The 56017-nt window shown below is 71.4% G+C and carries 50 protein-coding genes and 1 pseudogene (1 of these 51 cut by a window edge); 28 read left to right on the top strand and 23 right to left on the bottom strand.

Features of this window, described 5'->3' with window-relative positions:
* Positions 1 to 464: the 5' end (the start) of a DUF5691 domain-containing protein gene (locus ACZ60Q_RS31265; protein ID WP_469640931.1), read on the bottom strand. Its footprint begins 1216 nt before the window's first position; the window shows 464 of its 1680 coding nt (coding positions 1-464); the start codon lies at positions 462 to 464; the stop codon falls past the left edge of the window.
* 268 nt (positions 465 to 732) lie between these two features.
* Positions 733 to 2136 (bottom strand): SWIM zinc finger family protein, encoded by a 1404-nt coding sequence (locus ACZ60Q_RS31260; RefSeq protein WP_469640930.1) that lies wholly within the window; start codon positions 2134 to 2136, stop codon positions 733 to 735.
* A 152-nt stretch (positions 2137 to 2288) separates the two neighbouring features.
* Here ACZ60Q_RS31260 and ACZ60Q_RS31255 point away from each other — a divergent pair, with 152 nt between their 5' ends.
* The 6 genes from ACZ60Q_RS31255 to sucD all read left to right on the top strand — a co-directional run bounded on the left by ACZ60Q_RS31255 (position 2289) and on the right by sucD (position 10519).
* Positions 2289 to 2753 (top strand): MmpS family transport accessory protein, encoded by a 465-nt coding sequence (locus ACZ60Q_RS31255; protein WP_469640929.1) that lies wholly within the window; start codon positions 2289 to 2291, stop codon positions 2751 to 2753.
* Between the two features lie 165 nt (positions 2754 to 2918).
* Positions 2919 to 4043 (top strand): ATP-binding protein, encoded by a 1125-nt coding sequence (locus ACZ60Q_RS31250; RefSeq protein WP_469640928.1) that lies wholly within the window; start codon positions 2919 to 2921, stop codon positions 4041 to 4043.
* Positions 4040 to 6616, top strand: coding sequence for a DUF5682 family protein (locus ACZ60Q_RS31245; protein WP_469640927.1), 2577 nt, complete (start codon positions 4040 to 4042; stop codon positions 6614 to 6616). Before ACZ60Q_RS31250 ends, ACZ60Q_RS31245 begins: the two co-directional genes overlap by 4 nt.
* Positions 6613 to 8010 carry a VWA domain-containing protein gene (locus ACZ60Q_RS31240; protein ID WP_469640926.1) on the top strand — a complete coding sequence of 466 codons (1398 nt, stop codon included), beginning with the start codon at positions 6613 to 6615 and terminating at the stop codon, positions 8008 to 8010. The genes ACZ60Q_RS31245 and ACZ60Q_RS31240 overlap by 4 nt, the downstream gene beginning before the upstream one ends.
* Before the next feature lie 421 nt (positions 8011 to 8431).
* On the top strand, positions 8432 to 9613 hold the full coding sequence (gene sucC / locus ACZ60Q_RS31235) for an ADP-forming succinate--CoA ligase subunit beta (RefSeq protein ID WP_469640925.1): 1182 nt from the start codon (positions 8432 to 8434) through the stop codon (positions 9611 to 9613).
* Between the two features lie 21 nt (positions 9614 to 9634).
* Positions 9635 to 10519, top strand: a complete 885-nt coding sequence (sucD, locus tag ACZ60Q_RS31230; RefSeq protein WP_469640924.1) for a succinate--CoA ligase subunit alpha — start codon at positions 9635 to 9637, stop codon at positions 10517 to 10519.
* A 114-nt stretch (positions 10520 to 10633) separates the two neighbouring features.
* Here the strand turns inward: sucD and ACZ60Q_RS31225 are convergent, their stop codons facing one another.
* Entirely contained in the window at positions 10634 to 11863 is a 1230-nt protein-coding gene (locus ACZ60Q_RS31225; RefSeq protein WP_469640923.1) for a helix-turn-helix domain-containing protein, read from the bottom strand.
* A 126-nt stretch (positions 11864 to 11989) separates the two neighbouring features.
* Between ACZ60Q_RS31225 and ACZ60Q_RS31220 the strand changes: the two genes are divergently transcribed.
* A complete protein-coding gene (locus ACZ60Q_RS31220; protein ID WP_469640993.1) occupies positions 11990 to 13777 on the top strand; it encodes a cell division protein PerM in 1788 nt (595 codons plus the stop codon).
* Here ACZ60Q_RS31220 and ACZ60Q_RS31215 read toward each other — a convergent pair.
* Complete coding sequence (locus tag ACZ60Q_RS31215) at positions 13767 to 14807, bottom strand: hypothetical protein (RefSeq protein ID WP_469640922.1); 1041 nt, start codon at positions 14805 to 14807, stop codon at positions 13767 to 13769. The genes ACZ60Q_RS31220 and ACZ60Q_RS31215 overlap by 11 nt on opposite strands.
* 261 nt (positions 14808 to 15068) lie before the next feature.
* Between ACZ60Q_RS31215 and purN the strand changes: the two genes are divergently transcribed.
* From purN to ACZ60Q_RS31200, 3 genes are all read left to right on the top strand, one after another.
* Positions 15069 to 15725: a phosphoribosylglycinamide formyltransferase gene (gene purN, locus ACZ60Q_RS31210; protein ID WP_469640921.1), complete on the top strand. Its 657-nt coding sequence runs from the start codon at positions 15069 to 15071 to the stop codon at positions 15723 to 15725.
* Entirely contained in the window at positions 15712 to 17265 is a 1554-nt protein-coding gene (purH, locus tag ACZ60Q_RS31205; RefSeq protein WP_469640920.1) for a bifunctional phosphoribosylaminoimidazolecarboxamide formyltransferase/IMP cyclohydrolase, read from the top strand. Before purN ends, purH begins: the two co-directional genes overlap by 14 nt.
* A 287-nt stretch (positions 17266 to 17552) precedes the next feature.
* Positions 17553 to 19097 (top strand): DUF2079 domain-containing protein, encoded by a 1545-nt coding sequence (locus ACZ60Q_RS31200; RefSeq protein WP_469640919.1) that lies wholly within the window; start codon positions 17553 to 17555, stop codon positions 19095 to 19097.
* A gap of 143 nt (positions 19098 to 19240) precedes the next feature.
* Here ACZ60Q_RS31200 and ACZ60Q_RS31195 read toward each other — a convergent pair whose 3' ends face one another.
* Entirely contained in the window at positions 19241 to 19861 is a 621-nt protein-coding gene (locus tag ACZ60Q_RS31195) for an RDD family protein (protein WP_469640918.1), read from the bottom strand.
* A gap of 219 nt (positions 19862 to 20080) precedes the next feature.
* Between ACZ60Q_RS31195 and ACZ60Q_RS31190 the strand changes: the two genes are divergently transcribed.
* The 4 genes from ACZ60Q_RS31190 (at position 20081) to ACZ60Q_RS31175 (ending at position 24635) form a co-directional block, all read left to right on the top strand.
* Positions 20081 to 20962 (top strand): bifunctional methylenetetrahydrofolate dehydrogenase/methenyltetrahydrofolate cyclohydrolase, encoded by an 882-nt coding sequence (locus ACZ60Q_RS31190; RefSeq protein WP_469640917.1) that lies wholly within the window; start codon positions 20081 to 20083, stop codon positions 20960 to 20962.
* A gap of 23 nt (positions 20963 to 20985) precedes the next feature.
* A complete protein-coding gene (locus tag ACZ60Q_RS31185; RefSeq protein WP_469640916.1) occupies positions 20986 to 21669 on the top strand; it encodes a DUF3017 domain-containing protein in 684 nt (227 codons plus the stop codon).
* Positions 21670 to 22193: 524 nt separating this feature from the next.
* On the top strand, positions 22194 to 23357 hold the full coding sequence (locus tag ACZ60Q_RS31180; RefSeq protein WP_469640915.1) for a helix-turn-helix domain-containing protein: 1164 nt from the start codon (positions 22194 to 22196) through the stop codon (positions 23355 to 23357).
* 288 nt (positions 23358 to 23645) lie between these two features.
* A complete protein-coding gene (locus tag ACZ60Q_RS31175; RefSeq protein WP_469640914.1) occupies positions 23646 to 24635 on the top strand; it encodes a malate dehydrogenase in 990 nt (329 codons plus the stop codon).
* Positions 24636 to 24715: 80 nt separating this feature from the next.
* Here ACZ60Q_RS31175 and ACZ60Q_RS31170 read toward each other — a convergent pair whose 3' ends face one another.
* Entirely contained in the window at positions 24716 to 25231 is a 516-nt protein-coding gene (locus tag ACZ60Q_RS31170; protein WP_469640913.1) for a carboxymuconolactone decarboxylase family protein, read from the bottom strand.
* A 273-nt stretch (positions 25232 to 25504) separates the two neighbouring features.
* On the opposite strand from ACZ60Q_RS31170, the gene ACZ60Q_RS31165 reads away from it, so the two are divergent.
* Entirely contained in the window at positions 25505 to 25771 is a 267-nt protein-coding gene (locus tag ACZ60Q_RS31165) for a GntR family transcriptional regulator (RefSeq protein WP_469640912.1), read from the top strand.
* 965 nt (positions 25772 to 26736) lie between these two features.
* On the opposite strand, the gene ACZ60Q_RS31160 is transcribed toward ACZ60Q_RS31165, so the two are convergent.
* The 3 genes from ACZ60Q_RS31160 to ACZ60Q_RS31150 all read right to left on the bottom strand — a co-directional run bounded on the left by ACZ60Q_RS31160 (position 26737) and on the right by ACZ60Q_RS31150 (position 27818).
* Positions 26737 to 27171: a glycine-rich domain-containing protein gene (locus tag ACZ60Q_RS31160; RefSeq protein WP_469640911.1), complete on the bottom strand. Its 435-nt coding sequence runs from the start codon at positions 27169 to 27171 to the stop codon at positions 26737 to 26739.
* A 153-nt stretch (positions 27172 to 27324) separates the two neighbouring features.
* Positions 27325 to 27675 carry a hypothetical protein gene (locus ACZ60Q_RS31155; protein ID WP_469640910.1) on the bottom strand — a complete coding sequence of 117 codons (351 nt, stop codon included), beginning with the start codon at positions 27673 to 27675 and terminating at the stop codon, positions 27325 to 27327.
* A gap of 11 nt (positions 27676 to 27686) precedes the next feature.
* Positions 27687 to 27818 carry a hypothetical protein gene (locus ACZ60Q_RS31150; RefSeq protein ID WP_469640909.1) on the bottom strand — a complete coding sequence of 44 codons (132 nt, stop codon included), beginning with the start codon at positions 27816 to 27818 and terminating at the stop codon, positions 27687 to 27689.
* 238 nt (positions 27819 to 28056) lie between these two features.
* Here ACZ60Q_RS31150 and ACZ60Q_RS31145 point away from each other — a divergent pair, with 238 nt between their 5' ends.
* Positions 28057 to 29277 (top strand): helix-turn-helix domain-containing protein, encoded by a 1221-nt coding sequence (locus ACZ60Q_RS31145; protein WP_469640908.1) that lies wholly within the window; start codon positions 28057 to 28059, stop codon positions 29275 to 29277.
* A 194-nt stretch (positions 29278 to 29471) separates the two neighbouring features.
* Here the strand turns inward: ACZ60Q_RS31145 and ACZ60Q_RS31140 are convergent, their stop codons facing one another.
* Positions 29472 to 30356, bottom strand: a complete 885-nt coding sequence (locus tag ACZ60Q_RS31140) for a hypothetical protein (RefSeq protein ID WP_469640992.1) — start codon at positions 30354 to 30356, stop codon at positions 29472 to 29474.
* A 153-nt stretch (positions 30357 to 30509) separates the two neighbouring features.
* Between ACZ60Q_RS31140 and ACZ60Q_RS31135 the strand changes: the two genes are divergently transcribed.
* Together ACZ60Q_RS31135 and ACZ60Q_RS31130 are read left to right on the top strand one after the other, a co-directional pair.
* Positions 30510 to 30782, top strand: a complete 273-nt coding sequence (locus ACZ60Q_RS31135) for a hypothetical protein (protein WP_469640907.1) — start codon at positions 30510 to 30512, stop codon at positions 30780 to 30782.
* A 5-nt stretch (positions 30783 to 30787) separates the two neighbouring features.
* Entirely contained in the window at positions 30788 to 31975 is a 1188-nt protein-coding gene (locus tag ACZ60Q_RS31130; protein ID WP_469640906.1) for a glutathionylspermidine synthase family protein, read from the top strand.
* Between the two features lie 54 nt (positions 31976 to 32029).
* On the opposite strand, the gene rocD is transcribed toward ACZ60Q_RS31130, so the two are convergent.
* Positions 32030 to 33235 carry an ornithine--oxo-acid transaminase gene (gene rocD, locus ACZ60Q_RS31125; protein WP_469640905.1) on the bottom strand — a complete coding sequence of 402 codons (1206 nt, stop codon included), beginning with the start codon at positions 33233 to 33235 and terminating at the stop codon, positions 32030 to 32032.
* A gap of 237 nt (positions 33236 to 33472) precedes the next feature.
* On the opposite strand from rocD, the gene trpS reads away from it, so the two are divergent.
* A complete protein-coding gene (gene trpS, locus ACZ60Q_RS31120) occupies positions 33473 to 34531 on the top strand; it encodes a tryptophan--tRNA ligase (protein WP_469640904.1) in 1059 nt (352 codons plus the stop codon).
* A 123-nt stretch (positions 34532 to 34654) separates the two neighbouring features.
* Positions 34655 to 35254 carry a 2'-5' RNA ligase family protein gene (locus ACZ60Q_RS31115; protein ID WP_469640903.1) on the top strand — a complete coding sequence of 200 codons (600 nt, stop codon included), beginning with the start codon at positions 34655 to 34657 and terminating at the stop codon, positions 35252 to 35254.
* 95 nt (positions 35255 to 35349) lie between these two features.
* Here ACZ60Q_RS31115 and ACZ60Q_RS31110 read toward each other — a convergent pair whose 3' ends face one another.
* Both ACZ60Q_RS31110 and ACZ60Q_RS31105 read right to left on the bottom strand, forming a co-directional pair.
* Positions 35350 to 36105 carry a decaprenylphospho-beta-D-erythro-pentofuranosid-2-ulose 2-reductase gene (locus ACZ60Q_RS31110; RefSeq protein ID WP_469640902.1) on the bottom strand — a complete coding sequence of 252 codons (756 nt, stop codon included), beginning with the start codon at positions 36103 to 36105 and terminating at the stop codon, positions 35350 to 35352.
* Between the two features lie 89 nt (positions 36106 to 36194).
* Positions 36195 to 37559 (bottom strand): FAD-binding oxidoreductase, encoded by a 1365-nt coding sequence (locus ACZ60Q_RS31105; RefSeq protein ID WP_469640901.1) that lies wholly within the window; start codon positions 37557 to 37559, stop codon positions 36195 to 36197.
* 171 nt (positions 37560 to 37730) lie between these two features.
* On the opposite strand from ACZ60Q_RS31105, the gene ACZ60Q_RS31100 reads away from it, so the two are divergent.
* The gene (locus ACZ60Q_RS31100; protein WP_469640900.1) at positions 37731 to 38675 is read left to right on the top strand and encodes a YihY/virulence factor BrkB family protein; all 945 of its coding nucleotides are present in this window, start codon (positions 37731 to 37733) and stop codon (positions 38673 to 38675) included.
* On the opposite strand, the gene ACZ60Q_RS31095 is transcribed toward ACZ60Q_RS31100, so the two are convergent.
* Positions 38672 to 40078: a D-alanyl-D-alanine carboxypeptidase family protein gene (locus ACZ60Q_RS31095; protein WP_469640899.1), complete on the bottom strand. Its 1407-nt coding sequence runs from the start codon at positions 40076 to 40078 to the stop codon at positions 38672 to 38674. The two genes, ACZ60Q_RS31100 and ACZ60Q_RS31095, sit on opposite strands and share 4 nt — an antisense overlap.
* A 133-nt stretch (positions 40079 to 40211) precedes the next feature.
* Here ACZ60Q_RS31095 and ACZ60Q_RS31090 point away from each other — a divergent pair, with 133 nt between their 5' ends.
* The 3 genes from ACZ60Q_RS31090 to ACZ60Q_RS31080 all read left to right on the top strand — a co-directional run bounded on the left by ACZ60Q_RS31090 (position 40212) and on the right by ACZ60Q_RS31080 (position 43686).
* Positions 40212 to 40457 (top strand): SCO4848 family membrane protein, encoded by a 246-nt coding sequence (locus ACZ60Q_RS31090; RefSeq protein WP_469640898.1) that lies wholly within the window; start codon positions 40212 to 40214, stop codon positions 40455 to 40457.
* A gap of 33 nt (positions 40458 to 40490) precedes the next feature.
* Positions 40491 to 41861 carry a metallophosphoesterase gene (locus ACZ60Q_RS31085; protein ID WP_469640991.1) on the top strand — a complete coding sequence of 457 codons (1371 nt, stop codon included), beginning with the start codon at positions 40491 to 40493 and terminating at the stop codon, positions 41859 to 41861.
* 271 nt (positions 41862 to 42132) lie between these two features.
* Positions 42133 to 43686 carry an ABC transporter substrate-binding protein gene (locus ACZ60Q_RS31080; RefSeq protein WP_469640897.1) on the top strand — a complete coding sequence of 518 codons (1554 nt, stop codon included), beginning with the start codon at positions 42133 to 42135 and terminating at the stop codon, positions 43684 to 43686.
* Between the two features lie 51 nt (positions 43687 to 43737).
* On the opposite strand, the gene ACZ60Q_RS31075 is transcribed toward ACZ60Q_RS31080, so the two are convergent.
* The 7 genes from ACZ60Q_RS31075 to ACZ60Q_RS31045 all read right to left on the bottom strand — a co-directional run bounded on the left by ACZ60Q_RS31075 (position 43738) and on the right by ACZ60Q_RS31045 (position 49498).
* On the bottom strand, positions 43738 to 44457 hold the full coding sequence (locus tag ACZ60Q_RS31075; protein ID WP_469640896.1) for a TetR/AcrR family transcriptional regulator: 720 nt from the start codon (positions 44455 to 44457) through the stop codon (positions 43738 to 43740).
* Between the two features lie 149 nt (positions 44458 to 44606).
* Positions 44607 to 45200 carry a hypothetical protein gene (locus tag ACZ60Q_RS31070; RefSeq protein WP_469640895.1) on the bottom strand — a complete coding sequence of 198 codons (594 nt, stop codon included), beginning with the start codon at positions 45198 to 45200 and terminating at the stop codon, positions 44607 to 44609.
* Between the two features lie 142 nt (positions 45201 to 45342).
* Entirely contained in the window at positions 45343 to 46119 is a 777-nt protein-coding gene (locus tag ACZ60Q_RS31065; protein ID WP_030579538.1) for a succinate dehydrogenase iron-sulfur subunit, read from the bottom strand.
* A complete protein-coding gene (gene sdhA / locus ACZ60Q_RS31060) occupies positions 46119 to 47873 on the bottom strand; it encodes a succinate dehydrogenase flavoprotein subunit (protein ID WP_469640894.1) in 1755 nt (584 codons plus the stop codon). The genes ACZ60Q_RS31065 and sdhA overlap by 1 nt, the downstream gene beginning before the upstream one ends.
* Positions 47874 to 47902: 29 nt before the next feature.
* Positions 47903 to 48385, bottom strand: a complete 483-nt coding sequence (locus ACZ60Q_RS31055; protein ID WP_469640893.1) for a succinate dehydrogenase hydrophobic membrane anchor subunit — start codon at positions 48383 to 48385, stop codon at positions 47903 to 47905.
* A gap of 5 nt (positions 48386 to 48390) precedes the next feature.
* The gene (sdhC, locus tag ACZ60Q_RS31050) at positions 48391 to 48771 is read right to left on the bottom strand and encodes a succinate dehydrogenase, cytochrome b556 subunit (RefSeq protein ID WP_361873555.1); all 381 of its coding nucleotides are present in this window, start codon (positions 48769 to 48771) and stop codon (positions 48391 to 48393) included.
* Between the two features lie 178 nt (positions 48772 to 48949).
* Positions 48950 to 49498: a 2-oxo-4-hydroxy-4-carboxy-5-ureidoimidazoline decarboxylase gene (locus ACZ60Q_RS31045; RefSeq protein ID WP_469640892.1), complete on the bottom strand. Its 549-nt coding sequence runs from the start codon at positions 49496 to 49498 to the stop codon at positions 48950 to 48952.
* A gap of 458 nt (positions 49499 to 49956) precedes the next feature.
* Between ACZ60Q_RS31045 and ACZ60Q_RS31040 the strand changes: the two genes are divergently transcribed.
* Together ACZ60Q_RS31040 and ACZ60Q_RS31035 are read left to right on the top strand one after the other, a co-directional pair.
* Complete coding sequence (locus ACZ60Q_RS31040) at positions 49957 to 51567, top strand: family 20 glycosylhydrolase (protein ID WP_469640891.1); 1611 nt, start codon at positions 49957 to 49959, stop codon at positions 51565 to 51567.
* 319 nt (positions 51568 to 51886) lie between these two features.
* Complete coding sequence (locus ACZ60Q_RS31035) at positions 51887 to 52465, top strand: hypothetical protein (protein WP_469640890.1); 579 nt, start codon at positions 51887 to 51889, stop codon at positions 52463 to 52465.
* A gap of 149 nt (positions 52466 to 52614) precedes the next feature.
* On the opposite strand, the gene ACZ60Q_RS31030 is transcribed toward ACZ60Q_RS31035, so the two are convergent.
* Complete coding sequence (locus ACZ60Q_RS31030; RefSeq protein WP_469640889.1) at positions 52615 to 53127, bottom strand: universal stress protein; 513 nt, start codon at positions 53125 to 53127, stop codon at positions 52615 to 52617.
* A 218-nt stretch (positions 53128 to 53345) separates the two neighbouring features.
* Between ACZ60Q_RS31030 and ACZ60Q_RS31025 the strand changes: the two genes are divergently transcribed.
* Together ACZ60Q_RS31025 and lysA are read left to right on the top strand one after the other, a co-directional pair.
* Positions 53346 to 53681 carry an SAV_915 family protein gene (locus ACZ60Q_RS31025; protein WP_469640888.1) on the top strand — a complete coding sequence of 112 codons (336 nt, stop codon included), beginning with the start codon at positions 53346 to 53348 and terminating at the stop codon, positions 53679 to 53681.
* Between the two features lie 38 nt (positions 53682 to 53719).
* Complete coding sequence (gene lysA / locus ACZ60Q_RS31020) at positions 53720 to 55054, top strand: diaminopimelate decarboxylase (RefSeq protein WP_469640887.1); 1335 nt, start codon at positions 53720 to 53722, stop codon at positions 55052 to 55054.
* A 556-nt stretch (positions 55055 to 55610) separates the two neighbouring features.
* Here lysA and ACZ60Q_RS31015 read toward each other — a convergent pair.
* Positions 55611 to 56017 (bottom strand): annotated as a pseudogene (locus tag ACZ60Q_RS31015) (potassium-transporting ATPase subunit B); the annotation flags it as partial.

The raw sequence follows: 56017 nt of genomic DNA, 5'->3' as shown, positions 1-56017 counted from the left end.
GGCAACAGGGCTGCCGGGGCGCGGAAACCCTTCCGGTTGGCGGTGGCCAGCCACTGCGGAATCAGTTCGGTGAGGTCGGGAGCGGCCCCGCGCCGCCCGCCGCCCGAAGGCGCGACACGGTCGGCCAGCAGGTGGGCGAGCCGGTGCCGGGCGGCCTCGGGGAGCACCGGGCGGGAGTCCGGGGCGGCGGGCGCCGGCCGGGCCTCCGGCACAGCCGGCAGCAGCCCGGCCCGTCGCCGCACGGTGTGCAGCGCGGCGGCGTCCAGCAGGGCCGCGGGCGCATCGGTTGGTACGGGTCCGCCGCGTGGCACCGGGGGACGGCGGTCGGTGCCCAGGAGCGCCGAGGTGACCAACTCCTCCCAGGGGAGGGAGTCGACGGAGGCGTAAGCGGCGGCGGTATCGGCGGCATCGGTGGTGGTGGCAGTGTCGGCAGCGGGGGCGGTGGGGCCGGTCGTGCGAGGCATCTTTCCCCTCCAGCGGCAGGAATGCGCGAATGTCGGACTGGGATGGCGGATCGGGGTGGCGGCGGACCTGGACAGCGGACCTGGACAGCGGATCGGGGCGGCGCGGAGATGCGGCCGGCAGGGAGGGGCGGGCGACGGCCCGGGGTTCGCGGTGGGCTGGTGAGGCGGTCTGCCGGTAGGCGCCGGGAGGTGGGCGGGTCGTCCGGGTGCGCCGGGCGGGGTGGGGCGTCGTCGGAGTGCGCCGGGCCGGGTCGGCCGGTCGCCCGGGTCAGACCAGTTGGACGACCGCGCCGCCCGTGGCGCGCCCGTTCTCCTCCGCTTCGCCCGGGTCCCAGGCCGCGAACGGGTCGAAGCCGCGGTGGCCGATCTCACCGAACACGGTGACCGGGCCACCGCCGGACAGGGCGACGAGTTTCCAGAGGCCGGGCCGGGACAGCGCGGCCGGGGCGATCGGCAGCGCGGAGTCGGCGTGCGCGTCCGCCACCTGCCAGCCGTCCCTGCCCGGCACGGGTATGACGTCGTGCAGGGTGACCGGCCAGGCGTCCAGCCAGGGGTCCTCCCGCAGGGCGTTTCCGTAGACGGCCGGCGCGGCCGCTGCGGCGATCCCTGGCGGGGGCCCCGCCAGGGCCATGGCTCCGAACTGCTCGCCCAGCTCCGCACGGAGCTGCCCGCAGCCCGGATACGGCGTCAGCTCGGCGTCGATCGTCCAGCCCACCGGCAGCGCCTGCGCCGGGGCCCGGCCGGCCGCGCCGAACGAGAGCAGCAGAGCCGTACGGCCCGACTCCCGCCCGTACAGCCAGATCCGTCGGGCGACGATCTTGCCGTCCGGGGTGTCGTACTGCGCGAGGACCAGCCAGTGGTCACGGACCGGGGAGCCCTCGGCGGACACGGGCAGTCCCACTCTCGTGCGCACGGTCGCGGCCAGTGGTTCCGGCAGCCGCTCCCGGCCGATCCAGGCCGTGTCCAGCAGATGGAGCAGGCCGCACTCCTCCAGCAGGCGGACCGGCCGGCCCGGACCGGATCCGGTGATAGCGCCCAGCTCCCTCACCCGGGCCGCGAGCCCGGGGGCCTGGGCGTCGACCATGCGGGCCGCGGTCTCCTCCCACAGGCCGTACCCCGAGTGGTCGGTCGCGGCGAGTCCGCCGCGCAGCAGGTCGCCCAGGCGCTGTTCCAGCTCCTGGGCCCCGCCCGTGACGCGCTCGGCGCGGCGCTCCGCGCGCTTTCTGGCGGCGGCGTCGGCGGGGCCCCGCGCTGTGTCTCCGCCCACGGTGGGCCCGCTCTTCTCCGCGACGCGTCCGCGCCGGGCACCGATCCACGCAGCGGCCCAGTCGGGGGGCTCGCCAGGCCGGAGCGCGGCCTCGTCGGACGCCCGGAGCAGCAACAGTCCCAGTGCGTGCTTGCACGGGAACTTCCGGCTCGGGCAGCTGCAGGAGTAGGCGGGGCCAGTGGTGTCGATCACCGTCCGGTACGGCGTGCTCCCGCTCCCCTGGCACCGGCCCCACACCGCGCCCGCGGCATCGCGGCCCGTGCCTGTCCACGGGCCGGCCGTGCCGAGCCGCGTACCCGCCTTGCGTGATGCGTCATCAGGAGCCAGTGCCAGCACCTGTTCCACCGACCAGCGCGCCACCGGTCCACCGGTGGGCGAGGGTTCTCCCGCGTGAGATAGCAGCATGTCCCCGACGGTAGGCGGCACCACTGACAGACCCCTCCGACCTGCGAAGCAGTCGCCCCGAGCGGATTTGACTTTGCTATCCCTTTGCGTTCTTCTGCGATCTCCGCGTACGGAACAGATCCGTGCCCGGTTTGACTCAGGGGGATCCCGGAATGAACCGCACCTTCCGCACCGCACGCACCGCCAGAACCACCCGGCCCGTGCGTACCGCTGCCCACGCCGTGGCGATCGCCGGTCTCGTGCTCGGCCTCGGCGCCTGCTCGGCCGAGTCGGTCGACGAGGCGGTCGGCAAGGCGGTCGACACGACCGTGGACGAGACATACGAGGTCACGTACGAGGTCACCGGCAAGAGCGTCGAAGAGATCACGTACCACGGGGGCGGCGGCAAGGCCATGGAGCCCGAGCTGGAGACCGTCACCTCGCCGGCCCTGCCGTGGAAGAAGACCGTCGAGCTGCGCGGCATCATGCCGCCCGCGGTCATGCCGGTGGCCGTGGACGCGGGCGGTACGGACATCACCTGCACCATCACCTACAAGGGCAAGGTCATCAAGGAGGCAAAGGGCGAGGGCATGCTCACGGCGGGCGGCTGCGTCGCCGTGTCGCCGATCGTGGGCTGACGGCTGACGGCTGACGGCTGACGGCCGAGCGGCGGAGGTCCGACAGGGCCGCCGAGCCGGTCCCACGCCTCTCCCAACGGGCCCTGACCTGCGGTCAGGGCCCGTTGTCAGTGGCATGGTGCACGGTGGGAACCACATCAGGTCGAACGATCTGGAGGGGGATCCATGACCGTGTCCGAAACCACCGCGGCCGTCGAGCCGGAGGCGGGCACCGAGGTGCTGCGCCCGCACGCCGAGGACGCGTTCGCCGACGAACTGAAGGCACTCGAAGCCGCCGACGACCGCCCGAGGCCGACCCGTTGGCGGCTGTCGCCCTGGGCCGTCGCCACCTATCTGCAGGGTGGGACCCTGCCGGACGGCACGGTGATCACGCCGAAGTACGTGGGCCCGCGCCGCTTGGTCGAGGTGGCCGTGACCACGCTCGCCACCGACCGGGCGCTGCTCCTGCTCGGCGTCCCCGGTACGGCCAAGACCTGGGTGTCCGAGCATCTCGCCGCCGCCGTCAGCGGTGACTCGACGCTGCTCGTGCAGGGCACGGCGGGGACGCCCGAGGAAGCCGTCCGCTACGGGTGGAACTACGCCCGGCTGCTGGCCCACGGCCCCAGCCGCGACGCCCTGGTGCCCAGTCCGCTGATGCGGGCGATGTCCGAGGGCATGACCGCCCGGGTCGAGGAGCTGACCCGCATCCCCGCCGATGTGCAGGACTCGCTCATCACGATCCTTTCCGAGAAGACGCTCCCCGTCCCCGAGCTGGGCCAGGAGGTCCAGGCCGTCCGCGGCTTCAATCTCATCGCCACGGCCAACGACCGGGACCGTGGCGTCAACGAGCTGTCCAGCGCGCTGCGCCGTCGGTTCAACACCGTCGTGCTGCCCCTGCCCGCCACCCCGGACGCCGAGGTCGACATCGTGTCCCGGCGCGTCGACCAGATCGGCCGCTCGCTCGACCTGCCCGCGGCGCCGGAGGGCCTGACCGAGATCCGGCGCGTGGTGACGGTCTTCCGCGAACTGCGCGACGGGGTGACCACCGACGGGCGCACCAAGCTCAAGTCCCCCTCCGGCACCCTCTCCACCGCGGAGGCGATCTCCGTCGTCACGAACGGCCTCGCGCTCGCCGCCCACTTCGGCGACGGCGTCCTGCGCCCCGGAGACGTCGCGGCCGGCATCCTCGGCGCGGTCGTCCGGGACCCGGGGGCGGACCGGGTGGTCTGGCAGGAGTATCTGGAGACCGTGGTCCGCGAGCGGGACGGCTGGAAGGACTTCTACCGCGCCTGCCGCGAGGTATCCGCATGACGAGCCCCGCCGGGGCGGCGACGACGGCCGGAGCGGCAGCGAGGACCGGGACGGCGACGGCTACCGCGGCGGCCACGACCGGACCGGCCGGAGCCGCCGGGCCAGGGCCCCGTGTGGCCGCAGGGCCCTGGCTCCTGGGGGTGCGGCACCACGGCCCCGGGTCGGCCCGCGCGGTCCTCGCCGCGCTCGCGGCGGCCCGTCCGGCCGCTGTCCTCATCGAGGGGCCGCCCGAGGGCGACGCGCTGCTGCCCCTGGCCGCCGACCCGCGGATGCGTCCCCCCGTCGCGCTGCTCGCGCACGCCGTGGACGACCCGGGGCGGGCCTCCTTCTGGCCGATGGCCGCGTTCTCGCCCGAGTGGGTGGCCATCCGCTGGGCTCTCGACCACGACGTCCCGGTCCGCTTCATCGACCTGCCCGCCGCCCACTCCCTCGCGCTCGAAGAACCCGCGCCGGGCGCGGGGAGCGAGGAGGCGGTGGCGGGGGAGCAGGCCGGGGAAGAGACCACGTCGGTCGTCGACCCGATCCGGGTTCTCGCCGAGACCGCCGGATACGACGATCCCGAACGCTGGTGGGAGGACGTCGTCGAGCACCGTTCACCGGGCGGCGGCGGTACCGGCACAGGCCGGGATGTGGGTACCCGCCAGAACATCGTTACCGGCCGTGGCTCCGATGCGGGCCCGCCCGGAGCCACGAGGGGCGAGAGCGGCGAGAGAGACGGGAGCGGTGAGAGGGGCGCGAGAGACGGGGGCGACGCGCTCGTGCCGTTCGTCGCGCTGGCGGAGGCCATGAGCGCTCTCCGCGACGCGTACGGCGACGGCGGGCAGCCCCGGGACGCGGTGCGCGAGGCGTACATGCGGATCCAGTTGCGTACCGCGCGCAAGGAGTTCGGGGACGACGTCGCCGTCGTCTGCGGCGCCTGGCACGTCCCCGCCCTCGCCGTGCGGAGCACCCTCGCCGCCGACCGAGCCCTGCTCAAGGGCCTCCCGAAGGTCAAGGCCGATCTCACCTGGGTGCCGTGGACCCACCGCCGGCTCGCCCGGCACAGCGGATACGGGGCGGGGATCGACTCGCCGGGCTGGTACGGGCACCTCTTCGACGTCGCCGACCGGCCGATCGAGCGATGGATGACCAAGGTCGCCGGACTGCTGCGCGAGGAGGACCGGTTCGTCTCCACCGCCCATGTCATCGAGGCCGTCCGGCTCGCCGATACCCTCGCCGCCCTCCGGGGCCGCCCGCTGGCAGGTCTGAGCGAGACGACCGACGCGGTGCGGGCCGTCATGTGCGAGGGGTCCGACGTCCCGCTCGCCCTGGTCCGGGACCGGCTGATCGTCGGCGAGACCCTCGGCGAGGTGCCGGACACCGCCCCGGCCGTCCCGCTGCAACGGGACCTGACCCGCAGCCAGCGCGCCCTCCGGCTCAAGCCGGAGGCGTCGGAACGCGAGCTGGATCTCGACCTGCGCAAGGAGACCGACGCCGCCCGCAGCCGCCTCCTGCACCGGCTGTGCCTTCTCGACGTCGGCTGGGGCGACCCGGTCGCGGGCCGGGGCAGCACTGGCACCTTCCGGGAGAGCTGGCGGCTGAGCTGGGAACCGGAACTGCACGTCCGGGTCGCGGAGGCAGGCGTCTGGGGCACCACCGTCCTCACCGCCGCCACCGCGAAGGCCGAATCGAGGGCCGTGGCGGCGACCGCGCTGGCCGACGTCACCGCACTCGCCGAACACTGTCTCCTGGCCGGACTGCCCGAGGCGCTGCCCGTCGTGATGAGGGCCCTCGCCGACCGGGCCGCCCTCGACGCCGACGTCGGCCACCTCGCGGACGCGCTGCCCGCCCTCGCCCGCTCCCTGCGGTACGGGGACGTCCGTTCCACGGACACGGCGGCGCTCGCGGTGGTCGCCGCCGGACTCGCCGAGCGGATCTGCGTCGGCCTGCCGCCCGCCTGCACCGGCCTCGACGCCGACGGGGCCGAGGCGCTGCGCCGTCAGGTGGAGGCCGTGCACGGTGCGATCGGGCTTCTGCTCGCCGGAACGGCCTCCGCCGAAGGGCTGCGGGAGCGCTGGGACGCCGTCCTGCACAAGCTGGCGGCCCGGGACACGGTCGCCGGGATCATCCGGGGCCGGGCCACCCGGCTGCTCCTGGACGAGGGGCGGCTGGCGGAGGACGGGGCGGCCCGGCTGATGGGCCTGGCGCTCTCGCCCGGGACCCCGCCCGCCGACGCCGCCGCCTGGATCGAGGGGTTCATCGGCGGCACGTCGGGCGGCGGCATGCTGTTGGTCCACGACGAGCGGCTCCTCGGTCTCGTCGACGCCTGGCTGACCGGTGTCCCCACCGAGATGTTCACCGATGTGCTGCCGCTGCTGCGCCGCACGTTCTCCGCGTACGAACCGGGCGTACGGCGCACTCTGGGCGACCTGGTCCGGCGCGGGCCCGTCCCCGAGGGCGCCCGCAGGGACGACGTCGGCCGGGTGCCCGGGGGCTTCGGACCCGGTCTCGACCGGGCCAGGGCCGACGCGGTCGAGCCTCTGCTGCGCCTGCTGCTCGGCCGTGGACCGGAGCCCGAGGAGGCAGCCGGATGACGACGACGGACCCGGGCACGAGGGGCCGTGGTGTGACGGACCCTACGGACCCGGCGGACCCGGGCACGAGCGGCCGTGGTGTGACGGAACCGACGGGGGAGACGATGGAACGGACAACGGCACAGGCCTCGGGGACGGCGCGGCCCACCGCCCCGCGCGCGCCCGACGCCGAACGGCTGCGGCGCTGGCGGATGGTGCTCGGGGCGGACAGCGCCGACAGCACCGGGCGCGCCCTCACCGGCCAGGACGCCGCGATGGACGGTGCGCTGAACGCGCTGTACGGCGGCGGTGCGGGGAAGAAACCCGGCGGCCGGGGCTCCGGTGGCCGTTCGGCGGGTCTCGGCGCGTCGGCGCCCTCCGTCGCCCGCTGGCTCGGCGACATCCGGACGTACTTCCCCAGCTCCGTGGTCCACGTGATGCAGCGCGACGCGATCGACCGGCTCGGCCTGGCGGCCCTGCTCCTCGAACCGGAGATGCTGGAGGCGGTCGAGGCGGACGTTCACCTCGTCGGCACCCTGCTCTCCCTCAACAAGGCGATGCCCGAGACGACGAAGGAGACCGCACGCGCTGTCGTCCGCAAGGTCGTCGAGGACCTGGAGAAGCGTCTGGAGAACCGCACCAGGGCTACCTTGACCGGTGCCCTGGACCGCTCGGCGCGTACCAGCCGGCCGCGCCACCGGGACATCGACTGGAACCGCACCATCCGCGCCAACCTCAAGAACTACCTCCCCGTCCCGGGACCGGCCGGGACGGAAGGCGCGCGAATGGCGGGGGTGGCGGGCGACTCGGGATTCGCGGAGGAGAGGCGCACGATCGTTCCCGAGCGCCTCATCGGTCACGGGCGCGCCTCCCGGTCGGCCAAGAAGGACATCGTCCTGTGCATCGACCAGTCGGGCTCGATGGCCGCGTCGGTCGTCTACGCCGCGGTCTTCGGGGCGGTGCTCGCCTCGATGCGCACCCTCTCGACCCGGCTCGTCGTCTTCGACACGGCGGTTGTCGACCTCACGGACCGGCTCGACGACCCGGTCGACGTCCTCTTCGGCACCCAACTCGGCGGCGGCACCGACATCAACCGCGCGCTCGCCTACTGCCAGTCGAGGATCACCCGCCCCGCGGACACCGTCGTCATCCTCATCAGCGACCTCTACGAGGGCGGCATACGCGACAAGATGCTCAAGCGGGTCGCCGCGATGAAGGCCTCCGGCGTGCAGTTCGTGACGCTGCTCGCGCTCTCCGACGAGGGTGCACCGGCATACGACCACGAGCACGCGGCGGCGCTCGGGGCGCTGGGCGCACCAGCGTTCGCCTGCACACCGGATCTCTTCCCGGACGTCATGGCGGCGGCGATCGAGAAGAGGCCACTGCCCATACCGGACAAGGAGATCCAACAGTAGCCGGGAGCTTGCGCTACCCCTCCACGGGCTCGTGCGGGCGTCGCCCCGTCGTTCGCGACGGACGCGGTGTCCGCGCTCCGAGGCGGACGAACCGCGCAGGCTCGCAAGCCGCACGGTCCACCGCGTCGGAGTATCCGGCCGAGGGGGTCCGGGCCGGGTACTCCGGGTCCGACCGGCCTCTTCCGGCTCGCGGCGAGCCCCGCCCGGAAGTTGGCGGGGCCACCTTCTGTGACCGTTATCACCGCTCAGGTGTGATCTGCGATTTAGGGGCACACGGGGCGCGGGGATAACCTGCCGGATGGACATGCCGCGTACCCGGACACCGTGTACGCCTTCCTTGTGACCGCGCAGTCACGTTGCCCTTCGCGGCACGCCCACGCAGAAGAACGAACCGCGATACCACTAAAAGGGACGGACGCGCGTGGACCTGTTCGAGTACCAGGCGAGGGACCTCTTCGCCAAGCACGGTGTACCGGTGCTGGCCGGTGAAGTCATCGACACGCCTGAGGCAGCCCGCGAGGCGACCGAGAAGCTGGGCGGCAAGTCTGTCGTCAAGGCGCAGGTGAAGGTCGGCGGCCGCGGCAAGGCCGGCGGCGTCAAGCTGGCTGCCGACCCCGACGAGGCGGTCGCCCGGGCGACCGACATTCTCGGCATGGACATCAAGGGCCACACGGTCCACAAGGTGATGATCGCCGAGCTGTCCCCGGAGATCGAGGCGGAGTACTACGTTTCGTACCTCCTCGACCGCACCAACCGCACCTTCCTGGCCATGGCCTCGGTGCAGGGCGGCATGGACATCGAGGAGGTCGCGGAGAAGACCCCCGAGGCCCTCGCGAAGGTCCCGGTCAACGCTGTCGACGGCGTCGACATCGTCAAGGCCCGCGAGATCGTGGCCCAGGCGAAGTTCCCGGCCGACGTGGCCGAGGGTGTCGCCGAGGCCCTGGTGACCCTGTGGGACACCTTCATCGCCGAGGACGCCCTCCTCGTCGAGGTCAACCCGCTGGTGAAGACCAAGGACGGCCGGATCCTGGCCCTGGACGGCAAGGTGTCTCTCGACGAGAACGCCGACTTCCGTCAGCCGGGTCACGAGGCGCTCGAGGACAAGGCCGCAGCCAACCCGCTCGAGGCTGCCGCCAAGGCCAAGAACCTCAACTACGTCAAGCTCGACGGCGAGGTCGGCATCATCGGTAACGGTGCCGGTCTGGTCATGTCGACCCTGGACGTCGTCGCGTACGCCGGTGAGAACCACGGCAACGTGAAGCCCGCCAACTTCCTCGACATCGGTGGCGGCGCCTCCGCGGAGGTCATGGCGAACGGCCTGGAGATCATTCTCGGCGACCCGGACGTCAGGTCCGTGTTCGTCAACGTCTTCGGTGGCATCACCGCCTGTGACGAGGTCGCCAACGGCATCGTGCAGGCGCTCGCCCTGCTGGAGTCCAAGGGCGAGAAGGTCGAGAAGCCGCTGGTCGTGCGTCTCGACGGCAACAACGCGGAGCTGGGTCGCAAGATCCTCTCCGACGCCAACCACCCGCTCGTGCAGCGCGTGGACACCATGGACGGCGCGGCCGACAAGGCCGCCGAGCTCGCCGCGGCTGCGAAGTAAGGAAGAGGGACTCAGACCACCATGGCTATCTTCCTCACCAAGGACAGCAAGGTCATCGTCCAGGGGATGACCGGCGCGACGGGCATGAAGCACACCAAGCTCATGCTCGCCGACGGCACCAACATCGTCGGTGGCGTGAACCCGCGCAAGGCCGGCACCTCCGTCGACTTCGACGGCACCGAGATCCCGGTCTTCGGCTCCGTCGCCGAGGCGATGGAGAAGACCGGCGCGAACGTGTCCGTCCTCTTCGTGCCGCCGGCCTTCTCGAAGGCCGCCGTCGTCGAGGCGATCGACGCCGAGATCCCGCTCGCCGTCGTGATCACCGAGGGCATCGCCGTCCACGACTCGGCCGCCTTCTGGGCGTACGCCGGCGCGAAGGGCAACAAGACCCGGATCATCGGCCCGAACTGCCCGGGTCTCATCACCCCCGGCCAGTCCAACGCCGGCATCATCCCGGGCGACATCACCAAGCCCGGTCGCATCGGTCTCGTGTCGAAGTCCGGCACGCTGACCTACCAGATGATGTACGAGCTCCGTGACATCGGCTTCTCGTCCGCCGTCGGCATCGGTGGCGACCCGGTCATCGGCACCACGCACATCGACGCCCTCGCGGCGTTCGAGGCGGACCCGGAGACCGACCTCATCGTGATGATCGGCGAGATCGGCGGCGACGCCGAGGAGCGTGCCGCCGACTTCATCGCCAAGAACGTCACCAAGCCGGTCGTCGGCTACGTCGCGGGCTTCACCGCCCCGGAGGGCAAGACCATGGGCCACGCCGGCGCCATCGTCTCCGGCTCCTCGGGCACCGCCCAGGCGAAGAAGGAGGCCCTCGAGGCCGCCGGCGTCAAGGTCGGCAAGACGCCGACCGAGACCGCCGAACTGGCGCGCGAGATCCTCGGCGCCTGACGCGGGCAGTCAGGCAGCGGAGACACGCTGCGAACGGCGCGGGCCCGCACTCCCTGTGACGCAGGGGTGCGGGCCCGCGCCGTTCGCGTACCCGCCCGCCGTCCGCTCGACGGCTCACCGCAGCTGCGGAATCAGCCGCTCCGAGCCGTGCGCCAACTGCTCGCGCAGCGACTTCTGGAGCTTCAGGTCCTGCGCGGTGAGCTTCTGCGGACCTCCGCGGGGCGGTACGCCCCCGACCCGCTCGGCGGGGGAGATCGGCGGCTCGTAGTGGGTGGGCGCGGTGTGCAGGGTCAGTCCGGTCACGGCGATGAGGAGCGCGACGCCGGCGACGGCGGCCCGGGTCCACAGCCTGGCCTTGTCCTCGCTGCCGGTGCGCACGGCACCGGCCGGCTGCGGTACGGGTACGTGCTCGGCGCGCGCGAGCCCGCCGAGCCGGTCGTGCAGCAGGGCCGACTGCTCGGCGGGCGAACCGGCGGCCGCGAGTTCGGGGAGCCGCTCGGCGACGGCGGCGCGGGCGGTCATCAGACGGCCCGCCGCCGCCGGGGTGCTGGCCTCCGTCTCTGCCGCGGTCTCCGGGAGGTCCAGTCCGACCCCGTCGTAGAGGAGGAGCGTGCGCCGGTAGGCCGGGGGCAGGTCGAGCAGCGCGTCGAACAGCGCCTGCTTCCCCGGCTCCGTGGGCGGGGCGTCGGGGTGGCGGTGCACGCGGCGCAGCCGGTGCCAGGGGGACATCGCGTACTCGTACGCCGCCGCGCGCACCCAGCCGGCCGGGTCGCGGTCGACGGCCACCTCGGGCCAGCGGTGCCAGGCCAGTTGGAAGGCACGCTCGACGGACTCGCGGGCCAGGGCGCGGCGGCCGGTCAGCAGATAGGTCTGCCGGACGAGGCCGGGGGCGGTCCGGGCGTACAGCCCGTCGAACGCCTCGGCGGGTGAGAGACGCCGCTCGCCGGCCGCCTCCGCACCGGCGCCCAAGTCCGCCCCCGCCACCGCCGTCGCCAGTACCTCCGGGGAGGTTTCCGGAGGGGCTTCGGGAATGGCTTCGGGAATGGGTTCGGGGGCGGGCTCCGGAGACGGCGGAGTCGGCGGAGCTGTCGGAGCCGCCACAGCCGCTGATGGTGTCGTGGCGAGCGCCTCCGGTTCGGGGGCGATGAGCTTCGCGTACAGCGCGCGCTTGCGTCCGCGCGGGCTCGTGCGCCCCGTCTCCCAGGAGCGCACGGTGGCGCGCGTGACGCCGACCGCCGCCGCTACCTGTTCCTCGCTCAGCGATTTCGCCTCGCGCAGTCTGCGGCGCTCCTTGGGGGAGGGCAGCTGCGGTGCGGCGGCCTCGTCGGTGGTGCTCCGGGTCATGGACGCCCCCCGGCAGCGCCGCACTGGCTGAAAAAGTACATAAACGTATATTGAGCGACACAGCGGCTGTTCGCGCGTTACGCGAAATAGGCGCGTGTCGTTGGCAGCATGGGCCGCGTGACCCAAATGACGCAAAGCAGCCCGAAGGTGACGGTCGAGCGGAACCGCACCCTGGCCCTGGCCGCCGCCCTGGTGAGGGGAATCGTCGCCGCCGGGCTCGGCCTCGGGTCGCTGACGGTGCTGGTCATGGTGGTGTGGATCAGCTCCCCGTACCCCGACAGCGGACCGGGCGGGGCGCTGCGCGCGGCGGCCGGGGTCTGGTTGCTCGCGCACGGCGCGGGACTCGTGCGGCCCGACACCCTGAGCGGCGTTCCCGCCCCCGTCTCCGTGGTGCCGCTGCTGCTCGTGGTGGGCCCGGTCTGGCTGGCGCACCGCGCGGCGCGCGATGCGGCGGAGCCGGAGGAGGGACGGTCCAGGCCTTCACGCGCGGGCGCGTTCTGCGCGGTGACCGCGGGATACCTGCTGGTCGTGGCGGGGGCGGCGGCCTGTGCGCGGGGCGGTTCGCTGCGCCCGGACCCGGACACGCTGGTGTTCCCGGTGGCGTTGGTGGTGGCCGGTGCGGCGGCGGCCGGAGTGTGGACGGCGGCCGGGCGGCCACTGTGGCCCCTGCCGTCCTGGTCGCCCCTGGTGCTTCAGGAGGCGATCGTACGGACGCTCTACCGTGACCGGGCCGAGGCGGTGTGCCGGTCGGCGGCGGCGGGCGTGACGGTGCTGCTCGGGGGTGGTGCGCTGCTGGTCGCGGTGGCGCTCGGCCGGAACGCGGGGTCGGCGCGGGACACGTTCCTGGGGCTCGCGGGCGACTGGTCGGGACAGTTCGCCGTGCTCCTGCTTGCCGCCTCGCTCGTGCCGAACGCCGCACTGTGGGGAGCGGCGTACGGGCTCGGTCCCGGCTTCTCGCTCGGTACGGGAGCCACCGCCACCCCGCTCGGCCTCGACGGGACCCCGGCGGCGCCCCACTTCCCCCTGCTGGCGGCCTTGCCCGACCAGGGGCCGGGCTCCCTGCTGAACGGGGCGGCCCTGGCGGTGCCGGTGGCGGCCGCGCTGGTGGTCGCCTGGTTCACCGCCCGCAGGGCCGCGCCCGCCGACTCGCCTCGTGGTCAGGCGTGGAGCCGGCGCGAGACGGTGCTGGTGACGCTGCTCGCCGCACTGGGGTGCGGTGCCGTGACGGCGCTGCTCACGGCGGTGGCCGGTGGGTCGCTCGGCACCGGCGCGCTGAGGGAGTTCGGCCCGGTCTGGTGGCTGGCAGGTCCGGCGGCGCTGGCGTGGACCGCGGGCATCGGCGTACCGGCGGCCCTGCTGCTGCGCCTGTGGCGACTGCGTACCCCGGGCTGGGCCTGGCGCAGGGACGTACCGGAGGCGGAAGAGCTCGCGGCGACAGCGATGGCGACAGTGGCGGCGTCGGCGAGGGTGGCGACCGAGGAGAAGGCGGCGGCGGAGGCCGTCATCGGGCGTCCGCGCCGCTGGTGGGCGCCGTGGCGTGGGCGGGCAAGGGCGGTGGGCGCGTGCGGCGGTACGGTGTCGGCCGGTGCCGGAGCACCCGCCGCTTCCTCGGTTCCGGCCCCCGGGGCGGCCTCCGAAACGGCCCCCGACGCTTCGGTCGGCGCGGCCGGGCCGAGGGTGGGACGGGGCGACGCGGGGTTCGAGCCGTACGACTTCCTGCCGACCGACCCGTGGCACGAGAAAGACTTCAGGGAGGCCCGTTGGGCCTCCCTGAAGCGGGGTTCCGGCGGACTGATGGCCGAATTCCCCGCTGGTCCCGCTGGTCCCGCCGATGCCGCTGGTCCCGTTGGGCCCGCCGATGCCGCCGCGGGTCGTCCCGCGCCGGAGCCGGACCGCCCGGGGCCTACTTCTTGACGCCGAAGAGCGGCTCCAGCGGCTTCGGCAGCTGGTCGTTGCAGGCCAGCGCGCCCGTCTTGGTCAGGGCGTCGTTCACGCAGGTGTAGTAGTCGCGGTAGACGAGCTGCACGGTGAACGTGGTCGCCACGATGAGCAGCGCCAGCAGGGCGGTCACCAGGCCGCTCACCGCCGCAGTGGTCTGCTGCCTGCTGCTGACGCTCTTCGGCGCGGCGGGCGTGGGCGCGGTGGGCGAGGCTCCGGAGACGTCGCCCGCTGTGGCTCCCGTGCCGGTCCCGGCAGCGCCGGTGGCGCCCACCGCCGTCCGGTCCGTCGCGGAGGCGCTCTTCAGCGGGGTGCGGAGCGCGCTGATCGCCCAGTACGTCGAGAGCGCGCCCAGGAGCAGCGCGAGATCCGGGAGGTCGAAGAGGGCGAAGAAGAAGGCCCACATACCGCCGAGCACCGCGTAACGGGCGCGCCGCTGTGCGGGGTCGGTGGGGTCCCAGCGCAGTCCGCCCGCACCGCCGCGTTCGCTTCCGCCCTTGCCTCCAGGGCCGCCGGAGCCGTTCCCGCCGGGGCGGCCGCCGAAGCCGCCGTTGCCCCGGCCGGGCTGTTTGCTGCTCCACTGGCCGCCCCACGACGGGCGGTCCCCGTCGGAGCCGTTCCCGTCGGACCCACCCTTCCCGTCCGACCCGTTCGACCCCTCCGGCCTGTTGGACCCGGCGGGGCGGCGCGGCCGCCACGGCTGGTCCGGACGGTCCGCGGGCGGCGCGGCGAACGGGTTGTCCTCCTGGGGCTTCGCGGCGGAGCCGGAGGCCGGTGCGGATTCCGGGGAGGAATCCGGCGAGGAGTGACCCGGCGACGAGGAATCCGGTGACGAGGAATCCGGGGAAGGAGGGCCCGACGACGAGGGGCCCGGGGACGAGGAGTCCGGGGACGAGTGACCCGAGGACGAGGAGTCCGGCGAAGAGGGCCGGCCTTCCCGCATCAGCGGAGCGGACCGCTCGGACAGGGGAAGGCGGAAGGCGGTGCGACGGCGTCGGTCCGGCATGTGGTGAACGTCTTCCCCATCTCGTCATGTCCGCCCGTAGGGCGGTTCGTCCGCCCGGTGGACGGCTCGCTGTCCCCTGACGCTACCTCCCGGTCACGCCCCCGTCCCGTGGGGGCCGTCGGGTGTGCCGGTATCGTTGCTGACGGTCGGCCCGTTCGTAGGGTTCCCCGTATCGGGCGAAGCGATATTTTCGTACGACCCTACAAAGAGCATGCCGCACCTGAGTCACCATGCGGTCATCACGTGAGAAAGGGCCCCGACGTGGCCTCCCCGCCCCCCTCCGCCTCTCCTGCCCGGCTGGTCGTGCTGGTCTCCGGATCCGGTACGAATCTCCAGGCGCTGCTCGACGCCATCGGCGACGACACGGCGGCGTACGGAGCGCGGGTCGTCGCGGTCGGCGCGGACCGTGACGGGACCGGCGGCGTGGAGCGCGCGGAGCGGGCCGGAATCCCCACGTTCGTGTGCAAGGTCAAGGACCACGCGACCCGCGCCGAGTGGGACGGGGCGCTCGCCGCGCAGGTCGCCGCGTACCGCCCGGACCTCGTCGTCTCCGCCGGTTTCATGAAGATCGTCGGTCCGGCGTTCCTCGCGGCGTTCGGCGGCCGGACCGTCAACACCCACCCCGCCCTGCTGCCCAGCTTCCCCGGTGCCCACGGAGTGCGTGACGCCCTCGCGTACGGCGTGAAGGTCACCGGCTGCACCGTCCACTTCGTCGACGACGGCGTCGACACCGGTCCGATCATCGCGCAGGGCGTGGTCGAGGTGACCGAGGAGGACACCCCGGAGGGTGAAGCCGCCCTCCATGAACGGATCAAGGAAGTCGAGCGCTCGCTGCTCGTCGAGGCCGTGGGGCGGATCGCCCGTGACGGCCATCGCATTGAGGGACGAAAGGTTCATCTCGGTCATGTCGGTGAATAAGCCCATCCGCCGCGCTCTGGTCAGTGTCTACGACAAGACGGGGCTCGAAGACCTCGCCCGCGGTCTGCACGAGGCGGGCGTCGAACTCGTCTCCACCGGCTCCACCGCCGGAAGGATCGCCGCCGCCGGAGTGCCGGTCACCAAGGTCGAGGAGCTCACCGGCTTCCCCGAGTGCCTGGACGGCCGCGTCAAGACGCTGCACCCGCGCGTCCACGCCGGCATCCTCGCCGACCTCCGTCTCGACGCCCACCGCGAGCAGCTCGCCGAGCTCGGCGTCGAGCCCTTCGACCTGGTCGTGGTGAACCTCTACCCGTTCAAGGAGACGGTCGCCTCGGGCGCCTCCGACGACGAGTGCGTCGAGCAGATCGACATCGGCGGCCCCTCGATGGTCCGCGCCGCCGCCAAGAACCACCCGTCGGTCGCCGTCGTCACCAGCCCCGGGCGGTACGCCGACGTCCTGGCCGCCGTCGCCACGGGCGGCTTCGACCTCACCGCCCGCAAGCGGCTGGCCGCCGAGGCCTTCCAGCACACCGCCGCCTACGACGTGGCCGTCGCCTCCTGGTTCGTGGACGGCTACGCCGCCGCCGACGATTCGGGCCTGCCCGAGTTCCTCGGGGACACCTTCACGCGCAAGAACGTCCTGCGCTACGGCGAGAACCCGCACCAGCCCGCCGCGCTCTACACCTCCGGGGGCGGCGGTCTCGCCGAGGCCGAGCAGCTGCACGGCAAGGAGATGTCCTACAACAACTACACGGACACCGACGCCGCCCGCCGCGCCGCCTACGACCACGCCGAGCCCTGCGTCGCGATCATCAAGCACGCCAACCCGTGCGGCATCGCCGTCGCCGACGACATCGCGACCGCGCACCGCAACGCACACGCCTGCGACCCGCTCTCCGCGTTCGGCGGCGTCATCGCCGTCAACCGCCCGGTGACCGTCGAGATGGCCGAGCAGGTCGCGGAGATCTTCACCGAGGTCATCGTCGCCCCTGCCTACGAGGACGGCGCCGTCGAGGTGCTGGCCCGCAAGAAGAACATCCGCGTGCTGCGCGCTCCCGAGGCCCCGACCGGCGCGTTCGAGGTCAAGGCCATCGACGGCGGCGCGCTGCTCCAGGTGGCCGACCGCCTCCAGGCCGAGGGCGACGACCCGGTCAACTGGACCCTCGCCACCGGCGAGGCGCTCTCCGAGGCCGAACTGAAGGAGCTGGCCTTCGCCTGGAAGGCGAGCCGCGCCGTCAAGTCCAACGCGATCCTGCTCGCCAAGGACGGCGCGTCGGTCGGCGTCGGCATGGGCCAGGTCAACCGGGTCGACTCCGCGAAGCTCGCCGTCGAGCGGGCGGGCGAGGAGCGGGCGCGCGGGGCGTACGCCGCCTCCGACGCCTTCTTCCCGTTCCCCGACGGCCTGGAGATCCTCACGGCCGCCGGCGTCAAGGCCGTTGCCCAGCCCGGCGGGTCCGTCCGCGACGAGCTGGTGATCGAGGCCGCGAAGAAGGCCGGCGTGACCATGTACTTCACCGGTACGCGCCACTTCTTCCACTGACCGGGTCCTCTGGCAGGGACCACTGACCGGGACCACTGACCGGGTCCTCTGGCAGGGACCACTGACCGGGACCTCTGGCAGGGACCTCTGGACAGGGCTTCTGACCAGGGCCGCTTCCGCCGACCGGACCCGAGGCCGCACCCGACACGGGGTGCGGCCTCGGCCGTGTCCGTCGCACGGAACCGGCTCGCCGTTCTGTTCTAATGAACGGCCGTATCCCATGAGGTAACGGATGAACATGGCGTGTCCGATGAGCGGCCGTGGAATCCCTGGCGGGAGCAGTCACCGTGCTTGAGCTGAACAAGAGTGGAACGGACCGGTCGGGACCGGGACGCCTGCCCGCCCAGGACCCGGGGCCCGACGCCGCTCCGGACGCCCGCCCGGCGGACGGCTCCCCGAGTGCGGGCGAGGCCCTGGCCGCCGAACGCGTACCCCTGCGCCTCTACCTCGTCGCCGGCGCGATCCTGTGCGCGCTCTACTTCCTCTACTCGTACTTCCAGTACAGCCGCTTCGGCTCGCCCTCCTGGGACCTGGGCATCTTCGAGCAGGAGGTCCGGGCCTACGCCAGGTTGGACGCCCCGGTCGTCGACATCAAGGGGCCGGGCTATCTGATCCTCGGCGACCACTTCTCCCCGATCGTGGCGCTGCTGGCCCCGCTGTACTGGCTCTGGCCGTCGGCCGAGTCCCTGCTGTTCGCCCAGGCCGCGCTGTTCGCACTGGGGGCGGTCATCGTCGGCCGCACCACCCAGCAGCTTCTCGGCGGGCGCTCCGGGCTCTGCGTCACCGTCGCGTACGGACTCTCCTGGGGGATCCAGGAAGCGGTGAAGGCCGACTTCCACGAGATCGCGTTCGCCGTGCCGCTGCTGGCCCTCGTCTGCCGGGCCCTGCTCCTGAAGAGGTACACGGCGGCCCTGCTCTGGTCGCTCCCGCTCGTCCTGGTCAAGGAGGACCTGGGCGCCACCGTGGCGGTCGTCGGCTTTCTGCTCTTCGTCCACGGCCGCCGACTCCAGGGCGCACTCCTCGCCGCCTTCGGGGTCGCCGCCTTCGTCGTCACACTCACGGTCCTCATTCCGGCGGCCAGCAGCGCGGGCACCTACGACTACTGGCAGAAGATCGACAAGGACGGCGAGCGGGACGTCTCGATGCTGGACTCCGTCCTCGGCGTCCTCGACTCCTCCGTCAAGATCGAGATGCTGGTCTTCCTGATCGGCATCACCGCGTTCATGGCGCTGCGTTCACCGCTGACGCTGCTGATCGTGCCCACGCTCGGCTGGCGGTTGCTCTCGCAGGACAGCAACCACTGGGGCATGGTCTGGCACTACAGCGCGATCCTCATGCCGGTGCTCTTCCTCGCGCTGGCCGACGGCGTCCGCCGCAGCCGTGACTCGCGCCGGCCCTGGCTCGCCTCGTACGCGAAGGCCGCCGTGCCCGTCGCCGCCGCGATCGCCGTCGCGATGACCCAGCACCTGCCACTGCGCGACCTGCTGCGCCCGGAGACCTACCGTACCGACGACGCCCGCAGCCAGGCGGCCCGGGCGGCGCTGGACGCCATCCCGGCCGGGGCGCGGGTCGAGACGGACATCACGCTGATGGCCCACCTCACCTCCGACCGGACCGTCTACTGGGTCGGCGGAGCCCCGGGCACCGCACCCGACATCGTCGCCATCAACCTGGACTTCGGCTGGTCCCGCCCGATCCAGGACCCGGTGGCGTACGCCGAGCAGCTGCACCCCGAGGCCCGCTACCGGCTCAAGCACCGGGGCGGCAGCTTCGTGGTGATGGAGCGCACGACACCGGAGCCGGCGGAGATCCCGGGCGTACGGGGCGACTGACCGCGGAACCGGCGCCCGTACGCGCGAAGGGCCGGGCCACGCGTGAGGTCCGGGCCATGCGTGAAGTCCGGCCCGGTACGCGCGAAGGCCGCGCCCGTTCTCACCGGGTGCGGCCTTCCGTACGTGCGAGGTGCTGCGGCGGATCAGTTGGCCTTGACGACCACCGACGAGCAGACCTTGTCCGCGAACGTCTGCTTCTTCGCGTCCCACAGCGGCCACAGCCAGCCGATGTAGCAGGCCATGCTGTCCAGGAAGTGGGCCAGGCGGCGCACGAAGGCCATGCCGAAGCCCAGCGGGCGGCCGTCGGCCTCGCGCAGCAGGCGGATGCCCACGGCCTTCTTGCCGATCGACTGGCCGGTGGTGCCCTCCTGGTACAGCTGCCAGACGGCCACGGCGATGAGGCCCAGGAAGCCGATGACGGCGAGGATCGAGCCGAACGATTCGCCGACCGCGCCGCCGATGATGACCAGGATGTACGGGATCATCATGACGAGCCCGTCGACGATCAGTCCGCCGAAGCGCAGGCCCCAGTGGGCCAGCTCCGGCATACCGCCGTGGCCGGGCTGCTGGCCGCCGTAACCCGGCTGCTGCGGGTAGGCCCCGTACGGCTGTCCGGGCTGCTGCTGCGGGTACCCGTAGCCCTGCGGCGGGACGCCCTGCGGAGCCTGCTGCGGGTAGCCGTAACCGGGCTGTCCCTGCGGCGGGCCCTGGGGCGGCTGGCCGGGCTGCTGCCCGTAAGGGTTGTTCGGGTCGCCGAAGCTCATAAGGGGTGTTCCTTCAACAGGCGTGTGGGGACGAGATGGCCACACGGAGGAAGGACAGCGATCAGCGGCCCGCCCCCCGTACAACCGCGGCCTTCATCGTTATGAGCGGAACCCTTGTTTGTCCAGTCCGGGGCCCCGACGTTGTGCAAGTGCAATGTCCGGTACGGGGGTGGCACCGGCAATTGGTATGCGGGCGGGGTCATCCGGGAGGATGGGCGCATGACTGCCCAGATTCTCGATGGCAAGGCCACCGCTGCCGCGATCAAATCCGATCTGACCGTCCGTGTGGCGGCCCTCCAGGCCCAGGGGATCACTCCCGGCCTCGGAACCCTGCTCGTCGGGGACGACCCGGGCAGCCGGTGGTACGTCAACGGCAAGCACCGTGACTGCGCCCAGGTCGGCATCGGCTCCATCCAGCGCGAACTTCCCGACACCGCCACCCAGGAGGAGATCGAGGACGTCGTCCGGGAGCTCAACGCCAACCCCGAGTGCACCGGTTACATCGTCCAGCTGCCGCTGCCCAAGGGCATCGACACCAACCGGATCCTGGAGCTGATGGACCCGGCGAAGGACGCCGACGGACTGCACCCGATGAGCCTTGGCCGCCTCGTCCTCAACGAGACCGGCCCGCTGCCCTGCACCCCGCAGGGCGTTGTCCAGTTGCTGCGCGCGCACGGCGTGGAGATCAACGGGGCCCACGTCGTGGTCGTCGGACGCGGTGTCACCATCGGCCGGTCGATTCCGCTGCTGCTGACCCGTAAGTCGGAGAACGCCACGGTGACCCAGTGCCACACCGGGACCCGGGACCTCTCCTCCCACCTGCGGCAGGCCGACATCATCGTCGCCGCCGCCGGTGTGCCGCACCTGATCAAGCCGCAGGACGTGAAGCCGGGCGCGGCGGTGCTCGACGTCGGCGTCAGCCGGGACGCGGACGGCAAGATCGTCGGCGATGTGCACCCGGGGGTCCGCGAGGTGGCCGCCTGGGTCGCCCCGAACCCGGGGGGCGTCGGCCCGATGACGCGCGCGCAGCTGCTGGTCAACGTGGTCGAGGCCGCCGAGCGGGCCGCTGCCGAGGCCGCCGACGCCGCTGCGACGGGCTGACGGCCGGAACCGGAGGGAACCCCATGGGTGCTGGTACGAGTCCGGCCGACCCCGCCCCCGCGGGCCGGGCGGCGGACGAGCCACGCGAACCGGACGTGCGGGACGGGCGGGACGGGTCCACCGGGTCCGCCGGACCGGACCCGGCCGCCACGGATGCCACGGCCCCGGGCACGGACACCACCACGTCCACGTCCACGGCCCCGGGCACGGACACGTCCACGTCCGCGTTCACGGACACCGCAACTTCCACCGCCACCGACGCGTCCACGTCCACGTCCACGGACGGGGTCGTGGCCGACGGTCCGCCTCGCCGGTCGCGGCGGTTCCCGCGGTTCACCCGGGACACCGCCCGGCCCGAGGGTGGGGGCAGGGCGGCGTCCGGCGACGCGCCCGCCCCGGCCCGGCAGTGGCCGCTGCTCACCGTGCTCTGCGCGGCGGGCCTCGGACTGCTGATCGTGGTGCTCGACCCGTTCAGCCAGGCGTTCCGCGTCGGAACGATCCTGATCGGTGGCGCCCTGATCACCGGGGGCGTGCTGCGCTGGGTGGTGCCCTCGGTCGGGATGCTGGCGGTACGTTCCCGCTTCACCGACCTGGTCACGTACGGGCTGATGGGCACGCTGATCGTGCTGCTCGCCCTGGTCGCACAGCCCGCGCCGTGGCTCGACGTGCCGATCCTGGAGGACGCGGTCCGCTTCACGATCCGCTAGTGGGCGGTCGCGTCCCGATCAGGTCCGTGGTGCCCGTCCCCACCCCCGAGGAGGGACGGGCACCACGGCGGAACGGGGCAACCGGGTGAAAGGCCCGGATGTATGGCGAAATGGGCTGCCTTACCCCGTCGCGATTCTAGTGTCATGGACATGAAAGACCGGAGCAAGCGCTCACTTGTGGCCCGTGGCGCGGAAGTGACCATTCCGGCGCGGTGTGATCGCCGCGCAACGATGGCAGACTGGCACCGCGCGCAGAGCGGCACGGAGCAGGCGGAGCAGAGGCCGGCGCGGAGTTCGGGGCACGAGAGACCACGCGCTCCGTCCCGAACGCCCGTCCCGAACGCTCCCGTGCGTCTCCTCGTCAGGAACTGACACCCTGGCTCCGCGCATCCTCGTGGGTAGTCCTGCTGACGGTCCGGACCGGACGGACGGCGGACGGGCCGGAGGATGCGCGGACCGGGGGACCGGCCGCAGCGAGGCACAGCAATGACGTCCGGGGGACATGAGGGGGGAAGGGAAGCACCATGCCTCGTTGGAAGGCACTGCCCGAAGAGCTCGACCCGCAGATCAGGGAGTTCGCCAGCCAGTTGCGCAGGCTCGTCGACCGCAGCGGGCTGAACATCAACGCGGTGGCCGACCGCACGGGTTACAGCAAGACGTCCTGGGAGCGGTATCTCAACGGGCGGCTGCTCGCCCCGCGCGGAGCCGTCGTGGCCCTCGCCGAGGTGACGGGCACTCCGCAGCACCACCTCACGACCATGTGGGAACTGGCGGAGCGGGCCTGGAGCCGGGCCGAGATGCGCCACGACATGACGATGGAGGCCATCCGCATCACACAGGCCCGTGCCGCGCTCGGCGAGCCCGGCACGACGGCTCCCGACGCTCCGCCCCGCGACGCCGCCGTTCCCGACGGTCGCGGAGCCCCCGCCCACGGGGCGTACGGCCAGGGACCGGGCGGCCACGCGACCGGCGGCCACGAGCCGGGCGGTTACGGGACCGACGCCTACGGGCCGGGCGGTTACGGGACCGACGCCTACGGGCCCGGTGGTTACGGGACCGACGCCTACGGGCCCGGCGGCCCTGACGCGACGCGTCCGCCGTCCGTGCCCCACCAGCGCGGCAGCGCACCGGGGGTGACCCGGCCGCCGCAGGGCGGCCGACGGATGGGCCGCAACGCTGCGGGCAAGACCCCAGGAGGCCGGAAGAAGGGTGCCATGCTCGCCGTCGGGGCCGTCGGCGCCCTGATCGTCGTGGTCGGCGCGGTGCTGCTCGCACCCGGCGGCGACGACACGGCCAAGGCCACCCCGCCGCCGTCGGCGGCGCCCACCGAGGCTGCTCCGGAGCTGCCCGTGGGCGTCGAGTGCAGCGGCGCGGACTGCGCCGGGCAGGACCCCGAGGCGATGGGCTGCGGCGGCGAGTTCGCCCGTACGGTGGCCGGCGCCGTGGTCGGCGGCAGCAAGATCGAGGTCCGCTACAGCGAGGTCTGCTCCGCCTCCTGGGCCCGGCTCACCGAGGCGGCCATCGGCGACACCGTGCGGATCACCGCCGGCGAGGGAACACAGAACGGCGAGGTCATGGGAGACACCGACGCGTACACCCCGATGGTCGCGGTGAAGGGGGCGGCGGACGCGAAGGCCTGCGTGACGCTCACCTCCGGAACGAAGGGGTGCACCGACCCGGGCGAGTGACGACCGCGCGGGCGGGCGTTCCCGCCCGCGCCGCCCCCCCCCATGGACCGCGCCGCCCGCGTCGCTCGACTCCGCCCGCGCCGCTCCCCGCGGCCCGTGCGTGCGGTGCGTGACCGGCTGTGTGCGGTGCCACAGGGGGGCGGGCGGTCCGGCCCGGCCGGGTCCGATAGCCTGAACGATGGATATCTCTTCACGTCAAGATTCGTCGGGGCGCGGAGGGCGTCCAGCACCAGGGTCCGGCACCAGGGGCCGGAACCCCCACCGCCAGCTGTCTAAACGGAGACCGCCATGACCCGCACTCCCGTGAATGTCACCGTGACCGGCGCCGCCGGCCAGATCGGCTACGCGCTGCTCTTCCGCATCGCCTCCGGCCACCTGCTCGGCCCGGACGTGCCGGTCAACCTGCGCCTCCTGGAGATCCCGCAGGGCCTCAAGGCCGCCGAGGGCACCGCGATGGAGCTCGACGACTGCGCCTTCCCGCTGCTGCGCGACATCGAGATCACCGACGACCCGAACGTCGGCTTCGCCGGTGCGAACGTCGCCCTGCTCGTCGGCGCCCGCCCGCGTACCAAGGGCATGGAGCGCGGTGACCTGCTCGCCGCCAACGGCGGCATCTTCAAGCCGCAGGGCAAGGCCATCAACGACAACGCCGCAGACGACATCAAGGTCCTCGTCGTCGGCAACCCGGCCAACACCAACGCGCTCATCGCGCAGGCCGCCGCCCCGGACGTACCGGCCGAGCGCTTCACCGCGATGACCCGGCTGGACCACAACCGCGCGATCTCGCAGCTGGCCGCCAGGACCGGCGCCGCCGTCTCCGACATCAAGAAGCTGACGATCTGGGGCAACCACTCGGCCACCCAGTACCCGGACATCTTCCACGCGGAGATCGCCGGCAAGAACGCGGCCGAGGTCGTCAACGACGAGGTGTGGCTGGCCGACACCTTCATCCCGACCGTCGCCAAGCGCGGCGCGGCGATCATCGAGGCCCGTGGCGCGTCCTCGGCCGCCTCGGCCGCCAACGCCGCCATCGACCACGTCCACACCTGGGTCAACGGCACCGCCGCCGGCGACTGGACCTCGATGGGCATCCCGTCGGACGGCTCCTACGGCGTCCCCGAGGGCATCATCTCCTCGTTCCCGGTCACCACGAAGAACGGTGTCTACGAGATCGTCCAGGGCCTGGACATCAACGAGTTCTCCCGTACGCGCATCGACGCGTCGGTCAAGGAGCTCACCGAGGAGCGCGACGCGGTCCGCGAGCTCGGCCTCATCTGACCCGCACCCGCGATACGTCGAGCGCCCTCGGCAGCACCTGCTGCCGGGGGCGCTTCCGCGTGCCGTCCGGGGCCCGGCGGTCAGCTCGTGAAGTCGCCGGGCGTGTAGTGCCCGGGAGTCAGGCGACCGGTGACGCCGAAGCGGTTCCAGGCGTTGATCACGGTGATGGCCGCGATCAGCTGGGCCAGCTCGGTCTCCTCGAAGTGCCCGGCGGCCTCCGCGTACACCTCGTCCGGGACGAAGCCGTCGGTCAGGACGGTGACCGCCTCGGTCAGGGCGAGCGCCGCCAGCTCCTTCGGGGTGTAGAAGTGCTGCGACTCCTTCCAGGCGCTGAGCTGGACGATCCGCTCGACGGACTCGCCCGCCGCGAGCGCGTCCTTGCTGTGCATGTCCAGGCAGAACGCGCACTGGTTGAGCTGCGAGGCGCGGATCTTCACCAGCTCGACCAGGACGGGGTCCAGGCCTTTGCGGGCGGCGATGTCGAGCCGGACCATCGCCTTGTAGACGTCGGGGAGCAGCTGGGAGACGGAGATCCGGGGCGGATGCTCGGGGGCGAGGCCGGACGGGGCGTGGTGGTGCTCGTGCGTCGAGGTCATGAGGACGACGCTACGGCCCCGATGGCACCCCGGCATGGTCCATCGGCATGACGGACTCCTGGGCCACTTTCTGCGCGGACCTGCATCTGGAACCGGTCGGCCAGGGGCTCCGCAGCGGGCTGATGGAGGCGTTGCGGGAGGTGGTGCGCCCCGGCCGCCTGGCCCCCGGCACCCGGCTGCGGTACGGCGTGGTCAGGGCACGCGTAGAGGGTTCTTCCGGGGCCGCTGCTGCTCTGTATCCAGCGGACCGGAACCGGGGCGCACGCTTCCCTCATGAGTCCGAGCATCGACTACGAAGCCCCGAAACCGCCGTATCAGCAGATCGCGGCGGAGATCATCCGGGAGATCGAGTCAGGCACCCTCGCCGTGGACCGCCCGATCCCCTCGGAGTCCTCATTGATTCAGCAGTGGGGCGTGGCACGGGACACTGCCCGCCGCGCGGTCCGGCATGTGCGGGAACTCGGGTACGTCTACACCGTGCCGCAGCGAGGCACCTACGTACGCGACCGCAGCGAGGACGAGCACCAAGGCGTGCAGTAGCCCCCGCCCGTGTGCCACGGGGGCACAGCACGCGAACGGGCCCGACCTATAGGACCCTGGACAGCTCTCTGCACACTTCGGTGGCAGTTGGTCGTTCCGCTGGTCGTCGAAGCATCATCGCCCCGATCAGTGGCCCCAGTGGCCCGGGGATTTCGACGGACCGGTTGGGTCCGTCCGCGATAGCTTTTCGCTGGTCTCGACGGTCTGCGTCATCGGGGTAGGCGACGTGCCGCCTGCCCGTGACGCTGATGAACAGCGACGCACCGAGTGCGTATACATCCGATTCACGCGTAGGGATGGCGAAGCCGGTTTGAAGCACGCTTCGGGCGATCTCCGGTGCCTCATAGTGGACAAGGCACCCACGGTAGGCAAAATCCAGGCCGCTGGGAATGTGCCCTCCCTGAGCTAAGGCTAGGTCGATGAGATAGGTCCCCGTGCTCCCCATGATCAGGTGGGCAGGCTGAACATCACCGTGGACCCAACGCCTTCGGTGCAGCTCTGCCAGTGCGGCCGTGCATGACAGGACCTCGCGTAGGTCCGGCTGCGGTGCCAGTTCGGCACGGTGGGGCTTCCAGAGTTCGTAGAGGCTGACTCCGGAGCGCCACGGCTGAGCACCCCATGTTCCGCGTTCCCACGTGCCGGTGAAGTGGGCTTCCACGGTGAGTTGACGAAGTACAGCGATTTCGCGACCAGGGGCAAGAGATGTCCACGGATGCGTTTCGGTGGGGTAGCCCACTTTCACAGCGAAGAACTTGTCAGGGGTTCGGACTTCCCAAAGCGTTGTGCCGCGCCGATTCATGATCAGGCGCTGACCCTGCGGGTTGAGCGCTTCCGCTGCGGAAGCAGGAAGTTCATACGGGCCGGGCTGGACCATACTCATACCTTTCCACGGCGGAGCCGACTCCCTCGGCAAGGGGGCCGGCTCCGCTCACTTCACGGGCCGGAGGGTACCGGCCGAGGGCGGGCTAGTAGTCGCGCCCGTCATCGGCGTCGCACTGCGCGGCATTCTCGCCGTTCACGGTCCACAGGTCGTCCAGGACCATGAACCCTGTGGCTTTCATGGCGTGCGCGGTTGCCTGCACCTCACTCAGGACCCTTCCCCCCGTCCCAGGGCGCGGGTTGTGTTCCAGGAAACGGCCCGCGTACGTCTCGCAGAACTCGCGGTACGCGGTGGTGTGCAGGATGAACGCGTGGAACGCGTCGTCCACGTCGTCACTCGGCACCATCTTGACCGTGGCGGTAGCGACCGTGGCGACAAAGGCAAGCGCCTGATCCGCCGCACGCTCCGCCCTGTCCCGGCCCTGGCCGAAGTGCATCACGGTGAAGTCCACGATGCTGTCGAAGAGTTCCGGCTCGACCAGTGAGCGGCCGGTCCGCAGCTCGGTTTCGGTTGCCGTCATTCTGTGTTCCTCCTTGGATGAGTGGAGCACCCTTTGCGGGCTACCCGCTCCGTCGCAAGCGGGGGCAAAACCGGTTGGCCACCGCCGAAAGCAGCCAACCGGAGTGGTGCCCGCTCTCTGCCGCAGCGCGCGTCATGTGGCAGAGAGCGGAGTTCAAGGGATCTGTGTCCGACAGTGCGAACCTTGCGAAGGGAATTCGCGCTTCGGCTCCGCATCGACCTGAGCGGTGGCAGTGAGGTCATGCAGCCGCTGAAACTCCTCGGTATGGTCCCGGAGTTCTGCCGCGATTGCCTCGGCATCCTTGAGTCGAAGTTTGCCGAGGTCGATGACGTACGGGTCCGCAACGGAAGTACAGTTGTGGCAGACCTCCGAAACTCCCATGCCGTCCAGGTCGACGTCGTAAGGGATCGAAGCGTTGACGAGCGCAACGCCCGCTGCAACTGCCTTGATGCGGTCCCCGTCGTCGAGGTGTTCGGGGCCAACTGAGTGGCCTTCGTTCTTCATGCCCCGCGCGGTCACCGCTTCGCTCGCCGCTTGGTTCCCTGCGGGTCGGCGCAGTCGATGTGCCGGTAGATCGTGATGGGGGTTGCGGACTGCCGCTCGATCTCCCCGCGTCGGCACCGCTCCAGCGTCTTGATCGGCTTCATGCAAGACGGGCACGTCTCACCCGAGGGGGCGAACGTTGTGTACTCCCATTGCCGCGCGTCCGTGTCTGCCGTGGTCGGGTTCGTCATGGCCACCATCCCGTCAAGTCCGCTACTTCCGTTGGGCGTTGACCCAGAGAGGCGCGGCCAGGTGGTGGGTGCCACGGCAGAAAGGCCGCAGTCCTGCCGCACTGGCTACGCTGACCAGGGCAGACGCATTCCCGAGAGGAGACCGGCCACGATGACCAGCAGGCGGCGGAGGTTCGCGGATCTCCGGAAAGCGCGCGGATTCAGTCAAGAGGGATTCGCGGAAGCGGTCGGCGCTGACCGGTCAACAGTCCAGCGCTGGGAGAGTGGGCAGACCGACCCCCAACCCTGGCAACGCCCGAAGATCGCAAAGACACTGTCGATCACAGCGGGCGAACTGGATGCTCTGCTCGTGCCTGACGCCTACGCCCCGCCACAGAATCGCACCGGTTGGCTCGCTGTCGCACCCTCGAATAGTGACGATGAGTTCGACGCGCTTGAATTGGCCCGGCGTGTATCGGCCAGCGACGTAGGCAAGGAAACGCTAGGTCGTCTTGAATTTTCATTCGATGAACTGGCCATGAAATACCCAGTGTCCCCGCCGCAAGACTTGCTCGAAAGAGTAAGGAAGCACTCCTCGTATGTGACCCATCTGATGGATGCGCGCATGACTCTTGCGGAACAACGTCGCCTTTATGTTGTCGGGGGATGGTTCCAGCTATTGGGTGCCACTCTTCATATCGACCTGAACCAGGAACACGCTGCGATAGCTCGTTTGCAGACGGCGGCCACTCTTGCGCAGCACGCGGACCATCGAGAAATCGAAGCATGGTGCTACGAGACTGACGCTTGGCGAGTACTCACGGACGGCGACTACACCCGCGCGCTGGAACTCTCCCTGATTGCGCAGGAACTGGCACCCGCGGGAACGTCGGCCGCCATCCAGGCAGCAGCGCAGGAGGGGCGGGCGAGAGCGCGACTCGGGGAAGAAGTCGAAACGTACGCTGCCATTGGACGGGTTCAGCAGATGTCTGGCGCACTGGTCGCCCGCAAGGGTACGGAGCACCACTATCAGTACGATCCCGGTAAGGCGCTGGCCTATACGGCAACGACGCTGGCATGGGTCGGAGATCCCGCAGCGGAGAACTATGCGCGGCAGGTAATTGCCCGGCTTGCTCCCGCCGACGATGTGGAGAAATGGCCGCGCCGAGTGGCCTCTGCAAATATCGATTTGGCCCTCGCGCTGCTTGGTGGCGACCGACTGGATGAGGCGTGCAACGCGGCACAGCGAGCCATACTGTCCGGTCGTATCGTTCCATCGAATCACTGGCGTGCGCTGGAAGTTGTCAGGGCTGTAGAGCGTAAGCAGCTGCCGGAAGCTGCCGATTTGCGGGAAGCATACCAAGGGTTGAATTCGCTCCCGAAGGGGAGTTAGCCAGGCTGGGGAGCCGCGCATGTACGGCAGCCCCGGGAAATGTGCCAGATAATGAGAAAGCCCCGATGGTCGAAACCCTTAAGCAGGTTCGACCATCGGGGGAATTCAGCCTACCCGGTGGGCGCGCTGGATGCCCTGTGCCGGGTGCTTCCCTGAGAGGACCGGGCTCCTCCCAGGGCCTGACCGGGCCCCGGTCAGCGCCTCCCCGGGCCCCCCGGCGCCCGTCCGTCCGGCGGTACGGTCGCGGTCGCGGGTTCCACCTCCGGGGCCTCGCCGAAGCGGGCCAGGGCCAGCGAGCCCGCCACCGCCACCACGAAGCCGATGGCCGCCGGCCAGCCGAAGCCCGGCCGGGTGCCGTCGCCCAGCCACACCACCCCGACCAGCGCCGGGCCGATCGTCTCGCCGAGCACCATGCCGGCCGTCGCGGTGGTCACCGAACCCTGTTGCAGCGCCGAGGTCAGCAGCAGGAACGCGGCCCCGCCGCCCAGCAGCAGCCCGTACAGCGCGGGATCGCTCACCAGCGCGCCCGGTGACAGGTCGTCGATCAGCCGGACCGCCACCTCCACCACCCCGAAGCCGAACCCGGATCCGAGCCCGAGGGCCAGCGCCCGCGCCCTCGCCGGGAGCCGCCCCGCCACCGCGCCCAGCAGCAGCACGCCGAGCGCCACGGCGGGCAGGACCCAGGGCAGCGCGTCCGGGCCCGGGCGGTGGCCCTCCGCGCCGGAGGCCAGGGCGAGCACGGTCAGACCGGTGCAGACCATGCCCACCGCGGCCCACTCCGCCCCGCTCAGCCGGACCGCCAGCAGCCGGGACGAGACCACCGCCGTGACCGCCAGGGACGCGGCGAGCGCCGCGCCCACCGCGTAGATCGGCAGCGAGCGCAACGCGATGATCTGGAGGACGAAGCCGACGCCGTCCAGGGTGAGTCCGGCCAGGTAGCGCCGCTGCCGCAGCGCCCGCAGCAGCAGCGCCGGATCGACGCCCGCTCCCGATTCCGGTCGGGCGGCGGCCCGCGCGGCGATGGCCTGGAGGACGGACGCCGTGCCGAAGCAGACCGCCGCCCCGAGCGCGCAGATCATCCCGAGAAGCACAAAGGGAATCTACCGGGCGGAGGCCGACGCGTCGGCCGCCCGCGGGTTTCGGCCCGGTCGGCCGTCCAACTAATCTGACAAGAGGTCCGGTGGTGAGGGGAAGAGCCGGACCCGAACACCGACCACGGGGGAGAACCGGACATGTCCAAGCGAAGGTTGAGGTCGAGCACGGTCGTGCTCGGCGGCATGGGGCTGCTCGCCCTGACGATCACGTCCTGCGGCTCGGAGCCGGACAAGCGCTGCGCCGACCGCACCACGCGGAAGAGCCTGCCGAGTTCCGAGTGCCGCGGCGGCGGGAACGGTTCGTACTACTACGGCGGCAAGAACGACAGCGGCAAGGTGCAGGGCGGCAGCTTCGACAAGGCGGCCGTCGACCGCGGCGGCTTCGGCTGCTCCGGCTCCGGCGGCGGCTGACCGCCGTGGAACGCCGCACGATCGAGCCGCGCCCCGGCTGGCAGGAGACCGTCGAGTCGCAGGGTGTCGTCTACCCGCTCACCCGATACCCGGACGGCTCACTGCGCCCGTACTGGGACGAGAGCGCCTACTACGTCTTCTCGCTGCCCGAGGTCGAGGCGCTGGAGGAGACCGTCGAGGAACTGCACTCGATGTCCCTGGCCGCCGCCGCGCACATCGTCGAGCAAGAACGCTTCGCCGACCTGGGCATCACCGACCCCCGCCTCGCCGCGCCGGTCGCCGAGTCCTGGCACCGCCGCGCCGAACTGCCGTCCGTGTACGGGCGGTTCGACCTGCGCTACGACGGGAGCGGCCCGGCGAAGATGCTGGAGTACAACGCCGACACCCCGACCTCGCTGGTGGAGGCCGCGAGCGCGCAGTGGTTCTGGATGGAGGACCGGTTCCCCGGGGCCGACCAGTGGAACTCCCTGCACGAGCGACTGGTCGACGCCTGGAAGCGGCAGGCACACCTGCTGCCGCCCGGGCCGCTGCACTTCGTCCACTCCGACGGCGACGAGGCGGGCGAGGACCTGATGACGGTCGCGTATCTGCGCGAGACCGCCGACCAGGCCGGTCTGGAGACGCACGCGCTGTCCGTCGAGGAGATCGGCTGGGACCGGCTGTCGGGCCGGTTCGTCGACGACCGGCTGCGGTTCATCCGCGGCTGCTTCAAGCTCTACCCCTGGGAGTGGCTGGCCACGGACCGCTTCGGCCCCCAGGTGCTGGACACCCTCGACAACGGTGGCTCCACCGGCGCCACCTGCTGGATCGAGCCCGCCTGGAAGATGCTCCTCTCCAACAAGGCGCTGCTCGCGATCCTCTGGGAGCTGTACCCCGGCCACCCGAATCTGCTCCCCGCCTACCTCGACGGCCCTCGCGAGCTCGCCGGACCCGGCGGGGCCGGATACGTGTCCAAGCCACTGCTCGGCCGCGAGGGCGCCGGGGTCGACCTGCACGGCCCCGGCTCCCCGCCCGTCCTGCGCGACGAGCCCTGCTGCTACCAGCAGTTGGCCCCGCTGCCCGACATCGACGGCAACCGGGTGGTGCTCGGTGCGTGGGTCGTCGAGGACGAGGCGGCGGGGCTCGGCATCCGGGAGTCGGCGGGGCCGGTCACGGACGCGTACGCCCGCTTCCTGCCCCACGTCATCCTCTGAACACCACGGGGCCCGTACGGCGGGTACGGGGGCGAGGTCGGGGTCGGGGCCGGCTCAGGCGCTCAGCACCGCCCGCAGCCGGTCCAGGCCCCAGTCCAGGTCCTCCTTGCTGATCACCAGCGGCGGGGCGATCCGGATCGTCGAGCCGTGGGTGTCCTTCACCAGCACCCCCAGCTCCATCAGCCTCTCGGAGATCTCCCGGCCGGTGCCCAGCGCCGGAGCGATGTCGACGCCCGCCCACAGACCCCGGCCACGCACCGTCTCCACCGCGCCGCCGCCCGTCAACAGGCCCAGCTCCCGGTGCAGATGGTCGCCCAGCTCGGCCGCCCGCTGCTGGTACTCGCCGGTCCGCAGCATCGCGATCACCTCCAGCGCCACCGCGCAGGCCAGCGGGTTCCCGCCGAACGTGGAGCCGTGCTCGCCGGGCCGGAACACGCCGAGCACGTCCGCGGAGGAGACCACCGCGGAGACCGGCACAACCCCGCCGCCCAGCGCCTTGCCGAGCACGTACATGTCCGGCACCACGCCCTCGTGGTCCAGGGCGAACGTCCTTCCGGTCCGCCCGAGGCCCGACTGGATCTCGTCCGCGACGAACAGGACGTTCCGCTCACGGGTCAGCTCCCGTACGCCGGGGAGATAGCCGGCCGGCGGCACCAGCACCCCGGCCTCGCCCTGGATCGGCTCGATCAGCACCGCCACGGTGTTCTCGGTCATCGCCTCCCGCATCGCGGTGAGGTCCCCGTACGGGACGATCTCGAAGCCCGGGGTGTACGGGCCGAAGTCGGCCCGCGCCTCCGGGTCGGTGGAGAAGCTGACGATCGTGGTCGTGCGGCCGTGGAAGTTGTCCGAGGCCACGATGATCTTCGCCCTGCCGTCCGGCACGCCCTTGACCCGGTAGCCCCACTTGCGGGCGGTCTTCACCGCGGTCTCCACGGCCTCCGCACCGGTGTTCATCGGCAGCACCGTCTCCATGCCGCACAACGCCGCCAGCTCCGTACAGAAGTCGGCGAACCGGTCGTGGTGGAAGGCCCGGGAGGTCAGCGTCACCCGTTCCAGCTGGGCCTTGGCCGCGTCGATGAGCCGGCGGTTGCCATGGCCGAAATTGAGTGCCGAATACCCGGCCAGCAGGTCGAGGTAGCGGCGGCCCTCGACATCGGTCATCCAGGCGCCCTCCGCCGTGGCCACGACGACCGGCAACGGGTGGTAGTTGTGCGCGCTGTGCGCCTCGGCGGAGGCGATGGCGGTTTCCGTGGTCGACACGGGATCTCCGTTCGTCGTGCGGCGTGGGCGGGGGTGGTGCCCACTTTGTATCGTCGGTCGGAAGCCGCGCCGGGAAACCTCCATCGCCCGGCGCGCCCGCCGTCGCACGCCGGGCGCGCCGAAATGCGCGGTTCGTCTCAGGCGTGCGCTCCCGTGCCCCGGGCCCCTGCGGGTACGCGCCCTCTCCGCCCCGCACCGGCTGCCGGAGATCGCCCCCGTACCTGAGACAATGAAGCCATGGCCTCTGACCTCCCCACCGACCAGCCGCAGACGGGCCGCACCGGTGCGGCCGTACGTCCGCGCGTGCTCTCCGGGATCCAGCCCACCGCGGGCTCGTTCCACCTCGGCAACTACCTGGGCGCGGTGCGCCAGTGGGTGGCGCTCCAGGAGACCCACGACGCCTTCTACATGGTCGTGGACCTGCACGCGATCACGATCCCGCAGGACCCCGCCGAGCTGCGGGCCAACACCCGGCTCGCCGTGGCGCAACTGCTGGCGGCAGGCGTGGACCCGGAGCGCTGCACGCTCTTCGTCCAGAGCCATGTGCCCGAGCACGCCCAGCTCGGCTGGGTGATGAACTGCCTCACCGGCTTCGGCGAGGCCTCCCGGATGACGCAGTTCAAGGACAAGTCCGCCAAGCAGGGCGCCGACCGGGCCACCGTCGGCCTCTTCACCTACCCGGTGCTCCAGGTCGCGGACATCCTGCTCTACCAGGCGAACCAGGTCCCGGTGGGCGAGGACCAGCGCCAGCACATCGAGCTGACCCGCGACCTCGCCGAGCGGTTCAACGGCCGGTACGGCCGGACGTTCACCGTCCCCGCGCCGTACATCCTCAAGGAGACGGCGAAGATCTTCGACCTCCAGGACCCGGCGGTCAAGATGAGCAAGTCGGCCTCCACGCCGAAGGGCCTCATCAACCTCCTCGACGACCCGAAGGTCACGGCGAAGAAGGTGAGGAGCGCGGTCACCGACACCGACACGGTGATCCGCTTCGACGCCGAGAAGAAGCCGGGCGTCAGCAACCTGCTCACGATCCTCTCCACCCTCTCCGGCAGCCCCGTCGAGGACCTGGAACGGAGTTACGAGGGCAAGGGCTACGGTGCGCTGAAAACGGATCTGGCCGAGGCCATGGTGGAATTCGTCACTCCTTTCCGGGCCCGTACCCAGCAGTATCTGGACGACCCGGAGACGCTGGATGCCATCCTGGCCAAGGGAGCGGAGAAGGCCAGGGCCGTCGCCGCTGAGACCCTGGCCCAGACGTACGACCGGATGGGCTTGCTGCCCGCGAAGCACTGAGTCCAAGGACCCTGGCGAGATCATGGCCGTAGGGTCACACTGGCGGCGACGGAACGTGTGGGCCGGAAACCCGGCCCACACGGCATGACCTGAAATCGACTATCGACGGTGGAGGAGAACGACGTGGGGACCGTAACGCTCGGCGTTTCGATCGCGGTCCCGGAGCCCTACGGCAGCCTGCTCCAGGATCGCCGCGCGAGCTTCGGGGACCCTGCCGCCTTCGGCATTCCCACCCACGTCACCCTGCTCCCGCCGACGGAGGCGGAGGCGGCGGACCTGCCGGCTATCGAGGCGCATCTCGACCGGATCGCCGTCTCCGGCCGACCGTTCCCGATGCGGCTCTCCGGCACCGGCACCTTCCGCCCGCTGTCGCCGGTCGTCTTCGTCCAGGTCGTCGAGGGCGCCGCGGCCTGCTCCTGGCTCCAGAAGCGGGTGCGGGACGCCTCCGGCCCCCTGGTGCGCGAGCTCCAGTTCCCGTACCACCCGCACGTCACCGTGGCCCACGGCATCGCCGAGGAGGCCATGGAACGGGCCTATGAGGAGCTCGCGGACTACGAGGCCGCCTGGACCTGCGGATCCTTCGCACTGTACGAGCAGGGCCCGGACGCCGTCTGGCGCAAGATCAGGGACTTCCCGTTCGGCGGCGGCGGCGGGGCGCCCGCGGTCCCCGCCCAGGGCGGTTACACGGTCGACGCCCCGTCGGCCCCGTCGCTGCGGCCCTGAGACCCCCGGGGCCCGCCGGCCCGGCATGATCCGAACGAGGCGAGCGTGCGTGCCAGACGCCGCCAGGCAGGCGGGACTGTCGAAACACGCCCTAGCTAGAAGGGCAGCCGGCGAAACAGCGGGCGCGGGACGTGCCGCAGCGCCGCCATCACCACCCGGAGCGATCCGGGCACCCACACGGTCTCCGAGCGCCGCCGCAGCCCCGTGACGATCGCCTCCGCGACCTCCTCCGGGCCGGTCGCGAACGGCTGCTCCGGCCGCCCCGCCGTGGCCCGGGTCCGGACGAAGCCGGGGCGGACGACCATCACCTGCACCCCGGTCCCCTGGAGCGCGTCGCCGAGCCCCTGCGCGAAGGCGTCGAGGCCTGCCTTGCTGGAGCCGTAGATGAAGTCCGCGCGCCGGACGCGCTCCCCGGCCACCGAGGACAGCACCACCAGCGAACCGTGCCCCTGCGCCTGTAGTGCGCCGGCGCACACCAGCCCGGCGGAGACCGCCCCCGTGTAGTTGGTCTGGGCGACCCGGACCGCGGCCATCGGCTCCTCCTCGTCCCGCGCCTGGTCGCCGAGGACCCCGAACGCCATCAGCACCACGTCGATGTCGCCCTCCGCGAAGACCTTGCCGAGGGCGACCTCGTGGGAGGCGGAGTCCAGCGCGTCGAAGTCGACGGTCCGCACGTCCGCCCCCCGGCCGCGCAGCTCGGCGGCGGCCGACTCCAGGGCCGGGGAGGGGCGCCCGGCCAGCCAGACCCTGCGGGTGCGCAGGGCGATCAGCCGGCGGGCGGTGGTCAGGGCGATCTCGGAGGTGCCGCCGAGGACGAGCAGGGACTGCGGGGCGCCGAAGGCATCCTTCACGGAAATCTCCTGGTCGGATGAGGTGGGGAAGTGGGGGGAGTGGGGGTGGGGTGAGTGATGGGGAGAACGTGCTGGTCGGTGGGGGAGGCCTACAGCCCGAGCCGGCGCGACAGGTCGGAGCGGAACGCCTCCGTCGGGTCCAGCCGTGCCCGCAGCTCCCGGAAGCCCGCCAGCCCCGGGTACATCGCGGCCGCCGCCTCCGGCCGCATCCGGGAGTCCTTCGCCAGGCAGACCCGGCCCCCGGCGGCGGCCACCTCCTCGTCGACCTCGTCGAGGAAGCGGGCCAGGCCCGGCAGGGCCGCGGGCAGATCCAGGGCCAGGGACCAGCCGGGCGCGGCGAACGACAGCGCTCCGGGGTCCGCCGCCCCGAACCGCTGGAGCACGGCCCGCACCGCCGGGCTCCGGCGCGCCGCGATCCGCCGCACGACCCGGTGCAGGGTCTCCTCCTGGCCGTACCCGACGGCGAACCGGTAGCGGACCAGGCCGCCCCGGCCGTACAGCGGATTCGCGTCCGGGAAGGCGTCCGCGGCGTGGAAGAAGGCGGGGACCGTCCGGAGCTCGCCGTTCCGCGCGCGGGGTGCGCCGCGGTAGCGGACCTCGTTGTACAGGGCGGCCGAGGACGGGCCGAGCAGCCCGCCCGGCACCGGCGGCAAGCCGGGGAGCCGGAACCGTCCCCGGGCCCCTCCGGAACGCGAGGAGAGCAGAGTGCGCCCCACGTGCGCCGGGCGCATGTCAGGAGTCGCGAGCTCCCCCCGGGTGAGGATCCCGCGTCCGGTCGCCCGGCCTCGGGCCAGCAGGTCGATCCAGGCGGAGGCGTACGGCAGCCGGTCGCCGCCCGCGGTGAAACGGGCCAGCAGATCGTCCAGGTCCCCGGCGCGCTCGGTGGAGACGGACATCAGCGGAGTCGCCACGCGCCGCAGGCGCAGGGTGGCGCCCAGGATCACCCCGGTCAGCCCCAGGCCCCCGGCGGTCGCGTCGAAGAGGGCGGTGCCCGGCAGCACCGTACGCACCTCGCCGTCGGCGGTGAGCAGTTCCAGGGCGCTCACGTGCCGCGCGAACGAGCCCGAGCGGCGGTGGTCGAGGCCGGGCAGATCGGAGCCGATCGCCCCGCCGACCGTCACCCTGCCGGTGCCGGGGACGACCGGCGGGAGCCAGCCGAGCGGCAGCAGGACCCGCAGCAGCCGCTCCAGGCTCACCCCCGCGTCGCAGCGCACCACGCCGGCGGCGGTGTCGACACCGCCGACCCGGGCCAGGCCCGTCAGGTCGAGCACCGAGCCGCCCGCGTTCTGCGCCGCGTCCCCGGGCGACCGCCCCAGGCCGCGCGCGATGACACCCCGGGGCCCGCGCCCCCGGACGACGGCGGACGCCTCCTCGTACGTACGGGGGCAGAACCGCACGGCGGTCGTCGGGGCGGTACGGCCCCAGCCGGTCAAGGACACCGTGTCGACGGACATGAAGGTGACCGTATCGTCCGGGAAATCCCCTTCGCGGCATTGGTGAATTCGCTCACCGGAACGGGTGATGGAGCGAGTGTCAGCGAAGCGTGACGGAGCTCCGCCGGACGTGTCCGGGAGAGTCCTGGGCGGGCCGCGATGTTCCGGGCCCAGGAGGGTACGCGTGACGTCATGGACTGGCTGAAGAAACTCCCGGTGATCGGGCCCCTGGTCGCCCGGCTGATGGGTACGCACGTGTGGCGTTCCTACGAGCGGCTGGACCGGGTCCACTGGGCCAGGCTCGCGGCGGCGATCACCTTCATCAGCTTCCTGGCCCTCTTCCCGCTGATCGCGGTCGGCGCGGCCGTCGCCGCCGCCCTGCTGAGCGACGAACAAGTGGACACCATCAAGGACAAGCTCGCCGACCAGGTGCCCGGCATCTCCGATCAGCTGGGCATCGACGGGCTGGTCGCCAACGCGGGCACGGTCGGCCTGGTGGCCGGCGCGCTGCTGCTGTTCACCGGTGTCGGCTGGGTCGGCTCGATGCGCGAGTGCCTGCGCGCGGTCTGGGAGCTGGACGAGGTCCAGGAGGCCAACCCCGTCGTCGCCAAGGTGAAGGACGCCGTGCTGCTGGTCGGCCTCGGCGGCGCGGCGCTCGCCACCCTGGCGGTCTCCACCATCGGCTCGACGGCGGTCAGCTGGACCGCCGGCCTGGCCGGCGTCCCCGAGGACGGGGCCGGCGGCATCCTGCTGCGGGTGGCCGCCCTGGCGGTCGCGGTCGTCGCTGACTTCCTGCTGCTGCTCTATCTGCTGACGCTGCTGCCCGGGGTGGAGCCGCCCCGGCGGCGGCTGGTGGTCGCGGCCCTGCTCGGGGCGGTCGGCTTCGAACTGCTCAAGCTGCTGCTCGGCAGCTATATGCGCGAGGTCGCGGGCAAGAGCATGTACGGCGCGTTCGGCGTGCCGATCGCGCTGCTCCTGTGGATCAACTTCACCGCGAAGCTGCTGCTGTTCTGCGCCGCCTGGACGGCGACCGGGAGCAAGGAGGAGGAAGGCGTGGACCGGGCGCAGGACGTGCCGGAGGCGGGGGCGGGGGAGACCGCCGGGGCCGTGGCGCCCGGCGGCTCCACCCGCGCCTAGGACTTCTCGGCCGAGCCGGAGGAGGCAGTGGTCCCGGCCTGGTCGGCCGCCTCGGCCTTTGCCGCCTTCCCCGCCTTCCCTGTCTTCGCGGTCGTCTCTGCCGTGTCGGCCGATCCAGCCGATCCAGCCGGGTCGGCCGCCGACGGGGTGCGGCGGGCCAGGCCGGCCAGCGGCCAGCGACGGTTGACGAGGAAGACCCCGCCGCCCAGGAGCACCAGCAGAGCGCCGATGATCGCCAGGGCGGTCCCGACCCCGCTGGAACCGTCCGGGGCCGCCGACGCGTGCGTGGCCTCCGCCTGGCCCCCCGAGCCCTGGTCGGCTCCGGCCGCGGGCGCCGCGCCCTTGCCGCCGGTCCCGGTGCCCGTGCCGGTGTCCACGGACTTCGGCGGCACCAGCAGGCCGACCGGGGTCACCTTGCCGCTCGCGGCGAAGCCCCAGTCGAGCAGCCCGGCGGCCTCCTTGTAGACGGCGTGGCTCTCTTCCGCCGACGGGTTCATGACCGTGACCAGCAGGACCTTGCCGTTGCGCTCCGCGACGCCGGTGAAGGTGTTGCCCGCATGGGTGGTGTAGCCGTTCTTGACGCCCGCGATGCCCTGGTACGGGTCCACCCCGATGTCCCCGGTGATCAGCCGGTTGGTGTTCTGGATCTCGAAGGAGTCGCGTTTCTTCCCCTTCTTCTCCTCGCCGGGGAAGTCGGCCGACGCGGTCGCCGCGTACTCGCGGAAATCCTTCTTCTGGAGTCCGCTGCGGGCGATCAGGGTCAGGTCGTAGGCGCTGGAGACCTGGCGGGGCGCGTCGTACCCGTCCGGCGAGACCACCACGGTGTCCAGGGCCTGGAGCTCCTCGGCGTGCTTCTGCATCGCGGCCACCGTCTCCGGGACGCCGCCGTACATCTCCGACAGGACGTGCACCGCGTCGTTGCCCGACCGCAGGAACACCCCGAGCCACAGGTCATGGACCGTGTAGGTGTGGTCCTCCTTGATCCCGACCAGGCTGCTGCCCTCGCCGACCCCGGACAGCTCACTCCCCGTCACCTTGTGGGTCAGGGTGGTGGGCTGGAGTGCGGGCAGGACGGTGTCCGCGAAGAGCATCTTCAGCGTGGAGGCGGGCGGCAGCCGCCAGTGCGAGTTGTGCGCCGCCAGGACATCCCCGTTCTCCGCGTCCGCGACGATCCAGGACCGGCCGGTCAGCTCCTTGGGCAGCACCGGAGCCCCCGGACCCAGATTGACCTGGGTGCCGGCCTTGCCGAGCTGCGCCCCGCCGATGCTGGACATCGCGCTCGGCGGCTTGGGCTGTTTGCCGTCGCTCTTGTCCTTGTCGGCCGCCGCGGCGGGACTGAGGACGAATCCGGACAACAAGGCGGCGGAGGTGACCGTGAGGGCGATCTTTTTCAGAGCAGGCACGGTCGGAAACGTACAGGGCGAAGGTGTGGATGCGGACCCGGACCGGCTGACCCGCCGCTGGGAACGCCGGGACGGCCCCGTACGGACGCCACCCCGGGGGAGGGGGCCGGAGGGCGGCGGCGATACTGGACCCATGAAGCTCAGCCGCCGCGTGTCCTGGTTCCTGCTTGCGTTCGGCGTGTGGAGCTGGTTCATCTGGATCACTTTCGTCAAGAACCTGTGGCAGGACGGCAGCGGGCTCGCCTTCGACGACGCGGGCGAACCAACCGGGTACTTCTGGGTACACCTGCTGCTCGCCATCACGTCCTTGTCTCTGGGGACGGTGGTCGGCGTGATCGGGTTGCGCGGAGTCCGGGCTTTGCGCGACGACCGCGCATGACGACGGGAACATGGGGAAGCTCGGATGGCAGCGGTGGTCTTCGCCCTGGTGGGGCTCGTGGTGCTGGTGCTGCTCGGCGCCGTGCACCGGTATCTGTGGCGGCGCTTCGTCGGTGACACGACGGCACCGGGCAGCCCGCTGCGCCGGGCGGGCACCGTCGCGGCCTTCGTCCTGCCCCTGCTGAGCGTCGGCGCCATGACGTCCGGCCGGGTGGGAGCCCCCTTCTGGCTCCAGCAGGTGCTGGCCTGGCCGGGCTTCCTGTGGCTGGCCTGCCTGCTCTATCTGACGCTGGCGCTGCTCGTGGGCGAGGCCGTACGCCCCCTGCTCGTGCGGGTCCTCGCCCGACGGGACGGAAGGACGGGCGCGGGGACAAGCGGAACGGCTTCGAGGCCGCTCGCCGAAGTCCCGGGCGAGACCCACCCTCGTGCCGAAGAGCTGGTGCCGTCCCGGTCGGCCGGTGCCCCCACCCGCTCGGAAGCCGTGGCGCGTACGGCCCCGGAACCCGTGGCGGAACCGGAAACGGAACCCGCCGCCGAAGCCCCGGCCGCCTCCGACTCCGCCTCCGCTTCCGCCCTCGCCCCCTCCCGGCGGCTCTTCGTCTCCCGGGTCGTCGGGGGCGCGGCGGCCGCCGCCGGACTCGCCACCGTCGGGTACGGCACGTACGGCGTGCTGCGCGGGCCCAGCGTCAGCCGGATCACCGTCCCGCTGGCCAAACTGCCCCGTTCCGCCCACGGCTTCCGGATAGCCGTGGTCAGCGATATCCACATCGGGCCGATCCTCGGCCGTGCCCACACCCGCCGGATCGTCGACACGATCAACGCGACCTCGCCCGACCTGGTCGCCGTCGTCGGCGACCTCGTCGACGGGTCCGTCGCGGACCTGGGCTCCGCCGCCGAACCGCTGGCCGCCCTGCGTGCCCGGCACGGCAGCTTCTTCGTCACCGGCAACCACGAGTACTTCTCCGGCGCCGAGCAGTGGGTCGAGCACGTCCGCGAACTGGGCCTGATCCCGCTGGAGAACGCCCGGGTCGAGGTCGAGGGATTCGACCTCGCCGGCGTCAACGACATCGCGGGCGAGACCGAGGGACAGGGGCCCGACTTCGCCCGCGCTCTGGGCGACCGGGACCGTGGCCGGGCCGCCGTCCTCCTCGCCCACCAGCCCGTCGTCATCCATGACGCCGTCGAGCACGGCGTCGACCTCCAGCTCTCCGGCCACACCCACGGCGGCCAGCTCTGGCCCGGCAACCTCCTCGCCGGGCTGGCCAACCCCACCGTCGCCGGGCTCGAACGCTACGGCGACACCCAGCTCTTCGTCTCGCGCGGTGCGGGCGCCTGGGGCCCGCCGGTCCGGGTGGGCGCCCCCTCCGACATCACCGTCGTGGAGCTGGCCTCCCGTCAGGCGTAGTTCCGTTGCGGGTGCGACGGTTCGGAGGGCCTGGACTCCTCGTCATGGAATCCACCCCGAAGGGTCACCGTCAGCTACGGAAAGCCGCAGGTGGGAGGCAGGAAACAGCCTTTTCGGACAAGGGCTCGGGCGCGTGTCCAACAAAAGGCCATGAGCGCCCCATTTACTCTTCCAGATGTGAAAATCGTGTGATTGGGTAAGCGCGAACATGCGGCGATGTGCGGATCCGAACGCAACCGCCGAGGTGGGGCTGGTAAGGGAGAGCACGGCAATGCGGTCGGTCCGGGTACGGATTCTCGCGATTCTCGCGGTATTGGTCATAGCGGGCGTCGGCGCCTGGCAACTGCTCCCGTCGGGGGAGGCGAAGACCGATGCGATCACTGTCGGGACATCGGACGTCGTCACCTCCCTCGACCCGGCCGGTGCGTACGACGCGGGTTCCTGGGCGATCTACAGCAACATCTACCAGTCGCTGCTGACCTTCAAGCCCGGTGCGGTCACGCCGGAACCGGACGCCGCCGAGAGCTGTGGATTCGTCGGGCAGAAACTCCAGACGTACCAGTGCAAGCTCCGTGACGACCTGACCTTCTCCAACGGTCGCAAGATCACCGCCGAGGACGTCAAGCACTCCTTCGACCGGATCTTCACGATCAAGTCGAACGTCGGCCCCGCGGGCCTCTTCCCCACGCTCGACACGGTGACGACCGAGGGCCGCACGATCACGTTCAACCTGTCCGGCAAGGACGCGACCTTCCCGCAGAAGATCGCCACCGGCGCCGCGGCGATCGTCGACACGACCAAATACCCGAAGAGCAAGCTCCGCCAGGGCAACCAGGTCGACGGCTCCGGCCCGTACGTCCTCAAGTCCTACGAGTCGGGGAAAAGCGCCGAACTGGTGCCGAACCTGAAGTACAAGGGCGCGCTCAAGAAGACCGGTGAAGCGGTCACCATCCGCTACTTCAAGACCTCCGAGGACCTCCAGACGTCGTGGGACAGTGGCGATGTGGACATCGCCCACCGCCAGCTGCCGTCCGAGACACTCGCCGAACTGAACGTGAACGACCCGGACGTGCGGGTGACCGAGGCGGCCAGCGCCGAGATCCGCAACATCATCTTCAACCTCCGCGAGGACTCGCCGTTCGCGGAGAAGAAGGTCCGCCAGGCCGTCGCCGCGCTCCTCGACCGGGGCCCCCTGGTCCGGAAGGTCTATCAGGGCACGGTCGACCCGCTGTACTCGCTGATCCCCACCGGCTACATCGGGCACAGCACCCCCTTCTTCGACACCTATCCCTCCTCCGATCCCAAGCGCGCGGCGCGACTGCTGGAGGAGGCCGGAGTGGAGACGCCGGTCGCCGTCAACTTCGCTTACCGCGAGGGCGACATGTACACCAAGGAGACCGCCGAGCTGCGCCGCCAGATGGAGAAGGACGGGCTGTTCAAGGTCTCGGTCGAGGCTGTGGAGTGGACGAAGTACCAGAAGGGGTACGCGGCCGGTAAGTACGACATCTACACCGTCGGCTGGTTCCCCGACTTCCCGGACCCCGACACCTTCACCCAGCCGCTCGTCGGCACCGGAAACGTCCTGCACAGCGGCTACTCCAGCAAGAAGATGGACCAGCTGATCGCCGCCACACAGCAGTTCAGCGACCGCGGCCGGACCTCGAACGACTTCAAGGAGATGCAGTCGCTGGTCGGCGAGGACGTCCCGCTGCTGCCGCTGTGGCAGAAGAAGGACTACGTCGTCGCCAAGTCCGAGGTCGCCGGCTCCCAGTACCTCTCCGACGGCACCGGCACCTGGCGCCTGTGGGAACTCAGCTGGATCTGATCCGAACGGGTCGGCCGGACGGCCGGGGCCGTGGGGGCGTGCGTACCGCTCCTAGGCCCCGGCCGTCGCCGTGCCCGGCAGGAACTCCACCAGAAGTGCGTGGATCTGCCGCACCAACGGTCGCAGCACCCGGAACCGGGAGAGCGCGACGGCCCGTGCGGCGATCGGCGCGGTGCGCTCGACCAGTCGGCGGCTGCGCTCGGCGCCCTCGCTGCGGTCGTACACCCAGAACAGCACCAGCCCCATCTGCATCAGCCACATCAACTGCGGAAGCAGCGGCGCCAGTTCCGGGTCGCTCTTGACGTCCGCCCCGGCGAGGCAGCGCTCGTGGATGGAGATCGCCGCGTCACGGGCGGCCACCGAGTCCTCGGAGAACGGGGAGAGCGGGCTGTCCGGATCGGCGGCGTTCTTGAAGAACTGGGCGGCGAAACGGTGGTACGGCTCCGCCACGTCCAGCCAGCCGAGGAGTACGCCCCTGATACGAACGGTCAGATCCCCGTCGCCCTCCAGCACCGGCCGGACCGCCGCCGCGTGTTCGCCGGCGATCCGGTCGTAGAAGCCCTGGACCAGGTGCTCCTTCGAGGAGAAGTAGTAATAGGCGTTCCCGACCGAGACGCCCGCCTCCTGGGCGATGGCCCGCATGGTCGTCCGGTCGTAGCCGCGTTCCGCGAAGAGCCGGAGCGCCGTTTCGAGAATCAGCGTGCGGGTCTGCTCGCTCTTCGCGGCCTTGGCCGGCTTGTTCTCCTGCGGGTTCTTCTCTTCCTTCACCACGGGCCCAAGGCTATCGGGGAGCCCACGGTCCTCCCGGTGAAGGACCGCCCCGCCGGGGTGGTCGGCCGGTGGGCCCTGGAGCGGTACGTGGCCGGCGCCCACCGGCGGACGATCCGGGCGGAGGCCTCCCGGTGGACCTGCCCCGCGACTCAGGCGCTCATGGAGCGGGCCTGGTTGAGCTGGCCCATGACCGCGGGGAAGGTGTACGGGCCCATGGCCGGGATCATCGTGGAGTGGTGCCGGCCGCCGCTGGTGACCGTGACCTGGACGAAGCCGGTGGTCCGGTTCTCCTTCATCAGCAGGAACAGCAGACCGATCAGGCAGAACAGGGCGAAGACGATCGCCAGCACGACCGCGTGCGTGGGGATCTTCTCCTCCGTGCGCGACATGTCCGTGGCCGTCCAGATGGCGCCCTTGAGCGGCATCGTCCCGGACGGGGTGACGATCGCGTCGCTCAGCACGGTGATGTCGCCGATCGACAGCATCGGCACGCCGCCCTGGCCGGGTGCTCCCTGTGGCACCGGGAGGTACTGGCCCGGCATCGTGGGCTGAGCGTACTGGGGGTAGCCGGGGCCGGGCCGGGCGGCGGAATCCGGCAGCGGCTGCGGATAGCCGTACGCGGGCGGGGCGCCCGGCGCCGGGTAGCCGTATCCCTGGCCGTCGGCGACGGTGGGCTGGTGACCCGGCTGCTGGGGAGGGCCCCACTTGTACGCGTCGTCCGCGTACGGATTCGGCTCACTCACGACGATCCCCGTTCTCTTTCGGTCTTCGGCTCCGCTGCACCGTACCGCCCGTCGCGGCCCCGGCGCAGCAACAGACCCCGCCCCCGGCAGCGGTGAGGCTGCGGGGACGGGGCCTGTTGACGTACGGGTGGACCCGGGAGGGTCAGAAGCGACGCGTGATGAGCGCGCGCTTCACCTCCTGGATCGCCTTGGTGACCTCGATGCCACGCGGGCAGGCGTCCGTGCAGTTGAACGTGGTGCGGCAACGCCACACACCGTCGCGGTCGTTGAGGATCTCCAGGCGCTGCTCGCCGGCCTCGTCGCGCGAGTCGAAGATGAAGCGGTGCGCGTTGACGATCGCCGCCGGGCCGAAGTACTGGCCGTCGTTCCAGAACACCGGGCACGAGGACGTGCACGCGGCGCACAGGATGCACTTGGTGGTGTCGTCGAACCGCTCGCGGTCCTCGGCGGACTGCAGACGCTCGCGGGTCGGCTCGTTCCCCTTGGTGACGAGGAAGGGCATGACGTCGCGGTACGCCTGGAAGAACGGGTCCATGTCGACCACGAGGTCCTTGAGGACCGTGAGGCCCTTGATGGCCTCCACCGTGATCGGCTTGTCCGGGTTGATGTCCTTGATCAGCGTCTTGCAGGCGAGCCTGTTCTTGCCGTTGATCCGCATCGCGTCGGAGCCGCAGATGCCGTGCGCGCAGGAACGGCGGAACGTCAGGGTTCCGTCGAGCTCCCACTTGATCTTGTGAAGGGCGTCGAGGACACGCTCCTTCGGGTCGATCTCGATCTGGAAGTCCTGCCACTGGACCTCGTCGGAGACCTCCGGGTTGAAGCGGCGGATCCGGAACGTGGCGGTGATGAACGGGGAGTCGGCGAAGCCGGCCTCGGGCTTCGCGGTCCCGTCGGTCTTGTCCAGGGTCGGGGTAGCCATCAGTACTTACGCTCCATCGGCTGGTAGCGGGTCGTCACGACCGGCTTGTAGTCGAGCCGGATCGACTCGGCGCCGTCGGCGGCCACCTCGCGGTACGCCATGGTGTGGCGCATGAAGTTGACGTCGTCGCGGTTCGGGAAGTCCTCGCGGTAGTGACCGCCGCGGGACTCCTTGCGGGCGAGCGCGGAGACGGCCATGACCTCGGCCAGGTCGAGCAGGTTGCCCAGCTCGACGGCCTCCAGCAGGTCGGTGTTGAACCGCTTGCCCTTGTCCTGGATGGACACGTTGAGGTACCGCTCGCGCAGCTCGGCGATCTTGTCGACCGCCGTCTTGATCGTCTGCTCGGTGCGGAACACCATCACGTTGGCGTCCATGCACTCCTGGAGCTCCAGGCGCAGGGTCGCGACGCGCTCGGTGCCGGTGGAGCTCCGCAGCCGCTCGACCTGGTCGGCGACGAGCTGGGCGGGGTTCTCGGGCAGCTCGACGAAGTCGTTCTTCGTCGCGTACTCGGCGGCGGCGATGCCCGAGCGCTTGCCGAAGACGTTGATGTCGAGCAGCGAGTTGGTGCCCAGGCGGTTGGCGCCGTGCACCGACACGCAGGCGACCTCGCCGGCGGCGTACAGGCCCGGGACGACGGTGGTGTTGTCGGCCAGCACCTCGCCCTCGACGTTGGTCGGGATGCCGCCCATGGCGTAGTGCGCGGTCGGCTGGATCGGGATCGGGTCCGTGTAGGGCTCGATGCCGAGGTACGTCCGCGCGAACTCGGTGATGTCGGGGAGCTTGGCGTCCAGCTGCTCCGGCGGCAGGTGCGTCAGGTCCAGGTACACGTGGTCGCCGGCCGGACCGCAGCCGCGGCCCTCACGGATCTCCGTGTAGATGGAGCGCGAGACGACGTCACGGGACGCGAGGTCCTTCATGACCGGCGCGTACTTCTCCATGAAGCGCTCGCCGTCCTTGTTGCGGAGGATGCCGCCCTCACCGCGGGCGCCCTCCGTCAGCAGGATGCCCATGCGCCAGATGCCCGTCGGGTGGAACTGGAAGAACTCCATGTCCTCCAGCGGCAGGCCGCGCCGGTAGCAGGCGGCCTGGCCGTCACCGGTCAGGGTGTGGGCGTTCGACGTCACCTTGAAGAACTTGCCGGTGCCGCCGGAGGCGTAGATGACCGACTTCGCCTGGAAGATGTGGATCTCGCCGGTCGCCAGCTCGTACGCGACGACGCCGGAGGACTTCTTGACCCCGTCGACCTCGGTGATCAGCTGGTCCAGGACGTAGAACTCGTTGAAGAACTCCACGCCCTCCTTGACGCAGTTCTGGTACAGCGTCTGGAGGATCATGTGACCGGTACGGTCCGCGGCGTAGCAGGACCGGCGGACCGGGGCCTCACCGTGGCTGCGGGTGTGACCGCCGAAGCGGCGCTGGTCGATGCGGCCCTCGGGCGTCCGGTTGAACGGCAGGCCCATCTTCTCCAGGTCGAGGACGGCGTCGACGGCCTCCTTCGCCAGGATCTCGGCGGCGTCCTGGTCGACCAGGTAGTCACCGCCCTTGACCGTGTCGAAGGTGTGCCACTCCCAGTTGTCCTCCTCCACGTTGGCGAGCGCGGCGGCCATGCCGCCCTGCGCCGCGCCCGTGTGGGAGCGGGTGGGGTAGAGCTTCGTCAGCACGGCGGTACGGCTGCGCTTGGTCGACTCGATGGCCGCGCGCATGCCGGCGCCGCCGGCGCCGACGATGACGGTGTCGTACTTGTGGATCTGCATGGTTTCCTCTGGTCCCTCTGTCCCGGCGCCTAGCGGATGTTCGGGTCGAAGGTGAAGATCACCAGCGTGCCCAGCAGGACGGTGAACACCGTGGCGGTGTACAGGAGCATCTTCAGCCAGAAGCGGGTGTTGTCCCGTTCGGCGTAGTCGTTGATGACCGTACGGAGCCCGTTGCCGCCGTGGAGCATGGCGAGCCACAGCATCATCAGGTCCCAGACCTGCCAGAACGGCGAGGCCCAGCGGCCCGCCACGAAAGCGAAGCCGATCTTGGAGACGCCGCCGTCGAGCACCAGCTGGATCAGCAGGTGGCCGAGGACGAGGACGACGAGGAGGATGCCCGACAGGCGCATGAAGAGCCAGGCGTACATCTCGAAATTGCCGCGCGAGGCCTTGGGGGTCTTGCCCGTGCGCTTGCGCGGGGGCTCGATCACCGGGGCCGGGTGGTCGACGTCGTAGAGGCTCACGCCTTCGATGTCGCCGATCGCGGCTGCGGAAGAAGTCTCACTGGACATGGGCCTCAGCTCCCGAAGACGTCGCGTACGGCGTGACCGAGGACGGGGTACAGGGCCCCGATCATCAGCACGATCCAGATGCCCATCACGGTCCAGAGCATCTGCTTCTGGAGTCGCGGGCCCTTGGCCCAGAAGTCCACGGCGATGATCCGGAGACCATTCAGCGCGTGGAAGAGAATCGCGGCCACGAGGCCGTATTCGAGGAGCGCGACGATCGGCGTCTTGTAGGTGGCCACGACCTCGTCGTAGGCCTCGGGGGAGACGCGGACGAGAGCGGTGTCCAGGACATGTACGAACAGGAAGAAGAAAATGAGGACACCGGTGACTCGATGAGCCACCCAGGACCACATGCCTTCCCGGCCGCGGTACAGCGTTCCAGCCGGCACGGAAGAACCCTCCGGGAGCGGGGATTGGGGTCGGCCGGCTTGACTGTCGGTCTGACCCGGCCAGGTACGGTCCACCGGCCCCGGCCATCGTAGCGACGCATTGTCGGTTCGTTCGCGCCGGGGCCTCCCGTGTGATCAAAGAGGCAACCAAACAGGCACGTACGGGCTAGAGCGCCCCTTACCGCCGCGGGTCCGCCGTCACCAGCTCGACGATCCGGCTCCGGGCGAGCCTCCGCAGCTCCTCGGCGGTGACGGCCCGCTCCTCGTCGGCGTCGTGCGCCAGCCGGACCCGGATTCCGGCCAGCACCTGGTCCACGTGCCGGGAGGGCCGACAGGTGTCCAGGCAGATCACGAAGGCGTGGCCGAAACGACTCTCGTACGCCGCGTGCGCGGCCCGCAGCGCCAGATGGGCGGCGCGGGGAGCGTCGTCGCGCAGGCAGGGGGCCGGCTCCGAGGCCAGGGCCTCCGCGATATCCCGGGGCGCGAGGTCGTACCCCGCCTCGTCGGACGCGGCCAGGAGAGCGTCGAGATCCGGGTAGGGGCGGTGGGCGGCCATCCGGTGGGCCCAGCGGAGACTGCCGCAGCACTCCAGGAAGGCCGCCTCGGCGGCGGCGACGGGCAGGCTGTTGAAATGGGCCAGGCCCACGGCATGATCAACCGGCGGAGCGTCGGCGGTCGGGGCAGCCGGGCCGTCGGCCGGAACCGGGTGGCGCGGCTGCGCGGGCACGGCCGGACGGCCGGCCGGGGGCGTGGATCGCTTCGGCAGGCCGGCGGGGGACTCGCTGGACCTGGACAGCGTGGACTCCTCGTATCAACGACAGCTATGACTCCGTGGCCCCGGAAGGAACCCTCTGCTCCTGAAGACAGACCGGGGCGTACCGAGGTTGCCCGACGTGGGAGTGAGTTCCACGGGGGTGGGAGTGAAGGGAGAGACCAATGTGCCGCAACGCTAGCGAGATCGGTCGACGGCGGTCCGGCGGATTGCGGAAGAATCACCCGAACGGGAGAGTTTCGGAACGTGTGATGGACGTCTGACCTGCGGCGACCGGGATTTCGTTCGATACCTCGGAGCCCCCGATGGGCGAGGCCCCGGCAAAAATGCCAACCTTGCACCCTCTTCACTCGTTTCATCGACTATTCGCTCGTTTCACCCGTCCCTGCCCACTCAACGGAGGAATCTGCCCGATGTCGCCCACGCGTGGTGCCCTCGTCACCGGCGCGGCTGTCACGGCCGCGGCCGCCGTCGCCCTCACCGTCGTCGTCTGGCCGGAGGGGTCCGGCAGCGGATCGTCCGGCGACACGGCGTCGCCCTCCGGCACCTCCGCCGAGGTCGTCGCCCCGTCGCCCTCCCGCAGCTACCCGATGTCCAGCACACCGAGCACGATCCCCGCGGTCCGCGAGCACACCCCGGCCCGGGGACCCGGCTGGCAGCCGGGCAAGGACAGCACCGTCGTCATCGCCAAGGGCAGCCAGGTGCTCGCCGACGAGGCGGAGCTGCTCGCCAAGGAGCTGAAGATCCGCTACCGGGGCGCCGAGCCGGCGAAGGCGGGAGACGTCGAGCTGGCGCTCGGCGACAAGGACGCGGGCCCCACCGAGTCGTACACGCTCACCGTGAGCGACCGGAAGGTGAAGATCACCGGACCCGACGAGTCGGGCGTCTTCTACGGCACCCGCACGCTGAAGCAGTCGCTCAAGGCGGACGGCACCCTCCCCGAGGGCGTCGTCAACGACCGGCCGGACCGGCCGCAGCGCGGGCTCAACCTCGACATCGCGCGCAAGCACTACAGCGCGGAGTGGATAGAGGACCGCGTACGCGAGATGGGCGACCTCAAGCTCAACCAGCTCGGTCTGCACTTCTCCGACGACCAGGCCTTCCGGATCGAGTCGAAGTCCCACCCCGAGGTGGTCTCCGACGAGGCCCTCACCCAGGACGAGGTCCGCCGCATCATCGCCCTCGCCAACAGCCGGCACATCGAGGTCGTCCCCGAGATCGACTCGCCCGGACACCTCGGCGCGGTGCTGGCCGCCCACCCCGACCTCCAGCTGCGCAACACCGCGGGCGTCGCGTCGAAGGGGTCCATCGATATCTCCAAGCCGGGCGCGGCCAAGCTCATCGACGAACTCCTCGACGAGTACACCGAGCTGTTCCCGGGGAGGTTCTGGCAGCTCGGCGCGGATGAGTACCAGGCGCTGACGGTCCAGAACCCGGCCGCCTCCTACCCCCAGCTCCAGCGTGCGGCGGAGAAGAAGTACGGCTCCGGGGCGACCATCGAGGACCTGGCGACCGGCTGGCTGAACGACCGCGCGGCCGTCGTCGTCCCGAAGGGCCGGACCGCCAAGGCCTGGAACGACGGGCTCTTCCGGGACACGAAGGTCAAGGCCGACGAGAACATCGAGATCGAGTACTGGACCGGCAAGGAGATCGGCGCCCGCCCGCCGCAGGAGTACCTCGCCGCGGGCTACAAGATGCTGAACCTCAACGACGAGTTCCTCTACTACGTGCTCGGCGAGCCCAACGACTTCGTCTACCCGACGGGCAAGCGGATCTACGAGCAGTGGACCCCGCTGGTCATGCGCGGCACCGAACCCGTGGCCGAGCGCTACTCGCCGCAGATCCTCGGCGGCCGGTTCGCCGTCTGGGGCGACCTGCCGAACGCGCAGACCACCCAGCAGGTGGCGGACGGCATCGAGATGCCGCTGGTGGCGACGTCACAGAAGCTGTGGGACCCGCGGAAACCCGCGCTGAGCTGGGCGCAGTTCCAGGAGCTGGCGGAGCGGACCGGCAGCGCGGGGTGAGGTAGCGGCGCGCCTTCGCCGCGGACCGTGGCCCGTGGACAGCACCGCTGTCCACGGGCCACGGTCCGCCGACCGCGCGCTCCTGGGGAGGGACCTCCTCTTCATCCTCTGGTTCCCTCCTCTGCGCGCCGGACCCGAAGACCTCGGCGTTCCGGCGGGTCCGGGGCCGCACCGGCGGTCCCGGGCGCCCAGCGGTGACGTGGTGCGACGGAATCGCCGTCGCACCGGCGCGGCGGTTGACGCTCCGGGGTGACCATCGCTCCGATGTGACGATTTCCAGCCATTCGGCGCAGTATCCGGTAGACCGAGGGAGACGTCGATGAGTCTGCTGGAACTGATCGGGCGAGCCGATGAGCGCGCACTGGCCGCCGGGGCGCTGGCCTGCCTGGACCGATGCCTGCCGCTGCTCGCGGAGCCCGGGGAAGAGCCCCTGCGCCCGCTCTGGGCGAGCTGTGAGAGCGGGCGGGATTGGGCCATCCGCCTCGCGGCGGTACGTACGGGGATGGAGCACGCGTCCGTCACCGACGGCCCGGCCGCGCTCGTGCGGACCATGCTCGGCGCCGCCCCCTCCGACTTCGACGCCGTACCGCTGCGGGAGTGGGCGGATGCCTGTTCGCTGGTCGCCCTGCGGATCCACGGGCGGCTCGACGCCCCGGCCGGGGAGACGCCGCCGGACGAGGAGCAGGTGCTCAAGGCGGCCCGCGCCGGTGAACCGGCCGCCGTGGGACCGATGGTCGCCGGGGAGCTGGAACGGCAGGTCCGCATCCTGGAGATCCTGGCGGAGACCATCGGCACGGCGGGCAGCGGAGCCGGACTCCGCAAGGCACTGGACCTGTCCACGGAGGGCCGCCGGGTCCTGCGCGCGGTGATGTCACGGCGGGCCCGCGGCCGGGGCTGACGGCCGGGCCCGACGGTGTGAGGCGTGAGGGGAGAGGTCTGACGGCATGAGGCCCGGCAGCGCGCAGGTCTGACGGCACAAGGCCCGGCAGCGCGCAGGCCTGGCGTCCGAAAGGCGTTGCCCGTTTCGCGCCAGGGCCTGTGAAGCGCTCATCGCCGCCGGTCCCCGAGCAGGCGAGGAAGGGACCAGCTGCCACCGTGCACTGCGGCCAGTTCGGCTTCGAGGGGGTTCGGGGGGACCGCGAGAACGGGGCAGGTCGCGTGCGCCATGCAGTAACGGGCCACCGGAAGGCGCAGGGCGGGCAGCCACCCGCCACGTGAGCCCGCACCCACGACCAGGAGACTGTCGGCCGAATCGGCCGCCTCGACCAGCACCGCTCCCGGCTCGCCGCGCACGGCGAGCCCGGACAGTGCGACGCCCGGCCTGCTGACGGCGAACGCACCGTCAAGAAGCGTGCGCAGGTCCTCGACCGCGGCATCCCGGTACTCCCGGAGCGCGGCGGTGCCATAGGTGGCACGGCCGCCCAGCCCGCCGCCCGGCAGCTGCCAGGCCAGCACGGCGTACAGGTCCGCGTTGCGTTCCCGCGCTTCGGCGGCGGCCCGGTGCAGGGCTGCCAGGCTCCCCGGGGACCCGCTCACGCCGACCACGATTCTCTGCCGCACTTGTCCGGCCTCCCGTCTCGCCCTGTCCCGGAGTCCCTTTCCTCCGGAGTTCCATTGAAGGGTGGCCCGAAGGGGTTGAGCGTCAGCGATCCGTATGAAACGGGCGATGCCCGTCAATATCGCGTCAGGCGAGAGGGCCTTCTGTGCCGGAGCGGACATAGCTTCGACGTCATACGGCCGCACGACGGCCGATCGCGGCTCCATCCGGAGGAAACCTCATGTGCCTCTTCTCGTACGACGACGACCCCGACCCCGACCAACAGGACCGGGCCGGGCTTCTGTACGTGCCCGTCCGGCCGGAGACCGCTGGTCCCGCGCTGCGGATGTTCCGCACGCCGCTGGGCGAGCGCACCGCCGTCGGCTTCACCCGCCTCGACCTGCTGACCGCGACCCTCGGCGCCGGTCAGAGCGCGATCAGGCTCGCCGAACCGGTGCTGCGTTCCCTCACGGAGCCCCTGGGCGTCGACCGGCTCCTCGTCGACCCGGTCCTCTCGGCCCCGGCCGTCTCCGCCGTGCCGGTGCGCGCGGCCGAAGAACCCGCCCGCGCACGGTGACCCGAGCCCCGTTCCACGCCTCCCGAGGAGACGCCGCCATGTCCGCTCCCCTTCTCACCGAACTCCCGGCAGGACTGGACGACCTGTCCGTCTGGCCCGCCTCCACCGCCCGGCTCCCGAACGGCGACCTGAGCGTCGGCGGGGTCTCGCTCGCCGGCCTCGCCGACCGGTTCGGCACTCCCGTGTACGTCCTGGACGAGGACGAGGTGCGGTCCCGGTGCCGGACCTACCGGGCGGCCTTCCCCGAGGCCCAGGTGCTGTACGCGGCCAAGGCGTTCCTGTCCCGCGCGATGGTGCGGTGGATCGACGAGGAGGGCCTGGGGCTGGACGTCTGCTCCGTCGGCGAACTCGAACTCGCCCACGCCGCCGGGTTCCCGCCCGGGCGGATGGTGCTGCACGGCAACGCGAAGACACCGGACGACATCGGGACGGCGCTACGGCTCGGGGTCGGACGGATCGTCGTCGACAGCCCGTCGGAGATCGCCCGGATCGCCGCGCTGGCCGGCACCGCCGGGCGGCAGAAGGTCATGGTGCGGGTGGTGCCCGGGGTGTCGGCGGGCGGCCACGAGAAGATCCGTACCGGGACCGACGGCCAGAAGTTCGGCCTGTCCCTCACCGACGGATCCGCCCAGCACGCCATCGCCCGGGTGCTCGGCCAGCCACAGCTCGAACTGACCGGTCTGCACTGCCACATCGGCTCCCAGATCACCGACGTCAAGCCGTACCTGGTGGCGGTGCGGCGCATGGTCGGGCTGATGGCCCGGATCAAGGACAGCCACGGCGTCACGTTCTCCGAGCTCGACATGGGGGGCGGGCACGGGGTCGCCCACCGGCCGGGGGAACCCGCCCTCGACCTGACCGCCCTCGCGCGCCGCATGGGCGCGGAACTCGCCACCGGCTGCGCGGCGGCGGGCCTGCCCGTGCCGAGGCTGGCCGTCGAACCCGGTCGGGCGATCGTGGCCCCGGCCGGGGTGGCGCTCTACCGCGTCCTGGCCGTCAAGCACACCGGCCCGAACATGTTCGTGGCCGTCGACGGGGGCATGAGCGACAACCCCCGGCCCGCCCTGTACGGGGCCCGCTACGCGCCGCGCCTGATCGGCCGCGCCGCCACCGCCGGACCGGTCGCGGCCACGGTGGTGGGCCGGCACTGCGAGGCCGGCGACATCCTCGCGGACGATGTCCTGCTGCCCGGTGACATCCGTTCCGGCGACCTGCTCGCGGTGCCCGTGGCGGGGGCGTACCAGGTCTCCATGGCCTCCGCCTACAACCTCGTCGGCCGGCCGCCGGTCGTCGCGGTGCGCGAGGGCGCCGCGCGCCTGCTGATACGGCGCGAGACACAGGAGGACCTGCGGCTGCGCGACATCGGCGCCTAGGTGCCGCGCGCTGTCCGGCCCCACGAGCGGGTCTCGCGACGTGATCCGACGGCCTGCGGCGCGGAGGGATCACAGCGACGGCCGGGCCCCCTCGGGGGCCCGGCCGTCGCCGTGTGTCGCACGCCCAAGCCTGCCCGTCCGCGATCCCGGGCCCGCCGCTCACGGCGATCATGATGCTGCGGCTCCGCGCGACCCGGCCGTGCCGCGCGGCCGTGTCGCGCGGAGCACACCGGTGCGGACGCGGTGGACGCGGTGGACGAAGGGCGGGGGCGGCCTCGGCGGAGGCCGCCCCCGCAGGGGAACCAGCGGCTCGGGAGGCAGCGCCGGCCGGCCTCGGGGCCGTGGTCACGTGGTGCCTGCTGCCGGCCGGGGGGCGGGCATGGCCGGCAGCAGGGTTCGAGGATCGGCGCGTGGAGAGAGGGAAGCCGCGCCGACGGCAGAGGTTCGTCCCGACGGCGGCGGAGCGGCCGCTGGTGTCGCCTCACCACCATTCAACGGTGCGGCCGCCACCCGCCTCAAGGGCCCCTACGCGGTTCTGACGGCCCCCTGACGGAAGTCATCCGAATCCCGGCAGGGACGAGATGACGAGGTCGATCAGCTTGATGCCGACGAACGGCAGGACCAGGCCGCCGAGTCCGAAGACGGCGAGGTTGCGGCGGAGCAGGTCCTCCGCGGAGGCGGGCCTGTACCGCACTCCGCGCAGGGCGAGCGGGATGAGGGCGATGATGATCAGCGCGTTGAAGATGATCGCCGACGCGATGGCCGACTGCGGGCTGTGCAGGCCCATGATGTTGAGCTTGTCCAGGTCCGGATAGGCGATGGCGAACATGGCGGGGATGATCGCGAAGTACTTCGCGACGTCGTTGGTGATGGAGAAGGTGGTCAACGCTCCTCGGGTGATGAGGAGTTGTTTGCCGATCTCGACGATCTCGATGAGTTTGGTGGGGTCGGAGTCGAGGTCCA

Source organism: Streptomyces sp. NPDC104313, from assembly GCF_055583985.1.
Note: the sequence above shows the minus strand (reverse complement) of the source record. Positions and strands in the feature narration are given on the sequence as shown.

Excerpts from the sequence above, each read along its gene's own strand:
- ACZ60Q_RS31260 (WP_469640930.1), bottom strand. The coding sequence starts at position 2,136 with ATGCTGCTATCTCACGCGGGAGAACCCTCGCCCACCGGTGGACCGGTG.
- ACZ60Q_RS31255 (WP_469640929.1), top strand. The coding sequence starts at position 2,289 with ATGAACCGCACCTTCCGCACCGCACGCACCGCCAGAACCACCCGGCCC.
- ACZ60Q_RS31250 (WP_469640928.1), top strand. The coding sequence starts at position 2,919 with ATGACCGTGTCCGAAACCACCGCGGCCGTCGAGCCGGAGGCGGGCACC.
- ACZ60Q_RS31245 (WP_469640927.1), top strand. The coding sequence starts at position 4,040 with ATGACGAGCCCCGCCGGGGCGGCGACGACGGCCGGAGCGGCAGCGAGG.
- ACZ60Q_RS31240 (WP_469640926.1), top strand. The coding sequence starts at position 6,613 with ATGACGACGACGGACCCGGGCACGAGGGGCCGTGGTGTGACGGACCCT.
- sucD (WP_469640924.1), top strand. The coding sequence starts at position 9,635 with ATGGCTATCTTCCTCACCAAGGACAGCAAGGTCATCGTCCAGGGGATG.
- ACZ60Q_RS31225 (WP_469640923.1), bottom strand. The coding sequence starts at position 11,863 with ATGACCCGGAGCACCACCGACGAGGCCGCCGCACCGCAGCTGCCCTCC.
- ACZ60Q_RS31220 (WP_469640993.1), top strand. The coding sequence starts at position 11,990 with ATGACGCAAAGCAGCCCGAAGGTGACGGTCGAGCGGAACCGCACCCTG.
- ACZ60Q_RS31215 (WP_469640922.1), bottom strand. The coding sequence starts at position 14,807 with ATGCCGGACCGACGCCGTCGCACCGCCTTCCGCCTTCCCCTGTCCGAG.
- purH (WP_469640920.1), top strand. The coding sequence starts at position 15,712 with ATGTCGGTGAATAAGCCCATCCGCCGCGCTCTGGTCAGTGTCTACGAC.
- ACZ60Q_RS31195 (WP_469640918.1), bottom strand. The coding sequence starts at position 19,861 with ATGAGCTTCGGCGACCCGAACAACCCTTACGGGCAGCAGCCCGGCCAG.
- ACZ60Q_RS31190 (WP_469640917.1), top strand. The coding sequence starts at position 20,081 with ATGACTGCCCAGATTCTCGATGGCAAGGCCACCGCTGCCGCGATCAAA.
- ACZ60Q_RS31185 (WP_469640916.1), top strand. The coding sequence starts at position 20,986 with ATGGGTGCTGGTACGAGTCCGGCCGACCCCGCCCCCGCGGGCCGGGCG.
- ACZ60Q_RS31180 (WP_469640915.1), top strand. The coding sequence starts at position 22,194 with ATGCCTCGTTGGAAGGCACTGCCCGAAGAGCTCGACCCGCAGATCAGG.
- ACZ60Q_RS31175 (WP_469640914.1), top strand. The coding sequence starts at position 23,646 with ATGACCCGCACTCCCGTGAATGTCACCGTGACCGGCGCCGCCGGCCAG.
- ACZ60Q_RS31170 (WP_469640913.1), bottom strand. The coding sequence starts at position 25,231 with ATGACCTCGACGCACGAGCACCACCACGCCCCGTCCGGCCTCGCCCCC.
- ACZ60Q_RS31165 (WP_469640912.1), top strand. The coding sequence starts at position 25,505 with ATGAGTCCGAGCATCGACTACGAAGCCCCGAAACCGCCGTATCAGCAG.
- ACZ60Q_RS31160 (WP_469640911.1), bottom strand. The coding sequence starts at position 27,171 with ATGACGGCAACCGAAACCGAGCTGCGGACCGGCCGCTCACTGGTCGAG.
- ACZ60Q_RS31155 (WP_469640910.1), bottom strand. The coding sequence starts at position 27,675 with ATGAAGAACGAAGGCCACTCAGTTGGCCCCGAACACCTCGACGACGGG.
- ACZ60Q_RS31150 (WP_469640909.1), bottom strand. The coding sequence starts at position 27,818 with ATGAAGCCGATCAAGACGCTGGAGCGGTGCCGACGCGGGGAGATCGAG.
- ACZ60Q_RS31145 (WP_469640908.1), top strand. The coding sequence starts at position 28,057 with ATGACCAGCAGGCGGCGGAGGTTCGCGGATCTCCGGAAAGCGCGCGGA.
- ACZ60Q_RS31140 (WP_469640992.1), bottom strand. The coding sequence starts at position 30,356 with ATGATCTGCGCGCTCGGGGCGGCGGTCTGCTTCGGCACGGCGTCCGTC.
- ACZ60Q_RS31135 (WP_469640907.1), top strand. The coding sequence starts at position 30,510 with ATGTCCAAGCGAAGGTTGAGGTCGAGCACGGTCGTGCTCGGCGGCATG.
- trpS (WP_469640904.1), top strand. The coding sequence starts at position 33,473 with ATGGCCTCTGACCTCCCCACCGACCAGCCGCAGACGGGCCGCACCGGT.
- ACZ60Q_RS31105 (WP_469640901.1), bottom strand. The coding sequence starts at position 37,559 with ATGTCCGTCGACACGGTGTCCTTGACCGGCTGGGGCCGTACCGCCCCG.
- ACZ60Q_RS31100 (WP_469640900.1), top strand. The coding sequence starts at position 37,731 with ATGGACTGGCTGAAGAAACTCCCGGTGATCGGGCCCCTGGTCGCCCGG.
- ACZ60Q_RS31090 (WP_469640898.1), top strand. The coding sequence starts at position 40,212 with ATGAAGCTCAGCCGCCGCGTGTCCTGGTTCCTGCTTGCGTTCGGCGTG.
- ACZ60Q_RS31080 (WP_469640897.1), top strand. The coding sequence starts at position 42,133 with ATGCGGTCGGTCCGGGTACGGATTCTCGCGATTCTCGCGGTATTGGTC.
- ACZ60Q_RS31065 (WP_030579538.1), bottom strand. The coding sequence starts at position 46,119 with ATGGCTACCCCGACCCTGGACAAGACCGACGGGACCGCGAAGCCCGAG.
- sdhA (WP_469640894.1), bottom strand. The coding sequence starts at position 47,873 with ATGCAGATCCACAAGTACGACACCGTCATCGTCGGCGCCGGCGGCGCC.
- ACZ60Q_RS31055 (WP_469640893.1), bottom strand. The coding sequence starts at position 48,385 with ATGTCCAGTGAGACTTCTTCCGCAGCCGCGATCGGCGACATCGAAGGC.
- ACZ60Q_RS31040 (WP_469640891.1), top strand. The coding sequence starts at position 49,957 with ATGTCGCCCACGCGTGGTGCCCTCGTCACCGGCGCGGCTGTCACGGCC.
- ACZ60Q_RS31035 (WP_469640890.1), top strand. The coding sequence starts at position 51,887 with ATGAGTCTGCTGGAACTGATCGGGCGAGCCGATGAGCGCGCACTGGCC.
- ACZ60Q_RS31025 (WP_469640888.1), top strand. The coding sequence starts at position 53,346 with ATGTGCCTCTTCTCGTACGACGACGACCCCGACCCCGACCAACAGGAC.
- lysA (WP_469640887.1), top strand. The coding sequence starts at position 53,720 with ATGTCCGCTCCCCTTCTCACCGAACTCCCGGCAGGACTGGACGACCTG.